The organism is Falsiroseomonas bella, assembly GCF_003173615.1.
GTDB lineage: Bacteria > Pseudomonadota > Alphaproteobacteria > Acetobacterales > Acetobacteraceae > Falsiroseomonas > Falsiroseomonas bella.
Window position 1 is genome coordinate 169,712 of the sequence record NZ_QGNA01000006.1, and the last position, 54,484, is coordinate 224,195.

The 54,484-nt window shown below is 70.0% G+C and carries 58 protein-coding genes and 1 tRNA gene (2 of these 59 cut by a window edge); 32 read left to right on the top strand and 27 right to left on the bottom strand.

Features of this window, described 5'->3' with window-relative positions; genetic code table 11:
• A protein-coding gene (gene recQ, locus DFH01_RS24155; RefSeq protein ID WP_233256272.1) for a DNA helicase RecQ crosses the window boundary here: on the top strand, window positions 1–826 show its end. Its footprint begins 1,007 nt before the window's first position; only the last 826 of its 1,833 coding nucleotides appear in the window; its start codon lies beyond the left edge, outside the window; it ends in the stop codon at window positions 824–826.
• Window positions 827–917: 91 nt separating this feature from the next.
• On the opposite strand, the gene DFH01_RS24160 is transcribed toward recQ, so the two are convergent.
• The 12 genes from DFH01_RS24160 to DFH01_RS24215 all read right to left on the bottom strand — a co-directional run bounded on the left by DFH01_RS24160 (window position 918) and on the right by DFH01_RS24215 (window position 13,246).
• Entirely contained in the window at window positions 918–1,880 is a 963-nt protein-coding gene (locus DFH01_RS24160; protein ID WP_109873080.1) for an alpha/beta fold hydrolase, read from the bottom strand.
• Complete coding sequence (locus tag DFH01_RS24165) at window positions 1,881–3,611, bottom strand: ABC transporter ATP-binding protein/permease (protein ID WP_109873081.1); 1,731 nt, start codon at window positions 3,609–3,611, stop codon at window positions 1,881–1,883.
• Between the two features lie 31 nt (window positions 3,612–3,642).
• Window positions 3,643–4,086: a DUF1499 domain-containing protein gene (locus tag DFH01_RS24170; RefSeq protein WP_109873082.1), complete on the bottom strand. Its 444-nt coding sequence runs from the start codon at window positions 4,084–4,086 to the stop codon at window positions 3,643–3,645.
• A gap of 13 nt (window positions 4,087–4,099) precedes the next feature.
• Window positions 4,100–4,381 carry a DUF3253 domain-containing protein gene (locus DFH01_RS24175; RefSeq protein ID WP_109873083.1) on the bottom strand — a complete coding sequence of 94 codons (282 nt, stop codon included), beginning with the start codon at window positions 4,379–4,381 and terminating at the stop codon, window positions 4,100–4,102.
• Window positions 4,378–4,950, bottom strand: a complete 573-nt coding sequence (locus DFH01_RS24180; protein WP_109873084.1) for a pyridoxamine 5'-phosphate oxidase family protein — start codon at window positions 4,948–4,950, stop codon at window positions 4,378–4,380. Before DFH01_RS24180 ends, DFH01_RS24175 begins: the two co-directional genes overlap by 4 nt.
• Window positions 4,947–5,939 carry an NAD(P)/FAD-dependent oxidoreductase gene (locus DFH01_RS24185; RefSeq protein WP_199231383.1) on the bottom strand — a complete coding sequence of 331 codons (993 nt, stop codon included), beginning with the start codon at window positions 5,937–5,939 and terminating at the stop codon, window positions 4,947–4,949. Before DFH01_RS24185 ends, DFH01_RS24180 begins: the two co-directional genes overlap by 4 nt.
• Before the next feature lie 114 nt (window positions 5,940–6,053).
• The gene (locus DFH01_RS24190) at window positions 6,054–6,755 is read right to left on the bottom strand and encodes an ABC transporter ATP-binding protein (RefSeq protein ID WP_233256260.1); all 702 of its coding nucleotides are present in this window, start codon (window positions 6,753–6,755) and stop codon (window positions 6,054–6,056) included.
• 4 nt (window positions 6,756–6,759) lie between these two features.
• Window positions 6,760–7,542: an ABC transporter ATP-binding protein gene (locus DFH01_RS24195; RefSeq protein ID WP_109873086.1), complete on the bottom strand. Its 783-nt coding sequence runs from the start codon at window positions 7,540–7,542 to the stop codon at window positions 6,760–6,762.
• A complete protein-coding gene (locus DFH01_RS24200) occupies window positions 7,539–9,407 on the bottom strand; it encodes an ABC transporter permease (protein WP_109873087.1) in 1,869 nt (622 codons plus the stop codon). The genes DFH01_RS24195 and DFH01_RS24200 overlap by 4 nt, the downstream gene beginning before the upstream one ends.
• A gap of 4 nt (window positions 9,408–9,411) precedes the next feature.
• Entirely contained in the window at window positions 9,412–10,644 is a 1,233-nt protein-coding gene (locus tag DFH01_RS24205) for an ABC transporter substrate-binding protein (RefSeq protein ID WP_233256261.1), read from the bottom strand.
• A 69-nt stretch (window positions 10,645–10,713) separates the two neighbouring features.
• Window positions 10,714–12,072 carry an FAD/NAD(P)-binding protein gene (locus tag DFH01_RS24210; protein ID WP_109873223.1) on the bottom strand — a complete coding sequence of 453 codons (1,359 nt, stop codon included), beginning with the start codon at window positions 12,070–12,072 and terminating at the stop codon, window positions 10,714–10,716.
• A gap of 202 nt (window positions 12,073–12,274) precedes the next feature.
• Window positions 12,275–13,246 (bottom strand): Bug family tripartite tricarboxylate transporter substrate binding protein, encoded by a 972-nt coding sequence (locus tag DFH01_RS24215; RefSeq protein WP_158287890.1) that lies wholly within the window; start codon window positions 13,244–13,246, stop codon window positions 12,275–12,277.
• A 103-nt stretch (window positions 13,247–13,349) separates the two neighbouring features.
• On the opposite strand from DFH01_RS24215, the gene DFH01_RS24220 reads away from it, so the two are divergent.
• The 5 genes from DFH01_RS24220 (at window position 13,350) to DFH01_RS24240 (ending at window position 18,035) form a co-directional block, all read left to right on the top strand.
• A complete protein-coding gene (locus DFH01_RS24220) occupies window positions 13,350–14,090 on the top strand; it encodes a hypothetical protein (RefSeq protein WP_109873089.1) in 741 nt (246 codons plus the stop codon).
• Window positions 14,091–14,093: 3 nt separating this feature from the next.
• Window positions 14,094–15,056: an aminotransferase class IV gene (locus DFH01_RS24225; protein ID WP_109873090.1), complete on the top strand. Its 963-nt coding sequence runs from the start codon at window positions 14,094–14,096 to the stop codon at window positions 15,054–15,056.
• 11 nt (window positions 15,057–15,067) lie between these two features.
• Window positions 15,068–16,093 carry an extracellular solute-binding protein gene (locus DFH01_RS24230; protein WP_109873091.1) on the top strand — a complete coding sequence of 342 codons (1,026 nt, stop codon included), beginning with the start codon at window positions 15,068–15,070 and terminating at the stop codon, window positions 16,091–16,093.
• Window positions 16,094–16,191: 98 nt separating this feature from the next.
• Entirely contained in the window at window positions 16,192–17,268 is a 1,077-nt protein-coding gene (locus tag DFH01_RS24235; RefSeq protein ID WP_109873092.1) for an ABC transporter permease, read from the top strand.
• On the top strand, window positions 17,268–18,035 hold the full coding sequence (locus DFH01_RS24240; protein ID WP_233256262.1) for an ABC transporter permease: 768 nt from the start codon (window positions 17,268–17,270) through the stop codon (window positions 18,033–18,035). Before DFH01_RS24235 ends, DFH01_RS24240 begins: the two co-directional genes overlap by 1 nt.
• A gap of 16 nt (window positions 18,036–18,051) precedes the next feature.
• Here DFH01_RS24240 and DFH01_RS24245 read toward each other — a convergent pair whose 3' ends face one another.
• The 4 genes from DFH01_RS24245 to DFH01_RS24260 form a co-directional block, all read right to left on the bottom strand.
• Complete coding sequence (locus DFH01_RS24245; RefSeq protein ID WP_109873094.1) at window positions 18,052–18,510, bottom strand: RidA family protein; 459 nt, start codon at window positions 18,508–18,510, stop codon at window positions 18,052–18,054.
• Window positions 18,511–18,563: 53 nt separating this feature from the next.
• Complete coding sequence (locus DFH01_RS24250; RefSeq protein ID WP_158287891.1) at window positions 18,564–19,955, bottom strand: ABC transporter substrate-binding protein; 1,392 nt, start codon at window positions 19,953–19,955, stop codon at window positions 18,564–18,566.
• Window positions 19,956–19,959: 4 nt separating this feature from the next.
• Window positions 19,960–20,931 carry a Bug family tripartite tricarboxylate transporter substrate binding protein gene (locus DFH01_RS24255; protein ID WP_109873096.1) on the bottom strand — a complete coding sequence of 324 codons (972 nt, stop codon included), beginning with the start codon at window positions 20,929–20,931 and terminating at the stop codon, window positions 19,960–19,962.
• A 69-nt stretch (window positions 20,932–21,000) separates the two neighbouring features.
• Entirely contained in the window at window positions 21,001–22,239 is a 1,239-nt protein-coding gene (locus tag DFH01_RS24260; protein WP_442899728.1) for a YihY/virulence factor BrkB family protein, read from the bottom strand.
• Between DFH01_RS24260 and DFH01_RS24265 the strand changes: the two genes are divergently transcribed.
• Window positions 22,196–23,077, top strand: a complete 882-nt coding sequence (locus tag DFH01_RS24265) for an NAD(P)/FAD-dependent oxidoreductase (protein ID WP_109873098.1) — start codon at window positions 22,196–22,198, stop codon at window positions 23,075–23,077. The two genes, DFH01_RS24260 and DFH01_RS24265, sit on opposite strands and share 44 nt — an antisense overlap.
• Before the next feature lie 32 nt (window positions 23,078–23,109).
• On the opposite strand, the gene DFH01_RS24270 is transcribed toward DFH01_RS24265, so the two are convergent.
• Both DFH01_RS24270 and DFH01_RS24275 read right to left on the bottom strand, forming a co-directional pair.
• The gene (locus DFH01_RS24270; RefSeq protein ID WP_109873099.1) at window positions 23,110–23,442 is read right to left on the bottom strand and encodes a hypothetical protein; all 333 of its coding nucleotides are present in this window, start codon (window positions 23,440–23,442) and stop codon (window positions 23,110–23,112) included.
• Between the two features lie 138 nt (window positions 23,443–23,580).
• Complete coding sequence (locus tag DFH01_RS24275) at window positions 23,581–24,018, bottom strand: Lrp/AsnC family transcriptional regulator (protein WP_109873100.1); 438 nt, start codon at window positions 24,016–24,018, stop codon at window positions 23,581–23,583.
• A 133-nt stretch (window positions 24,019–24,151) separates the two neighbouring features.
• On the opposite strand from DFH01_RS24275, the gene DFH01_RS24280 reads away from it, so the two are divergent.
• Window positions 24,152–25,411 carry a D-amino acid dehydrogenase gene (locus DFH01_RS24280; protein ID WP_109873101.1) on the top strand — a complete coding sequence of 420 codons (1,260 nt, stop codon included), beginning with the start codon at window positions 24,152–24,154 and terminating at the stop codon, window positions 25,409–25,411.
• A 102-nt stretch (window positions 25,412–25,513) separates the two neighbouring features.
• Window positions 25,514–27,250: a cation:proton antiporter domain-containing protein gene (locus tag DFH01_RS24285; RefSeq protein WP_109873102.1), complete on the top strand. Its 1,737-nt coding sequence runs from the start codon at window positions 25,514–25,516 to the stop codon at window positions 27,248–27,250.
• Window positions 27,251–27,295: 45 nt separating this feature from the next.
• Here the strand turns inward: DFH01_RS24285 and DFH01_RS24290 are convergent, their stop codons facing one another.
• Window positions 27,296–27,886 carry a carboxymuconolactone decarboxylase family protein gene (locus DFH01_RS24290; RefSeq protein ID WP_109873103.1) on the bottom strand — a complete coding sequence of 197 codons (591 nt, stop codon included), beginning with the start codon at window positions 27,884–27,886 and terminating at the stop codon, window positions 27,296–27,298.
• Window positions 27,887–28,005: 119 nt separating this feature from the next.
• Entirely contained in the window at window positions 28,006–28,653 is a 648-nt protein-coding gene (maiA, locus tag DFH01_RS24295; RefSeq protein ID WP_332903297.1) for a maleylacetoacetate isomerase, read from the bottom strand.
• Between the two features lie 99 nt (window positions 28,654–28,752).
• Here maiA and DFH01_RS24300 point away from each other — a divergent pair, with 99 nt between their 5' ends.
• From DFH01_RS24300 to DFH01_RS24320, 5 genes are all read left to right on the top strand, one after another.
• Window positions 28,753–29,709 (top strand): dihydrodipicolinate synthase family protein, encoded by a 957-nt coding sequence (locus DFH01_RS24300; RefSeq protein ID WP_109873104.1) that lies wholly within the window; start codon window positions 28,753–28,755, stop codon window positions 29,707–29,709.
• 460 nt (window positions 29,710–30,169) lie between these two features.
• Complete coding sequence (locus tag DFH01_RS24305; RefSeq protein WP_109873105.1) at window positions 30,170–31,042, top strand: fumarylacetoacetate hydrolase family protein; 873 nt, start codon at window positions 30,170–30,172, stop codon at window positions 31,040–31,042.
• Window positions 31,043–31,072: 30 nt separating this feature from the next.
• Window positions 31,073–32,044: a Bug family tripartite tricarboxylate transporter substrate binding protein gene (locus DFH01_RS24310; protein ID WP_109873106.1), complete on the top strand. Its 972-nt coding sequence runs from the start codon at window positions 31,073–31,075 to the stop codon at window positions 32,042–32,044.
• Between the two features lie 10 nt (window positions 32,045–32,054).
• On the top strand, window positions 32,055–32,282 hold the full coding sequence (locus tag DFH01_RS24315; RefSeq protein ID WP_199231385.1) for a hypothetical protein: 228 nt from the start codon (window positions 32,055–32,057) through the stop codon (window positions 32,280–32,282).
• A protein-coding gene (locus tag DFH01_RS24320) for an IS3 family transposase (RefSeq protein ID WP_109873108.1) occupies window positions 32,257–33,359 on the top strand; the annotation gives its coding sequence in 2 pieces (ribosomal slippage) (window positions 32,257–32,518 and window positions 32,518–33,359; 1,104 coding nt in all). The genes DFH01_RS24315 and DFH01_RS24320 overlap by 26 nt, the downstream gene beginning before the upstream one ends.
• A 160-nt stretch (window positions 33,360–33,519) precedes the next feature.
• Here DFH01_RS24320 and DFH01_RS24325 read toward each other — a convergent pair.
• Window positions 33,520–33,801: a hypothetical protein gene (locus tag DFH01_RS24325; protein WP_109873109.1), complete on the bottom strand. Its 282-nt coding sequence runs from the start codon at window positions 33,799–33,801 to the stop codon at window positions 33,520–33,522.
• A 98-nt stretch (window positions 33,802–33,899) separates the two neighbouring features.
• Between DFH01_RS24325 and DFH01_RS24330 the strand changes: the two genes are divergently transcribed.
• From DFH01_RS24330 to DFH01_RS24355, 6 genes are all read left to right on the top strand, one after another.
• The gene (locus DFH01_RS24330) at window positions 33,900–34,529 is read left to right on the top strand and encodes a glutathione S-transferase family protein (RefSeq protein WP_109873110.1); all 630 of its coding nucleotides are present in this window, start codon (window positions 33,900–33,902) and stop codon (window positions 34,527–34,529) included.
• 85 nt (window positions 34,530–34,614) lie between these two features.
• Window positions 34,615–34,708 (top strand) — tRNA-Ser (locus tag DFH01_RS24335).
• A 54-nt stretch (window positions 34,709–34,762) separates the two neighbouring features.
• Window positions 34,763–35,377 carry a DNA-3-methyladenine glycosylase I gene (locus DFH01_RS24340; RefSeq protein WP_109873111.1) on the top strand — a complete coding sequence of 205 codons (615 nt, stop codon included), beginning with the start codon at window positions 34,763–34,765 and terminating at the stop codon, window positions 35,375–35,377.
• A gap of 84 nt (window positions 35,378–35,461) precedes the next feature.
• Entirely contained in the window at window positions 35,462–37,108 is a 1,647-nt protein-coding gene (locus tag DFH01_RS24345; protein WP_109873112.1) for a GMC family oxidoreductase, read from the top strand.
• A complete protein-coding gene (locus DFH01_RS24350) occupies window positions 37,105–37,884 on the top strand; it encodes an SDR family NAD(P)-dependent oxidoreductase (protein ID WP_109873113.1) in 780 nt (259 codons plus the stop codon). Before DFH01_RS24345 ends, DFH01_RS24350 begins: the two co-directional genes overlap by 4 nt.
• A 15-nt stretch (window positions 37,885–37,899) precedes the next feature.
• Window positions 37,900–38,298, top strand: a complete 399-nt coding sequence (locus DFH01_RS24355) for a RidA family protein (protein WP_109873114.1) — start codon at window positions 37,900–37,902, stop codon at window positions 38,296–38,298.
• 6 nt (window positions 38,299–38,304) lie between these two features.
• Here the strand turns inward: DFH01_RS24355 and DFH01_RS24360 are convergent, their stop codons facing one another.
• Window positions 38,305–39,912, bottom strand: a complete 1,608-nt coding sequence (locus DFH01_RS24360) for an ABC transporter substrate-binding protein (protein WP_109873115.1) — start codon at window positions 39,910–39,912, stop codon at window positions 38,305–38,307.
• A gap of 128 nt (window positions 39,913–40,040) precedes the next feature.
• Between DFH01_RS24360 and DFH01_RS24365 the strand changes: the two genes are divergently transcribed.
• The 7 genes from DFH01_RS24365 to DFH01_RS24395 are packed head-to-tail and all read left to right on the top strand — an operon-like array spanning window position 40,041 to window position 45,611.
• The gene (locus tag DFH01_RS24365; protein ID WP_109873116.1) at window positions 40,041–41,510 is read left to right on the top strand and encodes a dihydrolipoyl dehydrogenase family protein; all 1,470 of its coding nucleotides are present in this window, start codon (window positions 40,041–40,043) and stop codon (window positions 41,508–41,510) included.
• A gap of 11 nt (window positions 41,511–41,521) precedes the next feature.
• The gene (locus DFH01_RS24370; RefSeq protein WP_109873117.1) at window positions 41,522–41,845 is read left to right on the top strand and encodes a hypothetical protein; all 324 of its coding nucleotides are present in this window, start codon (window positions 41,522–41,524) and stop codon (window positions 41,843–41,845) included.
• Window positions 41,842–42,513 (top strand): DUF547 domain-containing protein, encoded by a 672-nt coding sequence (locus DFH01_RS24375; RefSeq protein ID WP_146217139.1) that lies wholly within the window; start codon window positions 41,842–41,844, stop codon window positions 42,511–42,513. Before DFH01_RS24370 ends, DFH01_RS24375 begins: the two co-directional genes overlap by 4 nt.
• Window positions 42,510–43,379 (top strand): phosphate/phosphite/phosphonate ABC transporter substrate-binding protein, encoded by an 870-nt coding sequence (locus DFH01_RS24380; protein ID WP_109873119.1) that lies wholly within the window; start codon window positions 42,510–42,512, stop codon window positions 43,377–43,379. Before DFH01_RS24375 ends, DFH01_RS24380 begins: the two co-directional genes overlap by 4 nt.
• Entirely contained in the window at window positions 43,379–44,125 is a 747-nt protein-coding gene (gene phnE / locus DFH01_RS24385; protein ID WP_109873120.1) for a phosphonate ABC transporter, permease protein PhnE, read from the top strand. The genes DFH01_RS24380 and phnE overlap by 1 nt, the downstream gene beginning before the upstream one ends.
• Window positions 44,125–44,775: a phosphonate ABC transporter ATP-binding protein gene (locus DFH01_RS24390; RefSeq protein ID WP_109873225.1), complete on the top strand. Its 651-nt coding sequence runs from the start codon at window positions 44,125–44,127 to the stop codon at window positions 44,773–44,775. Before phnE ends, DFH01_RS24390 begins: the two co-directional genes overlap by 1 nt.
• On the top strand, window positions 44,757–45,611 hold the full coding sequence (locus tag DFH01_RS24395) for a metallophosphoesterase family protein (protein WP_109873121.1): 855 nt from the start codon (window positions 44,757–44,759) through the stop codon (window positions 45,609–45,611). Before DFH01_RS24390 ends, DFH01_RS24395 begins: the two co-directional genes overlap by 19 nt.
• Here the strand turns inward: DFH01_RS24395 and urtE are convergent.
• The 5 genes from urtE to urtA are packed head-to-tail and all read right to left on the bottom strand — an operon-like array spanning window position 45,601 to window position 50,994.
• The gene (gene urtE / locus DFH01_RS24400) at window positions 45,601–46,296 is read right to left on the bottom strand and encodes an urea ABC transporter ATP-binding subunit UrtE (protein ID WP_109873122.1); all 696 of its coding nucleotides are present in this window, start codon (window positions 46,294–46,296) and stop codon (window positions 45,601–45,603) included. The genes DFH01_RS24395 and urtE overlap by 11 nt on opposite strands.
• Before the next feature lie 3 nt (window positions 46,297–46,299).
• Window positions 46,300–47,037: an urea ABC transporter ATP-binding protein UrtD gene (urtD, locus tag DFH01_RS24405; RefSeq protein WP_109873123.1), complete on the bottom strand. Its 738-nt coding sequence runs from the start codon at window positions 47,035–47,037 to the stop codon at window positions 46,300–46,302.
• Window positions 47,034–48,140, bottom strand: coding sequence for an urea ABC transporter permease subunit UrtC (urtC, locus tag DFH01_RS24410; protein WP_109873124.1), 1,107 nt, complete (start codon window positions 48,138–48,140; stop codon window positions 47,034–47,036). Before urtC ends, urtD begins: the two co-directional genes overlap by 4 nt.
• A complete protein-coding gene (urtB, locus tag DFH01_RS24415) occupies window positions 48,137–49,708 on the bottom strand; it encodes an urea ABC transporter permease subunit UrtB (protein WP_109873125.1) in 1,572 nt (523 codons plus the stop codon). Before urtB ends, urtC begins: the two co-directional genes overlap by 4 nt.
• 41 nt (window positions 49,709–49,749) lie before the next feature.
• The gene (gene urtA, locus DFH01_RS24420) at window positions 49,750–50,994 is read right to left on the bottom strand and encodes an urea ABC transporter substrate-binding protein (protein ID WP_109873126.1); all 1,245 of its coding nucleotides are present in this window, start codon (window positions 50,992–50,994) and stop codon (window positions 49,750–49,752) included.
• Window positions 50,995–51,326: 332 nt separating this feature from the next.
• Here urtA and DFH01_RS24425 point away from each other — a divergent pair, with 332 nt between their 5' ends.
• The 5 genes in view from DFH01_RS24425 to DFH01_RS24445 are tightly spaced (at most 43 nt apart) and all read left to right on the top strand, a layout consistent with a single transcriptional unit that may run on beyond the window.
• Window positions 51,327–52,103: an urease accessory protein UreD gene (locus DFH01_RS24425; protein ID WP_109873127.1), complete on the top strand. Its 777-nt coding sequence runs from the start codon at window positions 51,327–51,329 to the stop codon at window positions 52,101–52,103.
• A 43-nt stretch (window positions 52,104–52,146) separates the two neighbouring features.
• Window positions 52,147–52,449: an urease subunit gamma gene (locus tag DFH01_RS24430; RefSeq protein ID WP_109873226.1), complete on the top strand. Its 303-nt coding sequence runs from the start codon at window positions 52,147–52,149 to the stop codon at window positions 52,447–52,449.
• An 8-nt stretch (window positions 52,450–52,457) separates the two neighbouring features.
• The gene (locus DFH01_RS24435) at window positions 52,458–52,763 is read left to right on the top strand and encodes an urease subunit beta (RefSeq protein WP_109873227.1); all 306 of its coding nucleotides are present in this window, start codon (window positions 52,458–52,460) and stop codon (window positions 52,761–52,763) included.
• Window positions 52,763–54,475, top strand: a complete 1,713-nt coding sequence (gene ureC, locus DFH01_RS24440) for an urease subunit alpha (protein WP_109873128.1) — start codon at window positions 52,763–52,765, stop codon at window positions 54,473–54,475. The genes DFH01_RS24435 and ureC overlap by 1 nt, the downstream gene beginning before the upstream one ends.
• An 8-nt stretch (window positions 54,476–54,483) precedes the next feature.
• Window position 54,484, top strand: partial view of an urease accessory protein UreE gene (locus DFH01_RS24445; protein WP_109873129.1) — a 1-nt sliver only. It continues 557 nt past the right edge of the window; just 1 of its 558 coding nucleotides falls inside the window; only part of the start codon is in view: it crosses the right edge, with 1 base visible at window position 54,484; its stop codon lies off the right edge, out of view.

Here is a 54,484-nt window from a genome sequence, read left to right on the forward strand (position 1 = left end):
CTTGCTGCTCTACGGGGCCGGCGACATCGCGTTGGCGCGTCACCGGGTGGAGGAGAGTCCGGCCGCCCCGGAGCAGAAGCGGATCGAGCGTCAGCGGCTGGAGGCGATGGTGGCCATCGCCGAGGCGGCAACCTGCCGGCGCGCCCTGCTGCTGCGCTGCTTCGGCGAGGAACCACCGTCGGACGCGAACGGCGTCGCGGTTCCATGTGGCAATTGCGACGTCTGCCTCGCTCCGCCGAGCCTTTTCGATGGAACGGTCGCCGCGCAGAAGCTGCTGTCGGCTGTGCTGCGCACCGGCCGCCGATTCGGCGTGGCGCATGTCGTGGACGTCCTGCGCGGCCGTCTGACCGAGAAGGTGGCGCAATTCGCGCATGACCGGCTGCCGACCTTCGGGGTCGGGAAAGATCTCTCCGATGCCGCCTGGCGTGGCGTCGCCCGCCAGCTCGTCGCGCACGGAGCGCTGGACGTGGCCGTGGAGAACCATGGCGAATTGGTACCGACCGAAGCGGCCCGTCCGATCCTGCGCGGGGAGCAGAAGATCATGCTGCGCGCTGAGATCGCCCGGCCGACCGGCCCGCAAAGATCCGACCGCGTGGGCGTGCCGGCGTCGGGTGACCCGCTTTTCGAGAGGCTGCGCGACTGGCGGCGCGCGGAGGCGCAGGCCCAGTCCGTGCCGGCCTATGTCATCTTCCAGGACAGGACTCTGGCCGAGATTGCGGCCGCGCGACCGCGAAGCCTCGACCAGCTCGGCGCCATTCCGGGCGTCGGGCGAACCAAGCTCGAGCGCTACGGTGCTGCCGTGCTCGGGCTGCTGACCGAGCAGTGAAATATCAACCTAAAGTAGAATATCTCGTTCAGAACAACAACCTATTTGGATCAGACCCTGGTCGCGCCCGATTTCCGAGCCAGAGCGCTCGTCAGCGTTCACCGTCAAGGAAGCTCACCAGCGCGGCCAGCGCCTCCTGCGGGCGCTCTTCCATCGGCACGTGACCGATCCCTGGGAGGACCACGGTGCGGCTGTCCGGCAAATCGCGCGCGTAGTCGGCCGCATGTGCGGCAGGCACCATGCGGTCCTGTTCCCCCCACAGCAGCAACACCGGCACGGCGATGCGGTGCAGGAAGGGCTCAGGCCGCTCCAGGATGGCTGTTCGGACGCGGTCGAGGATCGCTGTTCGGACGCCGGGCGCCAACAGCATATCGCGGTAGCGCTGCAGGACGTCCTCGCGCAGAGCCGCGGGATCGGCGTAAGCCGCCGCCAGCCCTGGCCGCAGCAGCGGCATCGGAAGCGTGTAGGGCAGGAGCCGCATGGCGAGCGGCAGTTCGGCCGCCTCGCCGTAGGGCCGGCCCTCGCTTGCGAAGCCGTCGGGCGCCATCAGGACCAGGCGGCGGACCCGTTCCGGCCTCTCCGCCGCGAAGCGCCAAGCAATGCGCCCGCCCATTGAACTCCCGATCACATCCGCCTGGGCGAGCCCGAGGCGATCCAGGAGCGCCGTGAGGATCACAACCGCACGGGCGTCGGAGTAGTCCGCACTCGGATCCGGGCCAGTGAGGCCGAAGCCGGGGAGGTCCAGCCGAACGACGCGGCGCGAGTCCTGAAGGTGGCCGGCCCAGTCCTCCCAGGTGTGCAGCGACGACCCGAAGCCGTGCAGCAACAGCACCGCGGTTCGGCTCTGGCCGCCATCCGATGGTGCATCGGCTCGCGGACCCGTGTCGCGCAGATGCAGCCGGACGCCTTCGACCTCGACGAAGCGGCTCGGCGGGGAGGCATAGCGGGATTCCAGCCCGGCGCGCGGCAGATCGGGCGTCCACGCCCAGGCGCAGACTCCAGCCGCTACGGCCAGAAGCGCGATGATGATGTAGCGGGCGACGCGACGCACCATTCAGATGGTCACCGGGCTCAGCCTGCCTTCGGCCATGTTCAGCCGACGACCATGGAACTTTGCGACGCCCGGACGATGCGCGATGGACAGGATGGCGGTACCGGGCAATCGGTCCTGGACGAGCCGGTACATCGCTTCCTCCGCAGCCGGGTCGAGGCTCGCCGTCGCCTCGTCGAGGAAGAGGAAAGCGGGCCGCACCAACAGGACGCGGGCGAAGGCCAGGCGTTGCTGCTCCCCGCCCGAAAGCCGGCGGTCCCAGGCATCCTCCTCGTCCAGGCGATCCGCCAGATGCCCGAGGCTCACCGCGGACAGGGCCTCGCGGACCGACTGCTCCGGCACCGCGGCGGCATCGAGCGGGTAGCAGACGGCGCGGCGCAGCGAACCAAGGGGCAGGTAAGGGCGCTGCGGCAGGAAAAGAGCGCGCGCGCCATCGGGCACGGCAACCTGGCCGCGTCCGAAGGGCCAGATCCCGGCGATCGCACGGAACAGGGTGGACTTGCCACTGCCGGATGCGCCGGTGACAAGCACGGCCTCCGCCCGGTCCAGGCGCAGGGTGGCGTCCTGCAGCAGTGTGCGCCCGTCGGGCAGGGTCAGCGTGACGCCCTCCACGACCACCGCGTCTTCTTCGCTGCGCCGGGTCACGACCCCCTGTTCCGCGTGGCGCGCCGCCATGATGGCACGCTGGAAGCCGGTCAGCCGATCCACCGTGGCACGCCATTCGGTGAGCCGTGCATAGTTGTCCACGAACCATGAGAGCGCCCCCTGCACCTGCCCGAAGGCGCTCGAGGTCTGGATCAGCCCGCCCAGCGGAATGCGGCCGGAAAAATAGGCCGGGGCCGCGACGATGATCGGGAAGATGCTGGCAACCTGGGTGAAGCCGGCGGTGAAGAAGGTCAGACGCTTGGTGGCCAGCATGATCGCCCACCAGTTCTCCATCAGCGCCCGGAAGCGCGTGGTGAGCCCGCGCTGCTCGTCGGCTTCCCCGCCGTAGAGGGCGACGCCCTCGACGTTGTCGCGCACGCGGACCAGCGCGTAGCGGAAATCGGCTTCGACGCGCTGCTGGAGGAAATTCAGCCGGATCAGCGGCCGGCCGATCATATGCGCGAGCCAGGTGCCGAGCAGAGAGTACAGGATCGCCACCCAGACCATGTAGCCAGGGATGGAGATGCCCAGCACCTCGAGCGGGCCGCTCAGCGACCACAGCACGAAGATGAAGGAGAACAGCGTGACCACGCTGTTCATCAGCCCGAGCCCGAGCGCGAGCGTGTCGTCCACGAAGAGTCGGATGTCGTCGGCGATGCGCTGGTCGGGATTGTCCGTCACCGGATCGGTCAGCGCGATACGGTAATAGGCGCGGTCGGCGAGCCAGTCCGCCAGGTAGCGTTCCGTCAGCCAGCGCCGCCAGCGGATCTGCAGCGCCTGCCGCAGGTACAGCTGGTAGACCGCGATCAGGATGTAGGCCGCGGCAACGACGCAGAAGCCCGGAAACCACGTGCCGTCCGCCTCGCCACCCAGCAGCAGCAACGACCAGAAGGTCGCGGCGTCCTTCTGCTCCAGCGCGTTGTAGAAGGCGCGCTGCCAGTAGGTCAGCACGACGGTCATGCCGACCAGCGACAGGTTGAGGATGACCACGGCCGCCAGGAGGGCGAGCCCGCGCCCGCGCTCGGAACTCGTCCAGTAGGGGCGGGTCAGTGCCCATGCATCAGCAAGGAAGGAACCGACGCGACGCATGGCACGGTCTCCGATTGGGGCGACGCCGCGGCTACTTCGCCGTCGCGACAGCGCGCTCGAAGGCGGCGCGCCATGCGGCCAAGCGACGCGCGTTGACGCCGAAGTCCGAATAGCCCGTCAGGCTGCGCGAGTAGAGGAACAGGCCGGTCCCGCCCGGCAGCGGGCGGACCTCGGCGTTCACCAGGTCCGGGAAGTTGGCGAGCCGACTGCGCTCGACCCACTGCGCCTGACGCCGCTCGGGCCACTCGGCCGTCAGCCAGACCCGGTCCATGCCGTCGCCCAGCCTGCGCAGCAGGGCCCACGCGGTCTCCGGGGCGAGGTTGAACACCGGAATCTCGACGTGCCGCTCGCTCGTCGTCCCGGGTGGCGCGGCAAGCGCCGCATTGGGCGACGTGGGCAGGCGGAGCGTCGCGAAATCCACCGGAGCGGCGGGCGGCAGCCCGGCGGTGCCGCGACCAAGCAGAAGCTGGAGCATCACAGATCCTTCGTCACCGCGATCGGATGCGCAGGCGGATCACGCCGCGGATCTCCTCGCCCGGGTCGACAGGTTTTCCCTTGCGCAGCACCTCGATCCGGCCCTGCCGTGCCAGCTCGACCGCAGCCAGGCGCACCTTGCCGAGCAGCGGCCGCCACGCGGATTCCTCCGGCGCCAGCGACCGCGCCACGTCGCTGGGGCAGATGGACTTCGCCGGCCCGCGCTGTTCCGTGAGCCGCAGGATCTCTGCGGCGATCTCATCCTGGCCGATCGTCGACGGTCCGGTCGGGCTCATGGCACGAGCCAGGCAGCATCCGGCGCTCCGTCCGCTGGCCAGGAGAAGCCTGCGCGGCGGTGCCCCGAGGCGGCGAGTTCCAGGAAGTCCAGCCGGTCGAACCGGATGAGGATGACGCGGAAGTGCGGCCAGCCTGCCGCCGAATCCGCCGGCGCCGGCGGTGGGGCAGGGACGGGAACCCCCGGGCCTGGCTCGACGGCGTAGCACTTCCGCGATGCCTCCCGGCTGGCGCGCCAGGCAGCCTCGGCAACCGCATCGGCATCATGGATCCGCGCAACGCCGGCCACGCGAAGCTGCAGCGCCGCACCGGCATCGTAGAAGTGCAGCGCGCAGCGCGGCTCATGCCGCAGCGACGCCACCTTGCGCGACCTTGCATCGCTGTGCAGGCGGATGGCGCGCTGCTGCGGGTCGAAACCGCGGAGCACCAGGGTTCGCACCTCGGGGCTGCCGTCGGGAGCGACGGTCGCCAGCGCCGGAGTGTGGAAGGGCGAGCGCCGGTCCGCGACGCCGCGGGCCAGCCGGCGAAACGCTTCCGCCAGGCAGTTCGCCAGCGCCTCCGGCTCCGTCATCCGCCAGCCGTTCCGGGAGCGCCGGCCAGCAGCGCGGCCATCGCTGCCCCGCTATCCACGGCGGCTTCCGCGCGGGGCGCGATGCACCAGTCGCCGGCCGCGCCGAGGGACAGCGCCGGATCCCAGAGGCATGGCGCGCCGAGCGGCGTCTCCACGAGGGCGTAGCGCCAGCGATGCGCGGCCGCGTGAACCGGCTGCGGCACGTCCCCGCCGGCCAGGGCGGCAAAGGCCTCCAGCAGCCGCGCTGCGGCTTCCGGCGCCGCCAGTTCGAGATGCGTGCGGGACCAGTCGGGACCGGCCTGCACCACCCAGCACTCATGCTCCGCATTGCGCCCTGGCTTGGAACTGTCCCGTGCCGCCCATCCGATCGGGCCGCCGGCCATGCGCATCGTGTCCGGCAGGGCCAGCCGAGAGGGGAAGGCGGCCATCAGGGTCCAGCACGGGGCCATCACGACCTGCTCCAGGACGGCGGCGAGATGCGGCGCCGGGTCCGAGAGCAGCTTGGCCGCCTGTGGCGCGGGCATCGCAAGCACGACGGCATCGAACGGGCCGTCCTCGGCCACGCTGCCGGCCGAGACGTGGCCGCGCTGCACGGCGGCGGCCGGGGCATGCCGCACGCGCCATGCGCCCGGCTCACCCAGCAACGCGACGATCTCGCGCGCCACGGTCAGATCGAGACCCTGCGCCAAAGCCCGCGGAATGGCAGACATCCGCGGCACGCCCACCCGACGCGCCTCGTCGGGCCACGGCTTCGCATGAGTGGCCTCGAGCGTCGCCCGGAACAGGCTGCCACGTGCCGTGAGGAACTGCGCCCCGTGGTCGAAATCGAAGCTTCTGCCGTCGAGCTCGACCCGCCTTGTGGCCATCCGCCCCCCGGCGGCGCGCCCCTTGTCGAGGAGGCGCGCCGAAACGCCGTGCGCGGCCAGTGTCTTGGCGCAGGCGAGGCCGGCCAGCCCGGCCCCGACGATCGCTACCGAATGGATTGGCATGGGCGAAATATGGCGCCTCGGATCGCTCGCGGGAAGCGCCTCGCGCTGTCCATCCCAGGCGCCGATGTCCTTCCGCCGGCGGCCACGGCCGCGGGCGTTCGGCGGCACCCCAGGTCATACCGTCAGCCAGGCTTCACGGACCTGCTCGTCTGCCTCCAACGCCTCCATCGCGCCCTGGTAACGAATGCTGCCACGCTCGATCACATAGGCTCGGTCGGCCACGGCCGCGGCGAAATCGAGGTTCTGCTCGGAGAGCAGCACGGCGATACCTTCCTGCTTCATGCGCAGCACGGCTTCGGCCATCTGTTCCACGATCACCGGCGCGAGCCCCTCGGATGGTTCGTCCAGAAGCACCGCCTCGGGGTTGCCCATCAGGGTGCGGGCGATGGTCAGCATCTGCTGCTCGCCGCCGGACATGGCCGCGGCCCGGCGTCCGCGCATCTCGGCCAGGTTCGGAAAGATCTCGAACAGGCGGTCCGGGGTCCAGGCGCCCTGCCCCTGACGCGCGGCGCGACGGCCGACTTCGAGGTTCTCGTAGACGGTCAGGTCGGTGAAGATGCGTCGCTCCTCCGGCACGTAGCCCAGGCCGAGCCGTGCAATGCGGAACGGCGCGAGGCCCGTCAGATCCCGGCCCGCGAAGCGCACCCGCCCGCCGCGTGGCGGAAGCAGGCCCATGATGGCCTTCAGCGTAGTGGACTTGCCGGCTCCGTTGCGCCCCATCAGCGCCGCGACCTCGCCGCGCCGCAGCGCCAGCGTCACGCCGAACAGCACTTCGGCCGGGCCGTAGCCGGCCTTCAGGTCCTCCACCTCCAGCACGGCGTCAGCCATGCGTTGCTTTCCGCGCGCGCAGCGCCGCGCGATGCCCGGTGGTGCCGAGATAGACGCGCTTCACCTGCTCGTCCGCGCGAACCTCCTCCGGCGTGCCGGCGGCGATGATCTCGCCGCGGACGAGGACCAGGATGCGGTCGGCATGGGCGAAGACCGCGTCCATGTCGTGCTCCGTGAAGAGCACGCCGATGCTCCGCTCGCGTGCGATGCTCGCGGTGAGCTGCATCAGCCCGGCGCGCTCTCGTGGCGCCATCCCGGCGGTGGGCTCGTCCATCAGCAGCAGCCGCGGCGATGCGGCGAGCGCGACAGCCAGCTCCACGCGCTTGACGTCGCCATAGGCGAGTTCGCCGATCGGGCGGTCTGCCTCGGATCGCATCCCGACGCGGTCCAGCAAGGCCAGGGCCCCGTCGCGGTAGAGCGCGTCCGCCTGGGCGAAAAGGTCGCGCGTGCGGCCTGCCCGGGCGATCAGCGCCATCTGAACATTCTGCGCCACGGACATGGACAGGAAGGTCTGCGCCACCTGGAAGGTACGACCGACGCCAAGGCGGCAGACCGCGCGCGGGGGCCGGCCCGTGATCTCCGCCCCCTCCAGAACCACCCGCCCGGAATCGGGACGCAATTGGCCGCCGACCATGTTGAAGGTGGTGGACTTGCCGGCGCCATTCGGGCCAATGATCGCGAGCATCTCGCCCGGCCCGAGATCGAACGAGACATCGCGCGCCGCGACGACGCCGCCGAACCGCTTGCTGAGGCCCTCGACGCGGAGCAGCGTCATGCGTGCTGCACCGGGCGGCTTCCGCGCAGCTTCCCGTAGGCGCCCCCGAGGCCGCGCGGGAAGATCAGGACCAGCGCGATGATCGAGGCGCCGAGGAAGAAGCGCCAGTAGTCGGTCAGCGGCATGAAGACGTCCTTGATCGAGTGGAATGCCGCTGCGCCGATGACCGGACCCATGACAGTCTGGATGCCGCCGAGAAGAATCATCGCCAGGAAGTCCACCGAGGTCGGGATGCCGAGCAGTGTGGGGTCCATGGATCCCTTGGAGAATGCATAGAGCCCGCCCGCCAGCCCCGCCGCCGCGCCCGCCAGCGTGAAGCCCAGCCAGCGATGGGTGCGCACATCCACGCCTATGGCGTCGGCCCGCACCTCGGAATCCCGCGCAGCGCGCAACGTCGCGCCGAAGGGTGCGTAGATGACGTGCCGCATCGCGGCGATGCCGGCGACCGCGCAGACCGCCACGACGTAGAAGTAGACTTGCCGCGAGGCAGCCCAGGGCGAGGGCCAGACGCCGACCACGCCATTGTCGCCGCCCGTGACCTCGACCCATTGGAAACAGACGGCGTAGGCGATCTGGGCAAAGGCGAGGGTCAGCATTGCCAGGTAGATGCCGGAGAGGCGCACCACGAAGAAGCCGAACAGCGCGGCGAAGAATGCGCCTGCAAGCGGCGCGGCGACGAGCGCCGGCTCCATCGGCACGCCGAGCCTTGTCACCAGCAGGCCTGCCGCGTAGGCGCCGAGACCGAAATAGGCGGCATGTCCGAAGCTGACGATGCCGCCATTCCCGACGAGGAAATTCAGCGAGAAGGCGGCAAGCGCCAGGACGAGCACCTCCGTCGCGACCTTCAGCGTATAGGCATCGGCGAACAAGGGCAGGACGAAGGCGGTCGCGACGGCAAGCATCGCGATCGTGCCCTCGACCACGCCGAAGCGACGCGGGTGCAGGATCCCTTCCGGGAGCGCCGCGCGGCCGGCCGCGGGCTCGGGGCGGCCGAGCAGCCCCCAGGGCTTCACCACCAGCACCGCCGCCATCAGGACGAACACCAGCACCAGTGTGATCTTGGGAAAGATCAGGACGCCGAAGGCCTGCAACTGTCCGATCAGCAGCGCAGCGAGGAACGCACCCGTGACGCTGCCCATTCCGCCGATTACCGTGACGACGAAGACCTCCGTGATGATGGAAAGATCCATCTGCGCCGAGGCCGACACACGTGGGATCTGGAGCGCGCCACCAAGGCCTGCAAGAAAGGCTCCGAGGAACAGCGTCGCCGTGAAGAGGAGCGCCTGGTTCACGCCGAGCGCGCCGACCATCTCGCGGTCGCGCGTGGCGGCACGGATCAGGATGCCGAAGCGCGTGCGGTGCATCAGCAGCCAAAGCAGCCCGAGAACCGCCGGGCCGACGAAGATGAGGAACAGCTCATAGGCAGGGAAGCGCTGGTCCAGGATCTCCACGCCGTGCCGCAGCCCCGGTGCGCGCGGCCCGGTGATGTCCACCGGCCCCCAGATCCACAGCACCGCATCCTGTACCATCAGCACCACCCCGAAGGTGGCCAGAAGCTGGAAGAGCTCCGGCACCTTGTAGATCCGGCGCAGCAGCAGCAATTCCATCGCCACGCCGAGCAGGCCGACGGCAAGCGCGCTGAGCAGGACGCCGGCGAAGAACAGCCAGGGCGAGCGGTCCAACTCCAGCAGCCATGGCACCACCGTGACGGCGATGTAGGCGCCCAGCATGTAGAAGGAGCCGTGCGCGAAGTTGACGATTCGGGTGACGCCAAAGACCAGCGTCAGCCCCGAGGCGATGACGAACAGCGAGGAGGCGCTGGCGAGACCCGACAGGGACTGGACCAGCAGGAAGCCCGGATCCACCGGGCTAGGCGTTGGGACGCGCGGCGCGGACCTCCGCCTCGGGGAACATCACCTCGGCGCCGTCCACGTAGCGCACGTTGCGCATGGCACCGGTGCGACCGCGCAGCACGGTCTCGCCGACCCAGGTTCCCATCGTTCCCTGATGGTCGAGCCCACGCATCGTCACGGGGCCGGTGACGGTGTCGCTGCGGAGATCCCTCAGCGCCTCGACAAGCGCCTCGCTGTCGAGCGAGTTGGCCTTGTTGAGGAGGTTCGCCAGCACCTCCACCGTGACATAGCCGAGCAGGCTGCCCATGCGCGGCGTTTCATTGAAGCGCGCGCGGTAGGCCTCGACATAGGCGCGGTGCGCGGGAGCGTCCACCTGCTCCCAGGGATAGCCGGTGACGATCCACCCTTCGGGACATTCGTCGCCAAGCGGGATCATGTATTCGGGCTCACCCGACAGCAGGGAGAGCACCAGGCGTCGTTCGAACAGGCCGCGCGTGTTGCCCTCGCGGACGAAGGCGGTGAGGTCGGGGCCGAAGAGGACGTTGAAGATCGCGTCCGGCCGCGCCTGGCTCAGCGCGCCGACCGTTGCGCCCGCATCCACGCGGCCGAGCGCCGGATACTGCTCCACCACGATCTGGGCGCCGGGGATGGACTGCGTGATCAGCCGCTTGAAGTTCGCCGCCGCCGACTGGCCGTATTCATAGTTCGGCGCCACGATCCCCCAGCGTCGCGCGGTCTGGCCGCGCGCGGCTTCGGTCAGCATCCGGGTCTGCATGTAGGTGTTTGGCCGCAGGCGCCAGGTGTAGCGGTTGCCCTGTGCCATGGTGATGGCGTCGGAGAGCGGCTCGGTGGCAAAGAAGAGTCGCTTGCGCTGGTTGGCGAAGTCGGCGACGGCAAGGCCCACATTCGAGAGGAAGGTGCCGGCGATGAAGGCGACGTTCTCCCGCGTCAGCAGATCCTCGGCCACGCGCACCGCATCGCCTGGCGTCGCGCCGTCGTCGCGGAAGATGAATTCCAGCGGCCGGCCGCCCATGACGCCGCCGGCCCGGTTGATCGTGTCGGCCGCCAGCTGCATCGCATTGCGGTAGGGCACGGAAAAGGCGGCCATACGGCTGTACGAGTTCAACTCGCCGATGCGCACCGGTGCCCCCTGGGCGCGGGCGGGACGCAGCCCGACCAGGGCCGCCGCCGCCACGCCGCCGCCAACCAACGCGCCGCGACGTGAAATCGCCTTCTCGCCCATCGCCATGCCTCGGATCTTGGTTCTCTCAGGGTATCCTTGCCGCCGCCGGCCCGGTGGTCCAGTGCATTGCCGGACTCACCCGGCTGCAAGACGGGTTTCTTCGATCTGGGCGATGGGATCGCGATAGGCAAGACAGTCCTGCCATAGGCGTGGGAGATCGGCCTCGAACAGTCCACGCATCACACCGCGGACCAGCCTCGGGACGGCATAGACCATCGCGTTGATCGAGGCCCCGGCCGGCCCGAAGGAGAGTGTGCTGGCGATCCCGAACAGGTGGATGTCTCGGATCCAGGGTGTCTGTCCCGGCTGCCGCTCCAGCAGCCCGTAGTCAGGTGCGAGATAGGGAAACTCGGCCAACCGCGCGTCGGCGTCCGCCGCGGCCGGCGCGTGTCGGTCGGCCCAGCGCGCGATGTTGCCCGCGAAGCCGGCCAGGGGCTCGACCGCGGCGAATTCCATCCGGATACCGGTGCCGCAGATGAGGAAATCCGCGGTGAAGGGCCCCCGCGGCGTCTCCAGCAGGACTTTCCCTTCGGCGTCGGCACGAGCCCCGGTCCACGGCCTGCCGAGATGCATGCGAAAATTGGGGAAGCGGGCGGTGCGGTCCCAGGTGTCCTGCGGAAAGGCCTCGCGCAGGCCAAGCACATGCGACATGAAGCGCCAGCGCCACTCGTCCGGCATCTCATGCAGGCATTGCAGGAAGCCCGAGAAGGTCAGCCACCGATAGGGTTGGACGAGCTGCGGTTCCGCGCGCCGGCAGAACAGGTGTACCTCGCGCGCGCCGTGTTCCAGTGCCGTTGCGGCGTTGTCGAAAGCGGAGGCTCCGGCGCCCAGCACCGCCACGACCTTGCCGCGCAGCGCGGCGAAGTCGATCTCGTCGGCGCTATGGGCGCGTCGCTCGGCCGGCAGCGCGGCGACGAAGTCGGGCATCCACCAGCGTCCGGCATCCTCCTGCCCTGTGGCGAGCACGACCTTCCGCGCAAGCATCGGTCCATCGCCCGTCGCGACACTCAGGCACGGCAGGCCGTCATCCGTCCGCGCCGGCGTGATCCGGCCTGCTTCGATCCCGTTCCGGACCGGCACGCCCGTTACCCGGCGGAACCAGAGGAGGTAGTCGTTCCAGAGTTCCCGCGGGATGAGCTTCAGCGCCTCCCAGGAGGCCACGCCGAACTGCGCCTCGTGCCACGCCTGGTAGGTTAGCGACGGCATGCCGAGGTCCGGGCCGCTCTGGTCTTTCCAGCTGCGCAGGTTCGGCATGCGGGCGTAGGTCTGCCAGGGGCCCTCGCGCCCCCGCTCGGCCCGGTCGATCACCAGGATGTTGCGGACCTTCTCCCGCAGCAGCCCGTGCGCGGCGACCACGCCGCACTGGCCGCCCCCGATGACGAGCACATCCAGCACATGCCGTCCGCCGCTCGTCTTCGGTCGCAGCCATTCCATGCGCGGGTGCGCGACCAGAGCAAGGTCGCGTGCGACATCCGCCTCCAGTTCGGCGAGGGTCCTTGGCGCCGGCAAGGGCAGGTTCTCCGTTCTTCTGGGAGAATATCTGCCTCAGGCCGGTCCGAATGGCGAGCATCACGCCGTCAGCGGAAATCCGGCAACCAGCACATCCGCGCTCCCCGTGGTGCCGGCCGAGCCCGGATCAGTTCTGCGGGATGTTCGCTTCCCGCACCACCTCGCGCCAGCGACCGAGATCGTTCGCGATCAACTGCGCCAGTTCGGCGCGGCTCGACGCGTCCACCGTGAACCCGACGCGTCCGAGCCGCTCCTGCACCTCCGGCGCACGCAGCGCAGCGACCATCACCTCGTTCAGGCGGTCCAGGACGGCGTCGGGGGTCGCTTTCGGCGCGACCACGGCTGTCCAGCTGCCGCTGACGATCTGTGGCAGGCCCTGTTCCGTCATGGTGGGCACATCGGGCAGTGTGGTCATCCTGCGCGGGCCCGCCACTGCGATGCCGCGGAGGGCGCCGGCCTGCACCTGCGGCCCGACTGTCGCGGCGTTCAGCATCGCGATCGGCGCCTGGTTCTGGATCACGGCCTGCATGGCGGCCGGCCCGCCCTGATACGGAACGGCGGTCGCCTCCGTGCCCGTGCGCAGCCGGAACAGCTCCATGCCGAGCTGCTCCGAGGACCCCACGCCGCTGGAGGCATAGTTCACGCCCCCACGCTGCGCCTTCATCCAGGCCACCACCTCCGGCACCGTGCGCGCCGGCACGGAAGGATGGACCACGATCATGTTGGGCACGCTCATCACCAGGGTGATCGGCGCGAAGTCGCGCTCCGTTTCATACCCGGCGCTGCGCATCACCACCTCGTTGATGGTGAGCGTGCCGCTGGCGGCGACGAGCAGCGTGTGGCCGTCCGGTGCGGCCTGCGCGACATAGCGCGACCCGATCGCGCCAGTGGCGCCGGGGCGATTGTCCACGACCACGGGCTGGCCGAGCGTGGACTGGATGCCACTCTGGATCAGGCGCGCCGCGAGGTCAGTCGGCCCGCCGGGCGGGAAGGGCACCACCAGCGTCACGGGTCGGCTCGGCGCCCAGGCCTGCGCCCGTGCGACGGCGGGCAGCAGCAGCGGGGCGCTCAACAGCGCAAGGGCATGGCGACGGCGCATGGCGGTCTCCCCTGTGGTTATCGTTCGGCCCATTGAAGCACATGCGTCGCCGACGGGAACCCCGCCATTGACCATGCCGCCAGGCTGCCGCCACGCTCGCGGGATGACAGCCCCCAGCGCCGAGGAGGTGCGCGCCCGCCTTGCGGCGATCCGCGACACTCGCGGTTTCGTCCTGCCGCATCACGGCCTGATGGCCGCCGCGATGCCGGAGCTGCACCGGTGCTACGAAGCGATGTACCGCGCCCTGACGCTTGATGCACGGCACCTCGCGCCATTGGCGCGCGAGTCGGTCTGGCTCGCGATCCTCGCCGCCTGTGCCGAACCGGTGGGCACGCATCACCTGGCGAAGTTCCGCGCAGCCGGCGGCACGGATGCGCAGGCGATGGCGCTGTTCCGACTCGCGGCCTGGGCCGCCGGCGCCCCGCGCTACGCGGTCCTGGACGCGACCTGGAGCCAGCACTTCCCGGCGGCGCCGATCCGTGCGGCGTACCTGTCCGGCGCGCGCGCCCTGCTGGCCGATGGTGTCGTCGCGGAACCGCTGGCCCGCATCTGTCTCGCGGCGATCCACACCGCCTGCGACCAGCGTTGGGGCCTGGAGGCAGAGATCGAAGCGGCTCTCGCCGCGGGCGCCGGCGAGGCCGAGCTCGCCGAGGCGCTCTCGCTCACCATATGGCCGCGCGGCGTGAACCCCTTCGTCCGGGCGGCGGAGACCTGGCTCGACCTCATCCGCGCAGGCCGCGTGCCGGCCTCGGAGGCGTTCAGGGCCTGGGCGGATGAGCCCGACCAGGGTGCGTTTCGCCTGGCCGTCGCAGCTGACCGCGCTGATCGGCGGAATGGCGGCTGACACATGGCTGAGCCCCTGAACGTCCCGACCCATCTCACGCCGGAGAATGCGGATTTCTCGAAGGCGCTGGCCTTCCTGGACGGGGCCTTGGTGCCGCTGCATGAGGCGCGGGTGCCCGTACGCGATCTCGGCCTGATGTATGCCGACATGACCTACGACGTCGTCCACACCTGGCGGGGCGGCTTCTTCCGCCTCGAGGATCACCTCGACCGATTCCTTTCCTCCTGCGCCGGGCTTCGTCTGGACCCGGGCCTGACACGCGACGGTCTGCGCCGCGTGCTGGCGGAGCTGGTACGCCGCAGCGGCCTGGCGGACACGCTGGTGTATTTCGCCTGCACCCGCGGCACGGCCGTGCCGGGCACGCGCGATCCGGCGAGGCATGTCGCGCACCGCTTCTTCGCCACCGTCACGCCGCTGATCCTGCGCGGCCAGCCGGCGGAAATGAACCGCGGCCTGCATGCGATGATCGCGCGCGGCATCCCGCGAATCGCGGCGGCATCCGTGAACCCGGCCTGGAAGAACACGCATTGGGGCGATTTCCAGCGCGCGACCTTCCTCGCCAAGGATGCGGGCGCGGACATTCCCCTGCTGCTCGCGCCGGACGGGGCGCTGGCCGAGGCTCCGGGGTTCAATCTCGTGGCGCTGGTGGATGGCGGGCTCGTCGCGCCGGACGCCAATGTCCTGCCGGGCATCTCCTGCAGGACCATGTTCGAGATCGCTGCGGATCTCGGGATCCCCGCGCGTTACGGCAGGCTGGCGCCGGAGGACCTTGGGCGGGCGAGCGAGGCGTTCCTGACCGCCACCTCCTGCGGCCTGTTTCCGCTGACCCGGCTGGATGGCGCCCCGATCGGGGCCGGCGTGACGGGGCCGGTCACGACACGCTTGCTCAACACCTACTACGACAGGAAGAATGCCGGTTGGCACATCACCGAGGTGGCGAGCATCCCGCCGCCCGAGATGGCCTGAGGGGGCACCCGATGAAGCGTTTTCTCGTGCTGCTGGCCGTGCTGGCGCTGAGTGCCGCGCCCGCGATGGCGCAGCGGGAACTGACGATCGTCGCCGGCGGCGGGCGGCTGCAGGAGCATATGCGCAGCACGCTGTTCCAGGGTTTCACGCGACAGACCGGCATCCCCCTGCGTGATGCGTCCTACGACTACAATGTCGGTCCGATCCGGGCGATGGTGCAGGCCAACAACGTCACCTGGGACGTGGTGATGGTGGAGGCGCCGGACCTGATCCGCGGCTGCGAGGACGGCATTTTCGAACGGATCGACTGGTCCGTGGTGAACCGCCAGAAATTCCTGCCCGGCGGCACGACCACCTGCGGCGCGGGAGCCATAGGCTGGGGCGTCGCCGTGTTCCGCGACACCAATCGCAACCCGAACGGCCCCGCCACCTGGCAGGAGTTCTGGGACGTGCAGCGCTTTCCTGGGCGCCGCGCGCTGCGCCGCGGCGCCCGCATGACGCTCGAGATGGCGCTGATGGGCGACGGCGTGCCGGCGGCGGAGGTCTATCGCGTGCTCGGCACGTCGGAGGGCCAGCGGCGCGCCTTTGCCGCGCTCGACCGGATCCGGCCCAGCCTGCAATTCTGGACCGGCGGCCAGCAGCCGCTTGAGCTGGTCAACGCCGGCGAGGTCGCCTACGCGGCCGGATACACGGGCCGTGTCGCGACGGCGATCGGCAACGGCGCGAAGCTCGACCTGAACTGGGACACGCTGCTCTTCGCCTATGACTACTGGGCGGTGGTGCGCGGCACGCAGCACCGCGCCGCGGCGATGCGCCTGGTGGACTTCATCACCGATCCCGAGCCGCTGCGCGCCCTGGCGCAACTCTGGCCGATCAATCCGGTCACGGCTGCGGTGGCCAATGATGCCGCGATCCGCGAGCGCTATCCGCTCATGCTGAGCCGCCACCAGGATCGCGGATTGCAGATCGACACCGAGTTCTGGCTGGACCAGGGCCCGGATCTCGAGCAGCGCTTCGCCGCCTGGCTCAACCGCTGAGCCGCCAGAAGCTCCTCGCGGCGGCGCTTCTGGCGCCGCTGCTGCTGCTGCTGGGCTTTGCCTTCTTCCTGCCGGTCGGCAACACGCTGCTGACCGCGGTGACGGATCGCGAACTGTCGGAGACCCTGCCCCGCACGCGGGCCGCGCTTGCTGCCTGGGACGGGCAGGGCCTTCCGCCTGAAACAGCCTTTGCGGCCCTGGCGCAGGAGGCAGCGTCCGCGCTGGAGGAACGGCGCATCGGCGCGCTTGCGCAGCGCCTGAACTTCGAACGCAGCGGTCTCCGCGCCCTGCTGCTGCGAACCGCCCGCGCCCATGACCGCCTGACTGCCCCATACTCCGAGAGCCTGCCGGCACTCGATGCACGCTGGTCGGACCCGGAGATCTGGCGGCTGCTGCAGCGTGCCGCCGGCCCCACGACCTCGCTCTACCTGCTGCGCGCGCTCGACCTCACCCGCACGGCCGAAGGGGAGTTCCGGCGCGTCGATCCTGAACAGGCCGTCTTCGTCACGCTGTTCCTGCGGACGCTGTGGGTCAGCGTGGTGGTCACCGGGGCCTGCCTGCTGCTCGGCTGGCCGGTGGCGGCCTGCATCGCCGCGTTACGCCCGCCTTGGTCATCGGTGGCGCTGCTGCTGGTGCTGATGCCATTCTGGTCGTCGGTCCTGGTCCGCAGCACCGCATGGTTCGCGCTGCTGCAGCGGGAAGGGCCGGTCAACGACCTGCTCATCCTGCTCGGCATCGTCGATGCCCCGCTGCAACTGGTCGGCACGCGGGTCGCGGTGCTGCTCTCCACCATCCACATCCTGCTGCCCGTCGCCATCTTGCCGATGGTCGGCGTCATGACGCGCCTGGACCGGCGGCATCTGCTGGCCGCGGCTTCGCTCGGAGCCGGCCCGTGGCTGCGCTTCCGTCGCGTCTGGCTGCCGCTGTCTTTGCCTGGAATCCTGGCCGGCGGGGCGATGACCTTTCTGCTCGCAGTCGGCTTCTACATCACGCCGGCCCTGCTGGGTGGGGAGAAGGACCAGCTCGTCGCCTGGTTCATCGCGCAATTCCTGAACCGGGACGTGAACTGGGGCATGGCGGCGGCGCTGTCCGCCTATCTGCTGGCGATGGCGGGCGCAGTGGTGGCGCTGCTGCGCGTTCTCACCGGCGGGACCCCGACCGGGGCGCGGATATGATGTCCCCATCCCGGCTGCTGCTCGGTGTCTCGGCGGGCGTCCTGCTGTTCCTTTCGCTGCCCATGATCGCGGTGATCTGGCTTTCCTTCTCGCCGACCGAACTGCTCAGCTTCCCGCCGAGCGGACTGTCGCTGCGATGGTATGCGGATTTCTTCGTCAGCGACCGCTGGGTCATGGCGACGCGCAACAGCCTGCTGGTGGGGGGCGCCACCATGGCCGTCGCCACGCTTCTCGGCACCGCGGCGGCGCTCGGGCTTCATCTTGGCCAGTTCCGCGGCCGCGCCTTGCTGCTCGCGCTGCTGACGCTGCCCATGGTGACGCCGTTCATCGTCACCGCGGCGTCGATGTTCTTCGCCTTCTCACTGGTTGGCCTCGCCGGCACGCTGCCGGGGCTCGTGCTTGGCCACACGGTCGTCGCCGTGCCCTTCGTTCTGGTCTCCGTCCTAGCCAGCTTGGCGACCTTCGACGCGACGCTGCTCCGGGCCGCTTCTTCGCTCGGCGCCACGCCATGGATGGCGTTCCGTCGCGTGCTGCTGCCGCGCATCTGGCCGGGTGTGGCGGCAGGTGCGGTCTTCGCCTTCGCGACCTCGCTCGACGAATTCGTCATCACGCTGTTCCTGGCCGGGCCAGGTCAGTTCACGCTGCCGCGCCAGATGTACGCAAATGTGCGCGAATACATGACGCCGACGATCCTGGCGGCGGCCAGCCTGCTCTTCGCCGTCTCCGTGCTGCTGCTGCTACTGACCGAGGCGTTGCGCCGGCGGTGAGGCCGGCGCGCGGGGTTCAGCGGATCAGCACTACCGCCTCGATCTCGACGGCGATGCCGCGCGGCAGGCTGCCCATGCCGACGGCCGAGCGAGCAGGGCGCCCCGCATCGCCGAACACCTCAACGAACAGGTCGGTGCAGCCATTGATCACCTCCGGCTGTTCGCCGAATTCCGGCGTTCCGCGCACCATCCCCAGCACCTTCAGTATGGTGTCCACGCGGTCCAGGGAGCCGAGCGCGGCGCGCATGTTCGCGAGAAGGTTCAGGCCGCAGAGTCGCGCGCCCTCGTACCCCGCCTTCACGTCAAGGTCGGCGCCGAGGACGCCGATGATGTTGCTGCCATCCGCCCGTCGCGGTCCGACGCCGGAGAGGAACAGCAGCCCGCCGCCGATGCGCCAGGGCACGTAGTTGGCAAGCGGCGCCGGTGCGCTTGGTAGCGAGATCCCAAGCTCGGCAAGGCGCTTCTCGGCGGACATGGCGGGGCTCCCTTCCTGCGGAGCACCGAGTGTGCCGGGACAGGCGCCGCGCGTCAGCCCTCCACGCGCAGGATGCCGCTGCCCTCCAGCACAAAGCGCCCCGCGCCCGGCCGTGCGGCGAAGACTTCGATGGGGTGGAACAGATAGAGCCAAGGCGGGTTCGCGTGCAGCCGGCGCAGCACGGCGCCATAGGCTGCCTCACGCGCATCGTCCTCGACCGCATGGTTCGCGGCGGCGATCAGGCGCTGTACCTCGTCGTCGTGATAGCCCTGCCACCACACGGCGCGGTTCGCGGAGGAGATCTTGTCGTCCAGGACGCGGAAGGTGGAATGCGGCGAGCTGTCGAAGATCGCCACGTCGCCGATCCGCTTGCGCCCCACCTCGCGCGCATATTCCGGCCGGTCGGGCTGCTCCTCGATGCGCGTGGGGAGGCCGACGCGGCCGAGCGCGTCGGCGACGGCCTGTGTGATCTCGCGTGCCTTCTCCGGCATCTCGAGCGGCGTGCGCAGATGGATCGGCTCGCTCGTGCCGGCTTCCTCGAACAGCCGCTTCGCGCGGTCCGGGTTGTAGGGGATGGGTGTGAGCGCCGCCGCCTTCGCGCCGAGATGGAGCGGGCTGACCACGGTCGCGGAGAGGGCGCCGAGGCCGTGGAACAGCCCGTCCAGGATGGACTGTCGATCCACCGCGTGGTTGATCGCGCGCCGCGCCGCCGGATGCGCGAAGGCGCCCTCGGCGCAGTTGAGGTAGTGCATGACCGAGAGCGTGTTCAGCGCGCGCCCCCACTCCAGGCCGGCCTCGAAGCGCGGCCCATCTGCCAGTCTCTCCAGTTGCATCGCCGCGTCGGCCACGCCCGCCTGCAGCGCGGCGAGTCGCGCCGCGGGATCCGGCATCGCGTGGAAGGTGATGCGCTCGGGACCCGCGCTGCCGGCCACGCGCTCCAGGATGGCCGAGGCGTCCTGCTCGAAGTCGGCCACGCGATAGGGCCCGGTGCCGAGCACCGGCGCACCCCGCGCATCCTCGCGGCAGACGAAGAACTCGGAGAAGATGTCGAGGATGTCCGCGAAGGGGTCGGGGTTCTCCACCAGCAGCGTGGTCCGTGTCGGGGCGGATAGCGTGGCGCGCGACAGGTAGCGGCTGTAGCTCCACTTCATCCCGAACATGTCCACCGAGCCCAGGATGCCCTGGATCATGGCGAGGATGTCCTCGGCTTCGCAGGCCTTGCCGTCGTGGAAGCGCGCGCCCTCGCGGATATGGAACAGCCAGCGTCGCCCGCCTTCCGCCACCTCCCAACGTGCGAGCAGGGCAGGGGCCACGCGCCCCCCTTCGCACCACCTCACCAGGGGTTCGAACACCAGCGTCTTCAGGGTGAGGACGCTGGTGTCGTCAGTCACGCGCGTCGCGGGCAGGAAGCGGCACTTCTCCGCCGCGATGGTCAGGTGGCGCACGGCGTCAGGCAGGTTCGAAGCGGCTCAGGATCGGCGCCCACTTCCTTTCTTCCGCCTGCATGAAGGCGAGGTGCTGCGCCGGGCTGGAAGGGATCGTGTCCACGCTGAACTTCTGCTCGAACTCTGCGCGGTTGGTCGGGTTGGCGAAGACCTTGTCGAAGCCCTCGCGGATCTTCGCCACCGCCTCTGCCGGGATGCCCTTTGGCGCGAAGAGGCCCATCCAGGAGATCACGCTGAAGCCCGGCACGCCGGCCTCGGCCACGGTGGGCAGCTCCGGCAGCGAGCTCGAGCGCTGATCGCCCGTCACAGCCAGGCCGCGCCACTGGCCGGCGCGGATCGGCTGCACGGATGTGACCAGGGTGTTGAACATCACCTGCACGTTCCCGTTGGTGAGGTCCGTCCGTGCCAGTGCGTCGCCGCGGTAGGGCACGTGGGTCATCTGCGTACCTGTCATGCTCATGAACAGCTCGCCCGAGAGATGGATCGAGCCGCCGGCACCAGCCGAGGCGAAGTTCAGCTTTCCCGGGTTGGCCTTCAGATGCGCGATGAATTCCGGCACGGTGCTTGCCGGGACCGAGGGATGCACGACCAATACGTTGGGCGAGGCGAACATCAGCCCCAGCGTGTCGAAGTCGCGTTCCCAGCGGAACGGCGTGTCCTTGATCAGGTAGCGCGTGTTGATGATGTTCGGGCCGGTGGCGAGCAGCGTGTAGCCATCCGCCGGACTGCGCGCCGCGGCTTCCACGCCGATGTTGCCGCCGGCGCCCGCGCGGTTGTCCACGATGACGCGCTGCGGCATCTCGCGCGCAAGCGCGTCGGCGAAGGCGCGCGCCTGGTTGTCCGTGCCGCCGCCCGGGGGGAAGGGCACGATGATGCGGATCGGCTTGTCCGGGAAGCTGCCCTGCGCCAGCGCGGGCAGGGCGAGCAGCGAGGCGGTGCCGGCCAGCAGGCCGCGGCGGGTGGTGGACGGTGCCATTCGGATCTCTCCCAGCTTGCGCGCGCCAGTGTTCCGCAGGGCGAGGCCGGGTGCAACCGAAGCGTTCGCTCAGCCCGACGCGACGCGGTCCGCCATCTCCGCGCCGCGGGCTCCAAGCGGACGCGGAGGCCCGGTCGTCGTATCGCGGGCCGTCTGGTGCTCCATCTCGGCGTTCAGCTCGCCGCCGAACAACACCACCATCGCGGAGATCCAGATCCAGGTCATGAAGCCGATGACCGCGCCGAGCGATCCGTATGTCTCGTTGTAGCTGCCGAAATTGGCCACGTACCAGGAGAAGGCGATGGAAACGAGCAGCCACAGAACGGCGGCCACGCCGCTGCCCCAGCTCACCCACTGCCAGCGCGGCGTCTCGCGACTGGGCCCGAACCGGTAGAGGATGGCGAGCAGCAGCGCCACCGCCACCGCAAGGAGCGGCCAGCGTCCGATGCGCAGGATCCATTCCGCCGTGCCACCGAGGCCGACGAAGGTCAGGACAGCGGGCAGCACCAGCACCGCAGCCATCGCCAGGATCGCGAAGAGCAAGGCGCCGAGTGTCAGGGCGAGGGTGACGGCTGTGCGCGTCAAGAAGCCACGCTTCTCCTCCTCCTCGTAGACGACGTTCAGCGAGTCGACGACCGCCTTCGTCGCCGCGTTCGCGCTCCACAGCGAGATCAGCAGGCCGGCGGCGACACCGAAGCCGAGGGTGCCCTGCGGCTGGCTCGTCACGCGGTTCACCTGCTCCTGGATGATCTGCATGCCGCCACCCGGTACGACGCCCGCCAAGGCGTCGATGTGCTGCGCGACCGTCTCGGGGTCCGCGACGAGGCCGTAGAGAGAGACGAGGGCGGCGATGGCGGGGAACAGGGCCAGCAGCGTGTAGAAGGTGATGCCCGCGGCTTCCGTCATAAGCCGGTCATTGCCGGCCTCCCTGACGGTGCGCTTGAGGATCGCCCACCACCCGCGGCTCGGAATATCCTGTGGTGCCGCGGCATCGCGACCCGACCCGGCATCCCCGCCGGCGCGCTGCATGCGTCGGTTGCGCCGGTTCGCGACAGCCGGCACCCCCGCCGCAGCCGGCTGACGCTCGCCTCCGGCGACCAGCCAACCGACGAAGGCGCCGGCAAGGATCGCCCAGGGTGTGGAAGGGCGTGGAGTGCGAGGCATGCTGGATCTCCCGCGCTGCGTGCTTCGCCGGGCGCAACGCGGCGGAAGGGGAATGGTGCCGTGCGATGCAGCCCCCGGGGCTCGCGGGCGTTGCAGGGGCATGGACCTCGACGCCCTGGTGATCGGCGGTGGCCCCGCGGGCATGACCGCGGCGCTCTACCTGGCGCGCTTCCGCCGGCGTGTCGCGCTGGCCGATGGCGGAGCGGCGCGTGCCGGCTCGATACCGGCCAGCCATAACATCCCCTTCTTTGCCGAGGGAATCGGCGGGGCGGCGATCCTTGCGCTGCAGCGCGCCCATCTGGACCGCTACGCCGTGCCGTGGCTTGCCTCGCGCATCGACCATCTTGAGCGTCGCGACGGTGGTTTCGTCGCCGAACGCCGGGGGGCAGATCCGATCCATGCGCGGCATGTGCTGCTGGCGACGGGGGCCGAGGATATCGAGCCCGCACTGCCCGGGCTGCCCGACGCCGTGCGTGGCGGCCTGGTGCGCTACTGCCCGATCTGCGACGGCTTCGAAAGTCGCGACCGCCGCATCGCGGTGATCGGCGCGCGCGGCGCCGATGAGGCAATCTTCATCGCCCGCAGCTACTCCGCCGATGTCACGCTGCTGACCCTCGGCGAAGGCGGGATGATGGACCCGCATACCCTGGAACGCCTTGGCAGCCACGGCGTGCGCATCGAGGAGCAGCCTGTCGCGGGCCTCGACATCGCCGATGGTCGGATCCGAGCCCTGCGTTTCGGCGCGCAGGAACTGCGCTTCGACGTCCTCTACTCAGCGCTCGGCCTGAACTACCGCACGGAGTTGGCGCTTGCACTGGGCGCAGAAACCGATGCGAAGGGCGCGCTGGTGGTGGACGACGGAATGATGACCTCCGTGCCCGGCCTCTACGCTGCCGGCGATGTGGTGTCCGGCCTCGATCAGATCGTCGTCGGCATGGGCCATGCCGCCATCGCGGCGACGCGCATCCACAACGCCTGTTGATCGCGAAGAGGCGGCAAGCGCTGCGCGGGGGCTCAGCTTGTGGGCGGACCGCAACGCCTCCAGGTTCTTTCGATGGAGCCGGCCGAGGCTTCGGCCAGCATCAGGTTGTCGCCGCGCAGCTGCAGCCGGACCTCACCGCCCCCGCCGGGCTCGCCGGCCGGAGCGGCATAGCTGAAGCCGTGCCGCGTGTAGTCGCCGTTCACCTGCGCCCCACCCGGCGAAACCAGGCTCGGCCCCCGGATCGTCATGCGCAGGCCGCTCTCCGTACACCAGTCACCGTCGATCGCATCAGCGCTGGCATGGCCTGCGGCGACCAGCAGCGCGCCCCCGCACAGAAGGGCGGAAAGGCTGCGGGCGATGTGCATGGACGGGGCTCCGGTCTCACAGAGGCAGGCTAGGTCACGGGGCGGTGCCGCGCATCGGAACTTTCGTTCATGCGCCAGCCATCATCACGCGGCCGGACCTGTGCCCGAGGGCGACCTGCAGGGAGGCGAGGCGGCTGCTCAGCCGCGGATCACCGTGCGGATGGCGAAGCTGGACTGGATGCGCGCCACGCCGGGCATGCGCGACAGGGCCTCCTTGTGAAGCCGCTCGTAGTCGGCGGCGTCGCGCACCTCCACCCGCAGCAGGTAGTCGGACATGCCCGTCATCAGGTGGCAGGCCCGCACCTCGGGGCATTTGCGGACGGCGTCCTCGAACCGGCGCAGGTGGTCGTCCGTCTGCCGTTCCAGCGTGATCTGGACGATGACGGTCACGGCATCGCGGGTGGGAGGCTCTTCGACCAGGACGGTGTAGCCGCGGATCGTGCCGTTGCGCTCCAGCAGCCGCAGGCGACGCAGACAGGCGGATGGGGACAGCCCGACGGCTGACGCCAGCGCCGCATTGGGCATTCTCCCGTCGCGCCGCAACTCGCGAATGATAGCCCGGTCGATGTCGTCCATGCGGTGGATCCTGCGAAATGGTAAAACTTTATGCTGTATTGCGCCCCATGGCACCATTCCGTGCGTCGGATATGCCGGAAATTCGCCGATCTTCCTACTATTCTCCGAGCATTCCTTGCTTGGGAGACTTGCGATGCGGGTGCTGGTGCTCGGTTCCGGCGTGGTCGGCGTGGCAAGCGCTTGGTATCTCGCGCGCGCCGGCCACGAGGTAACCGTCCTCGACCGCCAGCCGGCGCCGGGGATGGAGACCAGCTTCGCCAACGCCGGCCAGGTCTCTCCCGGCTACTCCGCGCCCTGGGCCGGCCCCGGCATCCCGGTGAAGGCCCTGAAGTGGCTGATGATGCGCCACCGGCCGCTCGTGCTGTGGCCGCGCCTGGATGGCGGGCTTTATCGCTGGCTCGGCCAGATGCTGGCGAACTGCACCGAGGCCGCCTACGGCGTGAACAAGTCCCGCATGGTGCGGCTGGCCGAGTATTCGCGGGACTGCCTGAAGGAACTGCGTGCCGAAACAGGCATCGCCTATGACCAGCGCACCAAGGGCACGCTGCAGCTGTTCCGCACCCAGAAGCAGCTCGATTCGGTCGGTGCCGACATGCAGGTGCTGAAGGCCTTTGGCGTGCGTCACGCGCTGCTCGATCCGGCGGGCTGTGTCGCCGCCGAGCCGGCGCTCGCCCAGGTCGGGGGCAAGTTCGTGGGCGGGTTGCAACTGCCGGGCGACGAGACCGGGGACGCCTTCCTCTTCACTCAGCGCCTCGCCGCCCTCGCCGAGGCTGCCGGCGTCCGGTTCCGTCACGGCGTCACCGTCAGGGGGCTGTCGAGCGATGCGGGCGCGATCGTGGCGGTGGAGACCGACCAGGGCCGCTTCACCGCGGACAGCTACGTCGTTGCGATGGGCAGCTACACGCCGGCGCTGCTGCGGCCGCTCAACGTCCATGTCCCGGTCTACCCGGTGAAGGGCTACTCGCTGACGCTGCCGGTGACCGAGGAAGCCTCGGCGCCGGTCTCCACGGTGATGGACGAGACCTACAAGGTCGCGATCACGCGGCTCGGCGACCGCATCCGCGTCGGCGGCACGGCGGAGCTTGCGGGCTTCTCGCTGCGCCTCCGGCGGCCGCGGCGCGAGACGCTCGAGCATTCCGTCGCGGATCTCTTTCCGCGGGGCGGCGACCTCGGGCGCGCGAGCTTCTGGACCGGGCTGCGGCCGATGACGCCGGACGGCACGCCGGTGATCGGGGCGACGCGTTACACCAATCTCTTCCTCAACACCGGCCATGGCACGCTGGGTTGGACCATGGCCTGCGGGTCCGGCCGCCTGCTCGCTGACCTCGTCACCGGGCGCAAGCCGGACATCGCCCATGATGATCTCGGCCTGGCACGCTACGCACCGGTCTAGGAAGACGGGGGTCGCGCCTGGCCTTGGCATTTTTCCGGAAAGATTCCGGTTGAAACGCCCTGTGTGCGCAATACCTAAGGTTCTGCACGCAGGGAGCCGAGCATGCCTGGACATGAAACCCCGCTGATCGCCACCATCGCCGCGGGATTCATGCTGGCCTTCCTGCTGGGCATGGTGGCGCATCGGCTGCGCCTGTCCCCGCTGGTCGGCTACCTCGCGGCCGGCATCGCCGTCGGGCCCTTCACGCCGGGCTTCGTCGCGGATGCGCAGCTTGCGCAGGAACTCGCCGAGATGGGGGTGATTCTCCTGATGTTCGGCGTGGGCCTGCATTTCTCGCCGCAGGAACTGATGGCCGTGCGCCGCATCGCCGTGCCCGGTGCCGTTGCGCAGATCGCCGTCGCGACGTTGCTGGGCATGGCGCTCGCCTGGGGCCTGGGGTGGGGGATCGGGGCCGGTCTCGTCTTCGGCCTGGCGCTGTCCGTCGCCTCGACCGTCGTGCTGGTCCGCGCGCTGCAGGAAAGGAAGATCCTGGATTCGGAGCGCGGCCGGATCGCCGTCGGCTGGCTGATCGTGGAGGACCTGGTGATGGTCCTCGCGCTCGTGCTCCTGCCGGCGCTGGCGCCGGCACTCGCCGCCGACACGCTGCTGCCCGCCGGCGAAATCGCCATGACAGTCGGGATCACGCTGCTGAAGGTCGCCGCCTTCGTCGCGGTGATGCTGATCGCCGGGCGGCGGATCATCCCCTGGATCATGCACCACGCCGCGCATACCGGCTCGCGCGAGCTGTTCCGGCTGGCGGTCTATGCGGTCGCGCTCGGGGTCGCCTTCGGTGCGGCAAAGATGTTCGAGGTGAGCTTTGCCCTCGGCGCCTTCTTCGCCGGCATGATGATGGGCGAAAGCCGCCTCAGCCAGCGCGCGGCGGACGAGGCGCTGCCGTTGCGCGACGCCTTCGCCGTGCTGTTCTTCGTCTCGGTGGGGATGCTGTTCAACCCGGCAGTGCTGGTCGAGGATCCGCTGGCCGTGCTGGCCACCGTGGCGATCATCGTCCTCGGCAAGTCGATCGCCGCCTTCCTCATCGTGCGCGCCTTCGGGCATCCGACGACCACCGCGCTGACCGTCTCCGCGGCGCTGGCGCAGATCGGCGAGTTCTCCTTCATCCTGGTCGGCCTCGGCCTCGCCTTGAATCTGCTGCCGGCGGAGGGAAGGGATCTGGTGCTGGCCGGCGCCATCCTCTCCATCATGCTGAACCCCTTCCTGTTCGTGGCCGTCGAGCGCGGACGGACGAAACTGCTGACGCGCATCCGTTTCACGACCGACGCAGCGCCTGTCGCGCCGGCGCCCGCGCCGCAGCCGGAGCCGGCCCTTGCTCCGCCCGCGCCCGCGCCAGAGCCCGAGCCGGAGCCCCCGGCGGTGACCACGCTCACAGACCACGACGTGGTCGTCGGCTATGGTCGCGTCGGTTCGATCATCGGTCCCGCGCTGGTGCAGGCCGGCCGGCCGGTGCTCGTCATCACGGATGACGAGGCGTCGGCGGAAGCGGCCCGGATCGCCGGGGCGGAGGTGCTGGTGGGCAACGCCGCCGATCCCGAGGTGATCGCCGCAGCGAATCTCGCGGCCGCGCACCGCCTCTTCTGCACTGTTCCCGAGGCCTTCGAGGCGGGCCAGGTGGTTCACCAGGCGCGCGCGCTGAATCCGCGGCTGTTCATCCTGGCGCGGGCGCATTCCGATGCAGCGGTCGCGCACCTTGCTGGATTGGGGGCGGACACGACCGTGCTCGGCGAGCGCGAGATCGCCCTGCGCATGCTGGACAGTGCGCCGGTCCACCCGGCCGCGCCGTAGGGTGCGGGGCGCCCTGGTCGGACTTGGCCGCCCGCGACAGGGCGCTCACCGATGCTTGCCGACAGTCCACCCCTCCCGGACGAGATGCTTCTCGCCGGCGGCGATGCCGATGGGCTCCAGTGCGGTCCCCATCGAATCGTTCCAGCGATTCAGGAAGCCGAACAGCGCAACGACGCCCAGGATCTCGACGATCTCGTCCTCGCTCCAGTGGCTGCGCAGCGCCGCCCCGATGTCCGGCGTCACGGCGTTCGGCACGGAAGCGGCGGCGATCGCGAAGTCGAAGGCGGCGCGCTCGGCCTCGGTGAAGTGGGGGCTCGTGCGATAGGACCAGATGTCGGCCAGCCGCTCCGGCGTGGCGCCGAAGCGCTCGGCTGCAAGGATCGTGTGCGCCTCGCAATAGTGGCAGCCGGCCGTGTGCGAGGCGAGGTAACCGATCAGGCGCTTCTGTTCGGCTGTCACCCCCGCGTGGTTCGCCATCACGGCCTTGTTGAGTTCGGTGAAGGCCCGCGCGATCGCGGGACGGCGCTGCATGGTCAGCACCGAGTTTGGCACCGTGCCGAGGGGGCCTCGGAAGAATTGGATCAGGTCCACGAGGTCCGGGTTGTGGTCCTCCGGCAGCGGGTCCACGAGCGGCATGCTTCCTCCTTGCGTGTTGAGGCGTGCCGGGCAGACCTCCCGGGCTGACAGCCTCCGGTCATCGGGCTCCGCGCTGCCGCGAGTGTCCCGGCTCCGTCAGCGTCGGGCAAGCGGAGCCTTCATTCCGCGTCGGGCTGGGCCTCCGGCGCCGCGGCCATGAAGGCCGGCAGCGCGCGGCAGGCTGCCTCGACGGCGAGGATCCTCGGATAGGGTGACAGGTCGCATCCGAAGCGCCGCGCATTGCCGAGTTGCGGCACCAGGCAGAGATCCGCCATGCCCGGCACGTCGCCATGGCAGAAGCGCCCGGCGGCAGGCTCCGCGAGACGCGCCTCGAAGGCGGCGAGGCCGGTCGCGATCCAGTGCCTCGCCCAGGCATCGATCGCCGGCTGCTCCTGCCCCATCTCTCGCTTCAGATACTGCAGGACGCGCAGGTTCTGGATCGGGTGGATGTCGCAGGCGATGATCTGGGCCAGTGCGCGCACCCGCGCCCGGCCCCAGGCATCCGCGGGCAGCAGCCTCGGGCCGGGCTGCGTCTCGTCCAGCCACTCGAGGACCGCGAGCGACTGCGTCAGGGCGCCCTGGCCAGCTACCTCCAGCGTCGGAACCAGCCCCTGCGGATTCAGCGCCAGATGATCGGGGGCCGCCTGCTCTCCCTTGCGCAGATGGCGGGAGACCTGTCGGGCGGTCAGGCCCTTCAGCCCCAGCGCGATCCGCACCCGCCAGGCCGCCGAGGACCGGAAATAGCCGTGCAGGATCATCTCGGTCATGCGTCGGGCCCTCCCGCCGCCATCACGGGATTGCCCGATCCGCCTGTCAACATGGGCAGGGCGCTGATATCGTCGGCCATCGCCCAGAGGATCACCGGCATGGCCAAGATGCGGATCGAGGGTTCCTTCGTTGCCCTCATCACCCCGTTCAACGCCGATGGAAGCGTGGATTTCGGCGGCTTCCGCACGCTGCTCGACTGGCACGCGGCCAACGGCACATCGGCGGTGCTCATCATGGGCTCGACCGGCGAGGTCTCGATGCTGGCCCCGGAAGAGCGCCGCGAGATCGTGGAGCGTACGGCCGCCATGAAGGCCAGTGGGGCGGCAAATCGCATGAAGTTCTTCTATGGCTGCACCGGGCCGAGCACGGCGGCCACCATCAAGTATCTCCAGCACGCGAAGGCGGCCGGCGCCGACGGCGCCATCCTGGCCGCTCCCGCCTATATCTGCGCGCCCGAGGACGACATCGAGGCCTATTTCGCCGAATGCGCCGATGCGGTGGACCTGCCCATCGGCATCTACAACAACCCGCCGCGCGTGAAGTCCGACCTCCACTGGGATCATCTGCTGCGTCTGATGAAGCACCCGAACATCGTGGTGCTGAAGGAGAGCACCACGCGCGTCGGCCAGGTCGCGCAGGTCTGCGCCGCGCAGCCGGATGCGACCATCATGTGCTGCGACAGCCCCAATCTCGGGCTGGTGGTGCCGACCATGTCGCTCGGCGGGCATGGGACCGCGAACATGACGGGCAACCTCGACCCGGCCGGCATGGCAGCCTTGTCGACACCCTGGCGCAGGCCGGAGCAGTCCGTGGTGTTCCGCGAAACCTACCTGCGCCTGCTGCCGCTGCTGCACTTCACCTACAGCGCGATCAACCCGGTGGCCGTGAAGTCGCTGATGAAGGCCGTCGGCTTGCCGGCCGGCGACCTGCGGCGGCCGTTGTCGGGCCTGAAGCCCGATCATCTCGCAAAAGGCGTCGAAATCGTGCGCCGGCTTGGTCTCGATGCGCGCTATGGCTGGCGCCTGCCCGGCGCGCTGCCTCTCGCGGCGGAATAGCCGGCGCTAGCGCGGCAGCCCGGGCGTGCCCTGAGCCGGCACGCCAGTGCTGCGCTGCGTCTGTCCCTCGATGAGCGGGCTGCCCTGCGGCGCGACCAGCAGGTCGTGTGGAGCGGTGCGCATGACGGGTGGCGCGGGCGCGCCGGGCGGGCCTTCCAGGATGACGCCCCCGCCCCGATGCGCCGCGTTCGCGTCGGGCGTCCTCGGGCCTAAGTCGATAGGCGGTCCCGGCGAACGGGAGGGGGCAGGTGTGGTCTGGGCGAATACGGGTGCGGCGAGCGACATCAGTGTCGCTGCGAGGATGGCCGGACGCATCGGGCTGGGTCCCTCCGGTTGCGTGCGGCCAACGCGCGGCACGACGGGACGTTCAACGCGCCCTGGGACGCCGTCATCATTCGGATTGGACGGTCGCGATGCGCCCGATATGGTCGTGCCCGTTCGGTGAGGGAGGGGTCCCGGAATGCGTCTCCTGCGGTTCGAAGATGGCGGTCGCGCCACTCTCGGGGTTCGCCTGGGCAGCGAGGTGGTGCCGGTTTCCTCCCTCGCCGGCTTCCCGAGCGATCCGGTCGCCATTCTCACCGGGGGGCCTGCGATGCGCTCGAAGCTCGTCGCCGCGGCGGACGCCTGTCCTGTCCGGCGTCCGCTCGACGGGCTCAAGCTGCTCATGCCCATCGGGAATCCCGGGAAGGTAATCTGCATCGGGCTGAACTACGCGCTTCACGCGAAGGAGGGGAACAATCCCATCCCGGATTACCCGGCCGTCTTCCTGCGCGTGCAGACCTCGCTGATCGGTCCGGACGCCCCCATGCTGCGCCCGGGCTGTTCGACGAAGCTGGATTACGAAGCGGAACTCGCGGTCGTCATCGGCGCGCGGGCGCGTTGCCTGAAGGAAGCCGACGCGCTTGCCCATGTCGGCGCCTACAGCCTGTTCAACGACGGCTCCGTGCGCGACTACCAGCGGAAGTCCACGCAATGGACCATGGGCAAGAACTTCGATGCGACAGGCGCCTTCGGCCCGGAACTGGTCACGCCGGACGAGTTGCCGCCCGGCGCCGCGCCGCTGCGCATCACCGCCCGCGTTGACGGCCGCACGGTGCAGGACAGCACGACCGGCGACATGATCTTTCCGGTGGCGCGCTGCATCGCGATCCTCTCGGAAGTGATGACGCTGGAGCCGGGCGACGTCATCGCCACCGGCACGCCGTCGGGCGTCGGCTATGCGCGCAAGCCCGATCCGCTGTTCCTCGCACCGGGGATGACGGTGGAGGTGGAGGTCGAGGGCATTGGCGTGCTGCGCAACGGCGTCGCTGACGATCCCGCCTTCGCGACGTGACCTGAAGCAGAACGCGGGGAGGAAACGACAATGAACATCGCCACCACACGGCGTGCTGCGCTGCTTGGCGCCGGCGCATTTCTCGCGGCGCCGCGCCTCGCGCATGCGCAGGCCTGGCCGGACAAGCCGGTGCGCATCGTTGTCGCCTTCCCGCCTGGTTCCTCGACGGATGTGCTGGCGCGCGCGCTCGGCAACGCGCTGCAGCCGGTGCTCGGGCAGCCTGTGGTGGTGGAGAACCGGCCGGGTGCCGGCGGCAACATCGCGACGGTCGCGGTCAAGCGCGGCCCGGCCGATGGCAGCGTCTTCCTCGCCCACTCGGTGGCCTTCTCCGTCAACCCGAGCCTGTTCGGCAATGCCGGCTACGAGGCGACCGAGTTCGAGCCGGTCGCCATGCTGGCCAGCACGCCGAACATCATCACGGTGAACCCGGAGAAGCTTCAGGTCGGCAACCTACAGGACCTGATTGCGGCCGCGAAGTCACGCCCGCTGGACTATGGCTCCTCCGGCATCGGGACCACGACGCATCTCGGGATGGAGCTGCTTTTCCGCCGCCTCGCAGGCGTCGAAATCCAGCACGTGCCCTTTGGCCCCGCGCAGGCCGTCACGGCCGTGGTCGGCGGCCAGGTGCCGGTGGGCAGCACGAGCCTGCCGCCCGCGCTGCCGATGGTGCGCGACGGCAGGCTGCGCGGCATCGCGGTGACCAGCCTGCGACGCGACCCATCGCTGCCCGAGGTGCCGACCGTGGCCGAGCAGGGCTTCACCGGCTTCGAGGCGCTGACTTGGTTCGGCATGTTCGCCCCGCCCGGCACCCCGGCCGCCATCTGCGACCGGATGAATGCCGAGGTGAACCGCGCCCTCAACTCCGCCGAGCTGGCGCAGCGCCTGAACGCCGCCGGCTTCGCCCCCGACCCCCGCCCGCGCGACGACTTCGCGGCCTATCTACGCGACGAGGTGACCAAATGGGCCGATGTCGTGCGCGCCTCCGGCGCCACGGCGAACTAGGACCGGCCGGATGCGCGACGCCTGGTGGCCGGCGCATCTGCACGCGATCTCGGAGGCCGCTGCTCAGCGGCCGCTCGTGACCGAACTCTTCCTGGAAGACGATCCCTATCTGGACCGCGATGCGGTGTTCGGTGTCAGTGGTCCTGAACCCGGAATCTGGTCCATCGGGAGGGCAACTTTTTCGGGCACTCTGATCCCTGGAGGAGGGTGCCATGAAGCGGAAGCGTTACGCGGATGAGCAGATCGCCTTTGCGCTGAGGCAGGCGGAGAGCGGCACGTCGGTGGAGGAGATCTGCCGCAAGCTGGGCGTCTCCGAGCCGACGTTCTACCGGTGGAAGAAGCAGTTCGCTGGGATGGGCGTGGCGGAAATCCGGCGGCTGAAGCAGCTTGAGGAGGAGAACGCGAAGCTCAAGCGGCTTGTCGCCGACCTGACGCTCGACAAGACGATGTTGCAGGACGTCCTGCGCCGAAAGTGGTGAAGCCCACCGTTCGCCGTGAGGTGGTGCGCCATCTGCAGGGCGCCTACGGCGTGGGCGAGCGGCGGGCATGCTCGGCGACAGGCTTCCGTCGATCGTCGCAACGGTATCGGCCACGGCGTGATCCGCAGGTCGAACTGCGGATGCGGCTGCGTGATCTGGCCGCGAGCCGTGTCCGATATGGCTACCGGCGGCTGCATGTTCTGCTCAGGCGAGAGGGTTGGCCCGTGAACGCGAAACGCGTCTACCGCCTCTATGCTGAGGAAGGGCTCACGATCCGCAGCAAGGTGCCGCGGCGCAAGCGGGCCTGGCGCTACCGGGTCGGCCGGCCGAGGGCGGTCGCACCGAACGAGGTCTGGAGCATGGACTTCGTCTCGGATGCGCTGTTCGACGGCCGGCCGATCCGAATTCTCGCGGTGATCGACGCCCATACGCGAGAGGCGCTCTCGATAGCACCGAGAGCCAATTTCCGGGCGTTTGACGTGGTCGCCGAGCTCGACGGGCTGGCGCGGCGGCGGGGGCGGCCGAAGGCGCTGAAGGTAGACAACGGCCCGGAGTTCGCGGGCCGGATGCTGGACCAGTGGGCGCACCTGAACGGGGTGGAGATCGACTTCTCCCGCCCGGGAAAGCCCACCGACAACGCCCACATCGAGGCGTTCAACAGCCGGCTGCGGGCGGAGTGCCTCAACGCGTCCTGGTTCCTGTCGCTGGCCGATGCGAGGGACCGGCTCGAGGCGTGGAGGACGGAGTACAACGAGGAACGGCCGCACGGGTCATTGGGAAACTTGACCCCGCGGGCGTTCGCCGAGCAGGCTCAACAAGCCCGACGAGTTGCCTAGCCGCCGGACCAGCGTTGGGGTCAGGACCATCAGGCCGGACCTTGTCGTGCCGCTCGGCACCATGCGACGGGAGCAGACGCCGGCGCATCTGGTCGCGCGCGACAGGCTGCCGGAGACCGTTCTGCAAGCATCGCTGCTGATCCGCATCGCACGCGCCTGATCATATGAACTGCCCGCGCAGGAAGCCCAGGGCGGGCAGCGGGCTCCACTTCTTCGGCAGATCGGCCCGACGGATCGGCGCAACGCTGTAGTGTGGCACCGGCTGGCGCGATCGGCGTAGCCAGTCCTCATAGGCGCTGACCTGTTGGGCACGCCAGGCACTGTCCTGGAGCGCATCGGCGCGTGAGCGGTAGACATTCGCCACCCTGCTCTTCCGGCCGGCAGTCGCGATGACGGCCCAGAGCGTATCGTCTTCGCCACGCAGGCTGACGAGGCTTGTCACCCCCAATGGATCGCAAACCCGGCCGGGGCCGGTCAAGCTTGGCGTCGCTGTCGAGCCATGGGATCAACCCGCCCTGGCCTGGAACGGAACATACCGGAATGATCGAGCTCTACGCCTGGAACACGCCGAACGGCCGCAAGATCAGCGTCGCGCTGGAGGAGATGGGCCTCGCCTACCGGGTCATCCCGGTGGACATTTCGAAGGGACAGCAATTCGAGCCGGCCTTCCTGAAGATCTCGCCGAACAACCGCATCCCGGCGATCCTGGATCCAGAGGGCCCCGACGGACAGCCGATCAGCGTCTTCGAATCCGGCGCGATCCTGCTCTATCTGGCCGAGAAGACCGGCCGCTTCCTGCCCGCGGCGCCTCGGGCGCGGGTTGAGGTCTGGGAGTGGCTGATGTGGCAGATGGGCGGCTTTGGCCCGATGCCCGGCCAAGTCCACCATTTTCTGATGCAGCCCGAGGGGCCGGCCCGCGACTACGGATTCAACCGCTATCATTCGGAGACCAAGCGCCTCTACGGCGTGCTCGACCGGCGGTTGGCCGGGCGCGACTTCGTCGCCACCGAGGGCGAGCCGAGCATCGCCGACTTCGCCATTCTGGGCTGGGCCTGGCGGCATGAGCGCCACCAGGTCTCCTTCGAGGAGTTCCCCGCGGCCGGCGCGTGGTATGCCCGCATGATGGCTCGCCCGGCTGTCCAGCGCGGCTTCGAGGTTGCGCTCTCCTGACACGGGTTGCCGGGGTGGGTCGGTCCGGCTAGAAGCGGCCGGGCATACGTCGTGCAACTTTGGCATGCGTGACGCTGACCCGTGCGGAGGGGTGGCCGAGCGGCTGAAGGCGACGGTTTGCTAAACCGTTATAGGGGCTTAAACCTCTATCGTGGGTTCGAATCCCATCCCCTCCGCCACCTCTCCCCCGATCCCCCCGACCTCGTCATGATATCCCCGATTTCGGGGGACCCATGAGCAGCACGATCCTGGGGCCGGATGGCAGGGCACGATGCCATTGGTGCGGCGCGACGCCTGACTACCTAGCCTATCACGACACGGAATGGGGCTTCCCGGTCGGCGAGGATCGCCGCCTCTTCGAGAAGCTGTGCCTGGAAGGCTTCCAGTCTGGGCTGAGTTGGCGGACCATCCTGGCGAAGCGCGAGAATTTCCGCGCCGCCTTCCACAACTTCGAGATCGACCGCGTCGCCCGGTTCACCGAGCGCGACGTCGCGCGGCTGCTGGGCGATGCCGGCATCGTCCGCCACCGCGGCAAGATCGAGGCCGCCATCAACAACGCGAAGCGCGCGCAGGAGCTGGTCCGGCAGGAAGGCTCGCTGGCCGCCTATGTCTGGCGCTTCGAGGACGCGGCCGATGAGCCGCCAAGCCTTCGCGCCACCTCGCCGGCCTCGGTCGCGATGTCGAAGGACCTGAAGAAACGCGGCTGGGCCTTTGTCGGCCCGACGACCGTCTATGCCTTCATGCAGGCCATGGGCCTGGTGAACGACCACGCGCCGGATTGCGCCATCCGCGCCGAGGCGGCCCGCGCCCGCGCGGCCTTTCGTCGCCCCGGCGCCCCTGGTGCATGAGGCGCCGCCCTGGCCTAGAAATTCTCCTCAAGCCCGGCCGGCTGTCCCGCCCGGGCCGCACCGGAACGCAGGACATCGCTTGCCATGGCTGACGCAGCGCCCGACGCCGACAGCTTCGACTATGTCATCGTGGGCTCCGGCGCCGCGGGATCCGTGCTGGCGAACCGGCTCTCCGCCGATCCCGGCGTGACCGTCTGCATGCTCGAGGCCGGGCCGCCCGACCGCAACCCGTGGATCCATGTCCCGGCCGGCTTCGTGAAGACGCTGAAGGACCCCTCCGTCACCTGGCAGTTCCGCACCGAGCCGACGGCGAACACCGGCGGCCGCCGCATCCCGACCATCCAGGGCCGCACGCTCGGCGGCGGCTCCTCGGTGAACGGCATGATCTACAATCGCGGCCAGCCGGCCGATCTCGACAGCTGGGCGCAGCGCGGCAACCGCGGCTGGGGCTATGCCGACTGCCTCCCCTACTACCGCCGCAGCGAGAACCGCATCGGCCTCTGCGACGAGACGCGCGGGCAGAACGAGGGCGCGATCCCGGTCACCGACATGGACTGGATCCACCCGATCTCCGAGGCCTTCATCGCGGGCTGCGTCGGCCTCGGCATCCCGCGCGCGCGCGACTACAATTGCGGCGACCAGGCGGGGGTGGGGTATTACCAGCGCACCATCCGCAACGGGCGGCGCATCTCCGCGGCGGTCGCGTTCCTCAAGCCTGCGATGACGCGGAAGAACCTCGAGGTGCGCACCAATGCGCGCGCCAGCCGCATCCTTTTCGAGGGCAAGCGCGCGGTCGGCATCCGCTACCTCGGCGCGCGTGACGCGGCGCCGAGGGAGGTGCGGGCGCGGCGCGAGGTGATCCTCTCGGCCGGCACGGTGAACACCGCGCGGCTGATGCAGGTCTCGGGCGTCGGGCCGGCAGATCTGCTGGCCCGGCTCGGCGTCGAGGTGGTGCACGAGCTGCCTGTGGGCCTCAACTTCCGCGACCACTACGCCTCGCGCTTCGTGATGCGGGCGAAGCCCGGCGTCGACACGCTGAACGAGCTCTCACGCGGGCTGAAGCTCGGCGCGCAGATCGCGCGCTGGGCGACCGGGCGGCCGAACATCCTCGCCACCACGCCGTCCCATGTGCATGTCTTCTGGAAGAGCTTCGAGGGGCTGGACCAGCCCGACCTGCAATGCGTCTTCACGCCCGGCTCCTACGCCGAAGGCAAGGTCTACATCCTCGACGACTATCCCGGCGTCACCTGCGGCGCCTGGCAGCACCGGCCGGAAAGCACGGGCTGGGTGAGGGCGCGCAGCACGGACGTGTTCGAGGACCCGGAGATCAACCCGAACTACCTCTCGGATCCGATGGATGTGCGCGTGCACCTGGCGGGCATGCGCCTGGTGCGGCGGATGCTGAACACGCCGGAACTCGGCCGCTACCTGGAGCGCGAGACGCTGCCCGGCCCGCAGGTGCAGAGCGACGACGAACTGCTCGACTTCGCGAAGCGCAATGCAAGCACGACATACCACCTGATCGGCACCTGCCGCATGGGCCCGGCGACCGACCCGAGCACGGTGGTGAACGACCGGCTGCTGGTGCATGGGATGGAGGGGCTGCGCATCGTGGACGCCTCGATCATGCCGAGCATGCCCTCCGCCAACACCTATGCCACGACGCTGATGATCGCCGAGAAGGCCGCCGACTTCATCCGCGGCCGCGAGATCGCCGAGCACGCCGCATGAGCGGCAAGGTCGCACTCGTCACCGGTTCCGGCCGCGGCATCGGGCTGGCCACGACGCGGCGCTTCCTCGCGGAAGGCTGGCGCGTCGCGCTGCTCGATATCGACGGCGAGCTGCTCGGCCATGCGATGGCGGAACTCGCGCGGCCCGCCGACACGCTGGCGCTGCATTGCGACGTGGCCGACGCCACGGCCGTCGGGGCGGCCGTGCGCCGCGCGCATGCGCATTTCGGGCGCCTCGACGCGCTGGTGAACAATGCCGGCACGGCGGTGTTCAAGCCGATCCTCGAGACGACGCCCGAGGAATGGAACCGCGTGCTCGCCGTGAACCTCACCGGCCCCTTCCTCGCCACCCAGGCCGCGGCGCCGCTCATGGCGGAGGGCGGCGGCGGGGCGGTGGTGAACATCACCTCCATCTCCGGCCTGCGCGCCTCCACGCTGCGTGTCGCCTACGGCACCAGCAAGGCCGGTCTCGCGCATCTGACGAAGCAGCAGGCGGTGGAGCTCGGTGCGCTTGGCATCCGCGTGAATGCTGTCGCGCCCGGTCCGGTGGACACCGCCATGGCCAAGGCGGTGCACACGCCCGAGATCCGCAAGGACTATCACGACACCATCCCGCTGAATCGCTACGGGCTGGAGGAGGAGTTGGCCGAGGCGATCTTCTTCCTGTGCAGCGACCGCGCAAGCTACCTGACCGGCCAGGTGATCGCGGTGGATGGCGGCTTCGACGCCACCGGCATCGGCCTGCCGACCCTGCGCGCCGCGCGACGCAACCTCTGAGAAGGACGGCCGGCCATGGACACGCCGATCTTCATGCTCATGGCCGACGGGCCCGACCGCGTCGCGCCTTTCAGCCACGCCGTCCGCTGCGGGCCCTGGTTGCTGGTGACCGGCCAGATGCCGACCGATCCCGCCGACAGCCACCTTCCGCTCCCCGACGGCGTCGAGGCGCAGACGCGGCAGGTGATGCGCAACCTGGAACGCGTGCTGCAGGGCGCCGGCTATGCGCTATCGGACGTTGTGCAGGCCCGGGTCTACCTCACGCAGTTCGAGCGCGACTACGAGGCGATGAACCGCACCTACGCGTCCTTGTTCCCGCCAGATCGCCTGCCCGCCCGCACCTGCATCGGCGTCACGGGCCTGGCGCGCGGAGCGCTGGTGGAGATCGACCTCGTCGCCTGGAAGCCAAGCTGACCGGTTTCAGCGCGCCGCCTTCTGGATGTTCCAGGCGATGATGATCCCCGGCATGGAGAGCACGCCCGAAAGCCGCGGCGTATGCGCTGCCGGCAGGTACCACTGCCCATACGGCACGTAGGGCACAAGGCGATACGCGCTGGTCTGCAGCTCGTCCAGGATGCGACGGCGCTCCTCCGCTGTCGCGGCATAGGGGAAGGCGTCGATCAGCGCCTGGTGCGCCGCGTCGCAGGGCCAGCCGGGCCAGGCGCGCTCGCAGCTGGCCTGCATCGGGACATTGCCGACCGGGTCGCTGGCGCCGAGGCCGTTCCAGAAGGTCAGGCCGATATGCCAGCCGCCCTCGCTCGGCGGGCGACGATTGGCGCGGCGCCCGGCCATGGAGGCGAAGTCCATCGCCTGCACATCGGTGCGGAAACCCACGCGCTGCATCTGCTGCGCCAGCACCAGTGTCGCGGCATGCACGAAGGGATTGTCGGTCGGGTCCATGATGACGATCGGCGATCCGTCATAGCCGCTCTCGCGCAGCAGCTGCCGCGCACGCTCCTGCGCCGCCGGCGAGCCGAGGCCCTGCGGCACGCCGGCATTCGTCTCCTGCGGCGAACCGCAGACGAAGAAGGCGTGGCAGACCTGGTACAGTGCCGGGTCCGGGAACATCGCCTGCAGGATCTCTTCCTGGTTCACCAGCAGCATCAGCGCCTGCCGCGCGCGGGGATCGTTGAAGGGCGGGTGGATGTGGTTCATGCGGATCATGCCGGGCGCACCCAGCGTGTTGATCCGCACCAGCCGCATCCCGCGCCGCTGCAGCATCGGCAGGAAGTCCACGCCCGGGCTCTCCACGAAGTCGAGCTCGCCCTGGATCAGCGCCAGCACGGCCGTCTGGGCATTGGCGATGTTGAGCCACTCCACGCGGTCCACATGCGCGACCTTGCCGCCCGCCGTGCCGGAAGCCGGCTCGCTGCGCGGCACGTAGTTCGGGTTCCGGCGATACACCACGCGGCTGCCCGGCACCCATTCCGAGCGCTCGAAGATGAAGGGGCCGCTGCCGATCGTCTCGGTGATGGCGGTGAAGGGATCCGTCGCGGCGATGCGCGCCGGCATGATCGCCGGCATGTTGCCCGCCGGCTTGGAGAGGGCATCCAGCATCAGCGCGTAGGGGCGCCGCAGCGTCCAGACCACCGTCTTGCCATCCGGCTCGGCCGCCAGGCTCGCCGTAATCGCCATGATCTGCCGCCCATGCGGATCGCGCGCGCCCCAACGGCGCAGCGAGGCCACCACATCCGCTGCCGTCACCGGCGCGCCGTCGTGGAACGCCAGGCCGTCGCGCAGCGTGAAGCGCCAGGTTAGCGCATCGGCCGAGACACTGTGCGTGGCGACCATCTGCGGCTGCGGCCGCTGCTCGGCATCGCGGCCGAAGAGCTGATCGTAGATCATGTGGGCATGGCTCTGCACCACGCCCGCGGTCGTGTTGATCGGATCGAGCGTCTGCAGGTCGGCGTTCGGCACCATGCGCAGCACGCGGTCGGGCGAGGTGGTCTGCGCCGTCGCAGCGCCGCCGAGCGATGCCAAGCCGAGCGCGAGGCCGAGCCCGAGGGCCCGCAGCTTCCGAAACGTCATCCGTGTTTCTCCCGATCGGCCGAACCAGGCCGGCCGGAATTATGTAACGATCGTTCCAGATCGTCGCAAGCGTAACCTGCCCGCCACCCCCGGCGAAGCGGCGTGTGAAGACCGAGGGGAATGCGACCATGGCCGAGGCGAACGCCGGTTTCCCGACTGACGCGAAACGCCCGCTGTTGCGCGAGGGCGTGCTGCATGCCGATCTCTGCGTGATCGGCGCCGGGTCCGGTGGCCTGTCGGTCGCCGCCGGGGCCGTGCAGATGGGCGCCTCCGTCGTGCTGATCGAGAAGCACCGGATGGGGGGCGACTGCCTCAACACCGGCTGCGTGCCCTCCAAGGCGCTGCTCGCCGCGGCCCATGCGGCGCAGGTGGTGCGCAGCAGCGGCCGCTTCGGCGTCAACGGACACGAGCCGGCGGTGGAATTCGCAAAGGTGCACGCGCATGTGCACGGCGTCATCGCCGCGATCGCCCCGCATGACTCGGTCGAGCGCTTCGAGGGCCTCGGCGTCACGGTCATCCGCGCCGCCGCCCGCTTCACCGGCCCCCAGGAGGTCGAGGCCGGTGACCAGCGCATTCGGGCCCGCCGCTTCATCGTCGCCACCGGCTCCTCCGCCGCCGTGCCGCCGGTGCCGGGGCTTGCCGAGACGCCTTACCTCACCAATGAATCCGTCTTCGACCTCACCGACCGGCCCGATCACCTGCTGGTGCTCGGCGGCGGCCCGATCGGCATCGAGATGGCGCAGGCCTTCCGGCGCCTCGGCGCGCAGGTGACGGTGCTGGAACGTGCCGGCATCCTGCCGAAGGACGAGCCCGAGGCGGTCGCGATCCTCCGCACCGTGCTGCGGCGCGAGGGCATCGTGCTGCATGAGGGCGCGCAGATCGCCGCGGTCCGGCGCGCCGCGAACGGCGTCGAGGTCGAGCTCGGCGACGGCACCCGCATCGCCGGCTCGCATCTGCTGGTGGCCGCCGGGCGGCGGCCCAATCTGCAGGGGCTCGGGCTTGAGCAGGCGGGGATCGCGACGACGCCGCGCGGCATCACCGTGGATGCCGGGCTGCGCACGACGAACCGGCGCGTCTTCGCCATCGGCGATGTCGCCGGCGGGCCGCAATTCACCCACATCGCCGGCTACCACGCCGGCATCGTGATCCGGAACGCGCTGTTCGGCCTGCCCGCGAAGGTGGACTACGCGGCGCTGCCTTGGGTGACCTATGCCGATCCCGAGTTGGCCCATGTCGGGCTGACGGAAGCCGAGGCGCGCACTGCAGGGCACCCCGTGACCATCCTCGGCCAGGACCTTGCGGGCAACGACCGCGCCCAGGCGGAGGCCGCGACGGAGGGGCTCATCAAGGTCGTGCTCGGCAAAGGCGGGCGCATCCTGGGCGCCACCATCGTCGCGCCGCGTGCTGGCGAGATGATCGGCCTCTGGGGGCTCGCGATCCAGAAGCGGCTGAAGATCGGCGCCATCGCCTGCTCGCTCGCGCCCTATCCGACCATGTCCGAGATCTCGAAGCGCGCCGCCGGCGGCTTCTACACGCCCACCCTGTTCGGTTCGCGCACGCGCCGGCTTGTCGGGCTGATTCAGCGCTTCCTGCCGTGAGGACCCTGCCGATGAACTTCCGCAAGCTGCTGGCGGATCGCCGGCTCTGGATCGCCGCCGGAGCGGTCGCGTTTCTGCTGGTCGCGCGCGCCAGCGGCCTCGGCGAGGTCCTTTCGCTCGATACGCTCGCTCGTAACCGGGAGGCGCTGTCGGACTTCGTCGCGGCGCATTTCGCACTCGCCGCGCTGGCCTATGTCGGCATCTATGCCGCGGCGGTCGCCTTCTCCTTCCCCGGGGCGCTGTTCCTGACGCTCCGCGGCACGCCGCCGCCGATCCCGATGCGGCGCTGGATGCGCTGCTTGGCCGCTACGTGCGCGATCATGCCGATGGCGTGACGCGCCTGCGCTATGCCGCCTGGAAGGCCAGCGGGCCCGACCTCGCGGTGCTGGATGGCTGGATCGCGCAGGCGGCCGCGCGCACGCCATCGGCGATGCCGCGCGCCGTAGCCTTCGCGCACTGGGCCAACCTCTACAACGCGCTGACCCTGAAGGTGGTGCTGCAGCGCTATCCGGTGCGCTCGATCCGCGACATCCGATCGACCGGCGTCGGGCTCGACCCGCGCCAGTTCATCGGGCCCTGGCGCACGCGCCTGGTCACGGTCGAGGGACGCCCGCTCTCGCTCGACGACATCGAGCACGAGATCATGCGCCCGACCTTCCGCGATCCGCGCGTCCACTACGCGGTGAACTGCGCATCCATCGGCTGCCCGAACCTGTGGCCGCGCGCCTGGCGCGCCGCGACGCTGGAGCGCGAGCTGGATGCCGCCGCCGCCGCCTTCGTGAACCATCCGCGCGGCGCGACCGTACTGGCCGATGGCAGGCTGCGCGTCTCCTCCCTCTATGCCTGGTTCCGCGAGGATTTCGGCGGCAGCGATGCGGGCGTCGTCACGCATCTGCGCCGCCACGCCACGGCTGCGCTCGCCGCCCGCCTTGCTGCCGGGACACCAGCGATCGCCGAGAACGCCTATGACTGGGCGCTGAACGACGGATCCACCGCCGCATGAGGACCCTGATGAATCGCCGCTCCATCCTCCATGTCGCGCTCGCCGTGCCGTTGCTGGCGCGCCCGGCGCTGGCCCAGGGCGCCCCGATCCGCTTCGCGGTCGGGCCCTTCCAGCCGACCGCGGGCGACACCCGCCGCGCCTTCGCGCCCTTCTTCGCCCACCTTGCCCAGGCGGTCGGGCGGCCGCATGAGCTGGCCGTCACCACCGACTGGGCCGGCATCGCCGTCGCGCTCGGCAGCGGCCAGGCGGATTGCGCCTGGATGGGCCCCTGGGGCTATGTGCTGGCCAAGGCGCGCGCGGGGGCGGAGGCGACGGCGACCGTGCTCTACCAGGGCCGCCCGACCTACCATGCCATCATCCTCGCGCGCCCCGAGCTGACTATCGCCCGCTTCCCGCAAGATGCGCGGGGCATGAGCATCTCCTTCGCCGATGCCGGCTCGACCAGCGGCTGGCTGATCCCACATCACTGGTTCATGACGCAGGGCATCGATCCGCGCAGCTCCTTCCGCTATCGCGACGGCGCCAGCCATGCGGCCAACGTCATCTCCGTCGCGTCCGGGCAGGTGGACCTCGCCACGGACTTCGACCGCAACCTTGCTGCCATGATCGCCGCGGGCCGCGTGCGGGAGGACCAGGTGAAGGTCGTCTGGCGCAGCGCCCCCTTGCCGAACGACGCGCTGGCCGCCCGGCGCGAGCTCGACCCCGGGCTGAAGGCCGCGCTGTCCCAGGCGGCGCTGGCCATTCATGCGGCGACGGCGGCGCAGGTGATGCCGCCCAACTACACCGGCTGGGTCGCCGCGACGGCCGAGACCTACGCGCCGATTGAGGCCGCCGGCCGCGCGCTCGGGCGGCTTTCGCAGAGCTGATGCGCCGCGCCGCCTGGATCGCCTGTTTCGTTGCGGTGCAGGCGGCCTGCATCTGGGTTGTGCAGCCCGACCTCGCGCGGCTCTGGGCCGGGCTGCCACGCCTCGCCGGTTGGATCGCCGGCGGATTTCCGCTGGATTTCTCCGGCTTCGGGGACATCGCGCAGCGCGCGGCGGAGACGGTGGCGCTGGCGACGCTCGGGACCACCGTCGCCGCCTTCCTGGCGTTGCCGCTTGCGCTGCTCGCCGCGCGCCCGTCCTGCCCCTGGATGCCGCTCTATCATCCGGTGCGCACGCTTCTGGATGCGCTGCGCGGCGTGGACGGCTTCGTCTTCGCGCTGATCTTCGTCGCCGCCGTCGGCCTCGGCCCCTTCGCCGGGATGCTCGGCGTGGCGCTGCACTCCGCGGGCAGTCTCGGCAAGCTCTGGTCCGAAGCCTGGGAGGCCGCGGACCCCGCGCCGATGGAGGCCGCGCGCAGCGCAGGCGCGGGCCGCGCCCAGGCCGCCTCAGTCGTACTGCTCCCGGAGACGCTGCCGCAGACCGCCTCCGCCACGCTCTATGTCTGGGAGTTCAACATCCGCGCCTCCACCGTGCTCGGCCTGGTCGGCGCCGGCGGCATCGGGCAGGAGCTGAAGAACGCCGTGGACCTGCTCGACTTCAACCGCGTGCTCGCGATCCTGGCCGTGATCGTGGCGTTGACGCTTGCCGCGGACCGCATCTCCGCGGCGCTGCGCCGGCGGCTGCTGTGATGCTGCAGGCGCGACCGGGCCTGGTGGTGCGCGGCCTCGACGTGACGCTGGGTGGACGGCCGGTGCTGCGCGGCGTCTCGCTGGATGTCGCGCCGGGCGAGGTGGTCGCGCTCGCCGGCCTCTCCGGCTCGGGCAAGACCACGCTCCTGCGCGCCATCGCCGGGCTGCTGCCGGCGGAAAGGGGCGACGTGATCGCCACCGCCCGGCCGGCGCTGGTGTTCCAGCAGCACGCGCTGGCCAGCCGGCTCACCGCCCGCGACAACGTGCTGGTCGGCGCGCTCGGCCGCATCGGCTTCTGGCGCGCCGCCTTGCGCCTCTGGCCGCGCGCCGAGGTCGCGGCGGCGGAAGCCTGCCTGGAGCAGGTCGGGCTTGTCGGCCTGGGCGGCCGGCGCGGGGATCGGCTGTCCGGTGGTCAGCGCCAGCGGGTGGCGATCGCGCGCGCACTGCTGCAGCGTTCCGCCGTGCTGTTGGCCGACGAGCCGGTGGCGAGCCTTGACCCGGAGACGGCCGAGGGCGTGCTGGCGCTGTTGCGCGACCTGGCACGGCGCGAGCGCCTGGTGGTGCTCGTCTCGCTGCACCAGCCGGATCTGGCCGCCCGCTTCGCCGACCGCCTGCTGCGTCTGGAGGATGGATGCCTGAGAACCGCGTGACGCGCATCGCGCTGGACGCCCCGCTGCTGGTCTTCGGCGGTCCCTATTCGAACCTGCAGGCGACAGAGGCGCTGCTGGCCGAGGCGGCGCGGCGCGGCATCGCGCCCGCCCGCATGCTCTGCACCGGCGACGTCGTCGCCTATGGCGCCGATGCGGCCGCCTGCTGCGACCTGGTGATGCGCAGCGGAATTGCCGTGCTGGCCGGCAATTGCGAGGAGAACCTGGCGTCCGGCGAGTCGGATTGCGGTTGCGGCTTCGAGGAAGGCACGCAATGCGACCTGCTCTCACGCGCCTGGTATGCCCATGCGGCGCGGCAGGTTACGCCGGCGCATCGTGCCTGGATGGCCGGCCTGCCGCGCCGCATCCTGCTCGACCTGCCGGATGGCAGGCGCCTTGCGGTGCTGCATGGCGGCGCCGCCGACATCAGCCGCTTCCTCTTCGCTTCCACGCCCGATGCCGTGCTGGAGGATGAGATGGCCGCCACCGGCTGCGCGGGCGTGATCGCCGGCCATTGCGGCATTCCCTTCGCGCGGCGCGTGGGGGAGGGGGTCTGGATCAATGCCGGCGCGATCGGCATGCCGGCCGATGACGGCACGCCGCGCGTCTGGTTCGCCCTGCTGACGCCGACGCCGGCGGGCCTGCGCGTCGAGATCCTGCCGCTCGACTACGACCACACCTCCGCCGCCGCAGCGATGCGCGCGGCGCGGCTGCCGGAAGGCTATGCGGCGGCGCTCGGCAGCGGCATCTGGCCCTCCTGCGACGTGCTGCCACCGGCAGAGCGCGCGAGGCGCGGCTACCCGTTGGCACCCGTCGCGCTCGACTGGCCTACACCGTGAGAAGCCGTCGCACCGCCGGCTCGTCCAGTTCCGCGGTCGCGCCGGCCATCGCCACCTCGCCCCGGACCATCACCACAATGCGGTCGGCAAGTTCGCGCGCGAAGTCGTAGTACTGCTCGACCAGCACCACCGCCATGCCGCGGTCGCGTGCCAGGTGGCGGATCACCCGCGCGATGTCCTTGATGACCGAGGGCTGGATGCCCTCGGTCGGCTCGTCGAGGATCAGCAGCCGCGGCCGGGCGCAGAGCGCGCGCCCGATGGCAAGCTGCTGCTGCTGCCCGCCCGAGAGATCGCCGCCACGCCGGCGCAGGAACTGTCGCAGGATGGGGAAGAGGTCGAAGATCTCGCCCGGCACGCTCTTCTGGCCGCGCGGCGCCGCGGCCAGCGCGGTCTCCAGGTTCTCCTGCACGGTCAGGAAGGGAAAGATCTCGCGCCCCTGCGGGACGTAGCCGATGCCGGCCCGCGCGCGCTCGGACGGCGCGAGCTGCGTGATGTCGTGGCCCTCCCAGGTGATCGTGCCGGATCTCACACTCTCCAGCCCGATGATCGCGCGCAGCAGCGAGGACTTACCGACCCCGTTGCGCCCCAGCACCGCCGTGACCTGCCCGGGCTCCGCCGCCATCGAGACACCGCGCAGGCAGCGGCTGGCGCCATAGAACAGGTCAATGTCGGAGACGTTCAGCACGGCCTAGCGCCCCAGATAGACTTCGATCACGCGCTCATCCTTCTGCACGTGGTCGATCGAGCCCTCGGAGAGCAGGCTGCCTTCGGCGAGCACGGTCACGCGGCAGTTCAGCGCACGCACGAAGTCCAGGTCGTGCTCCACCACCACCACGCTGCGCCGGCCGGCGATACCCGCCAGAAGCCGCGCAGTGTGCTCCGTCTCGGCATCCGTCATGCCGGCGACCGGCTCGTCCACCAGCAACAGGTCCGGGTCCTGCATCAGCAGCATCCCGATCTCAAGCCATTGCCGCTGCCCGTGGGAGAGGATCGCCGCCGGGTCCTGCGCGCGTTCCTCGAGCCCGATCTCCCGCAGCGTCGCCCCGATGCGCGACTTCGCCTCGCCGGTCAGCGCCCACCGAAGGCAGGGTAGCGGCCCGCGCGGCGCCTTCAGGGCGAGTTCCAGGTTCTCGAACACCGTCAGCGCATCGAAAACAGTCGGCTTCTGGAACTTGCGGCCGATGCCGAGATTGGCGATCGCCGCCTCGTCCAACCGCGTGAGGTCGGCATCACCGAAGCTGACCACGCCTTCCGTCGGGCGCGTCTTGCCGGTGATCACGTCCATCATCGTGGTCTTGCCTGCGCCGTTTGGCCCGATGACGGCGCGCAACTCCCCCGGCTCGACGATCAGCGCCAGATTGTTCAGCGCCCGGAAGCCGTCGAAGACGACCGAGACGCCATCGAGGTAGAGGCGCCGTCCCTTCACTTCGGCCCCCCTTGGCCGCGCCCCTGTACCAGCCCGATCAGCCCGCGTGGCAGGAGCAGCGTGACCAGCACGAAGAGCCCGCCGAGCACGAACAGCCAGAGATCGGGCGCCGTGCTGGTCAGCCAGGTCTTCAGGCCGTTCACGCTGAAGGCGCCGAGCACAGCGCCCACCAGCGTGCCGCGCCCGCCCACCGCCACCCAGACCACCGCCTCGATCGAGTTGCCCGGGCTGAACTCGGAGGGGTTGATGATGCCGACCTGTGGCACGTAGAGCGCGCCGGCCAGGCCCGCCATCATTGCCGAAAGGACGAAGGCGAAGAGCTTGTGCCGCGTCACGCCATAGCCGAGGAAGCGCACGCGGCTCTCGGCGTCGCGGATCGCGGTCAGCACCCGGCCGTATTTCGTGCCGGTGATCCAGCGGCAGAGCAGGTAGCAGCCGACCAGCGCCACAAGAGAGGCGTAGAACAGCGCGGCGCGCGCCGCAGTGGTAGACAGCGGCATGCCCAGCAACTCCTTGAAGTCGGTGAAGCCGTTGTTGCCGCCGAAGCCCATGTCGTTGCGGAAGAAGGCGAGCATCAGCGCGTAGGTCATCGCCTGCGTGATGATGGAGAGATAGACGCCGGTGATGCGGCTGCGGAAGCACAGCCAGCCCAGCACGAAGGCCACCAGCCCAGGCACCAGCAGCACCATCAGCATCGCGAAGGCGAAGCTGTCGAAGCCGAGCCAGTACCAGGGCAACTCCTGGTAGCCGAGGAACACCATGAAGTCCGGCAGCACCGGATGCCCATAGACGCCGCGCGGCCCGATCAGCCGCATCAGATGCATCCCCATCGCATAGCCGCCGAGCGCGAAGAAGGCGCCATGGCCGAGCGAGAGGATGCCCGCATAGCCCCAGGCGAGATCGAGCGAGAGGGCGAGGATCGCGTAGCAGATCCACTTGCCCGTCACGGAAACCAGGAAGTCCGAGACATGCAGCGCATGATCCTGCGGCAGCTGGTTCAGCACCGGCATTGCGGCAAGGACCAGCACCGCGCCGATGAGCACGGCGCGAAGTCCGATCCGCAGGCCGGAGGCGCGTGCGCCGGGAAGGGCGGTGACGCTCATGCCTCCGCCGCCCGTCCCTTCTGCGGGAACAGGCCGCGCGGCCGGCGCTGGATGAAGATCATCACGGCGACCAGCACGAAGACCTTGGCCAGCACCGCGCCGGCCCAGGGCTCCAGAACCTTGTTGATGATGCCGAGGCTGAACGCGCCGATGAGCGTGCCCGCCAGGCTGCCGACCCCGCCGAACACCACGACGAGAAAGCTGTCGATGATGTAGCCGGTGCCGAGATTGGGCGAGACGTTGTCGATCTGGCTCAGCGCCACGCCCGCGATGCCGGCGATGCCTGACCCGAAGGCGAATGTCAGCGCATCCACCCGTCCGGTGCGGATGCCCATGGAGGAGGCGATGGCGCGCCGCTGCGTCACGGCCCGCATCTCCAGCCCGAAGCGCGTGAAGCGGATCGCGGCCACCACCAGCGCCAGCACGACCAGGCTGAAGGCGAGGATCCAGAGGCGGTTCTGCGTCACGGCGATGTCGCCCGGCAGCATCAGCGTGCCCTGCATCCAGGCCGGGCTGATCACCTCGCGGTTCTGCGCGCCGAAGGTCAGGCGCACCGCCTGCTGGATCATCATGCCGACGCCGAAGGTCAGCAGCAGCGTCTCCAGCGGACGGCCGTAGAGATGGCGGATCAGGCCGCGTTCCATCGCCGCGCCGATCAGCGCGGTGACGAGGAAGGCCGCGGGCACGGCGAGCGGCAGCGACCAGGGCGCGAGCCAGGGAATGTCGCGCGTGAGGTCCTGCACCACCACGGTGGTGTAGGCGCCAAGCATGACGAACTCGCCATGCGCCATGTTGATCACGCCCATGACGCCGAAGGTCACGGCAAGGCCAAGCGCGGCCAAGAGCAGCACCGAGCCGAGCGAGAGCCCCTGAAACAGGGTCTCCGCCGCCTGGCGCAGTTGCAGGCGGCGATCGATCGCCGCCACCGCCGCCTCGATCTCCGGCAGCAGCGCGGCATTGGCGGCGCGGGCTTCAAGCAGCACCGCACGCGCCTCGGGCGAGGCGGAGGCGCCGAGTGCCGCGATGCCGGCGCGCTTCGCCTCCAGATCCTCGGACGCGAGGCGGGAGGCGCCGAGGGCGAGTTCCAGCCTCTCCCGGATGCGCGGCACCGCCTCGCGCGTGAGCGCCGCTTCCAGCAGCGGCAGATTCTCCGCGCTTCGCATGCGGAACACGCCCTCCGCCGCGGCAAGCCGCTCGGCGGGATCAGGCGAGACGATCTGCAGACGCCCGAGCGCGCCGCGCAAGGCGACGCGCACGCGATTGTTGATGTTGATGCGCGCGGGCTCCGCCTCGGGCCGTGGCACCGCCGCGCCGGTCGCGGCGTCGAGCAGCTGGTCGCCCTCGCGGATCAGCAGCCCGCCATCGGCACCGCGCAGCAGCCGCCCGTCGGCAAGCGCCCGCAGGACGGGCAGTGCGCGCGGGTCGCCCAGCGCGCCCAGACGCTCCACAGCCGTTGCCTGCGCGCCGAAGCCGCCGCCGAGACCCGGCAGGGCCTCGATCATCGCATCCTGCGCACGCGCCGGCAGCGCCAGCGCGAGCAGCAGAAGAAGAAGGAGAATTCGCTTCATGCGCCGGATGGCGGGCGGGGCAGGGGCCCCGCCCGCACCGCTCAGCCGCGGCGGCGGTTGGCGTTCTCGGGGATGAACTGCGACCAGTTCTCGGCCGGCACCGCGTTCGGCGTCTTCCAGACGATGTTGAACTGGCCGTCCGCCTGGATCTCGCCGATCATCACCGGCTTCGACAGGTGGTGGTTCGGCAGCATCTCCTCGGTGTAGCCGGCGGGCGCCGCGAACTTCTGGCCGATGACGGCCGGGCGCACCGCGTCCACCGCCGTCGTGCGGGCCTGTGTGACGGCCTGCGCCCACATGTTGAAGCCGGTGTAGGTGGCCTCCATCGGGTCGTTCGTCACGCGGCGTGGGTTCTTGATGTAGGCGCGCCAGAGGTTGAGGAACTCGGTGTTCGCCGGCGACTGCACCGACATGAAGTAGTTCCACGCCGCCAGGTGACCGACCAGCGGTCGCGTGTCGATGCCGGCCAGTTCCTCCTCGCCCACGCTGAAGGCGACGCAGGGAATGTCCTCGGCCTTGATGCCCTGGTTGCCGAGCTCGCGATAGAACGGGACGTTGGCGTCGCCGTTGATGGTGGAGACGATCGCGGTCTTCTTGCCCTCGGATGCGAAGCGCTTCACGCGGGCGACGATGCCCTGCCAGTCGCTGTGCCCGAAGGGGGTATATTCCTCCATGATGTCGGCATTGCCGATGCCCTTGGAGTTCAGGAAGCCGCGCAGGATGCGGTTGGTGGTGCGCGGATAGACATAGTCGGTCCCGAGCAGAGCGATGCGTTTCGCGCCGCCGCCGTCATCGGACATCAGGTATTCCACCGCCGGGATCGCCTGCTGGTTCGGCGCGGCGCCGGTGTAGAAGATGTTCTTGCTCTCCTCCTCGCCCTCGTACTGGACGGGGTAGAAGAGCATGCCGTTCAGCTCCTCGAAGACCGGCAGGACGGACTTCCGCGAGACCGAGGTCCAGCAGCCAAAGGTGACGTCCACGCGGTGCACCTGCAGCAACTCGCGCGCCTTCTCGGCAAACAGCGGCCAGTTGGAAGCCGGGTCCACCACCACCGCTTCCAGGCGCCGGCCCAGCAGGCCGCCCTTGCTGTTCTGGTGCTCCACCATCATCAGCACGGTGTCGCGCAGCGCTGTCTCGGAGATCGCCATCGTGCCCGACAGCGAATGCAGCACGCCGACTTTGATCGGTGCAGCCTGCGCCATGGATGGCTTGATTCCTGGCGCAGCCAGGGCGCCGGCGAAGCCGGCAAGAGCCGCGCGGCGCGTCAGCGTGAAGGATCGGGTCATCCGAATCGTGCCTCCTCTCGGGCATGGCCTGGCCGCGGCGTCTCGTAGGGCGCCCGCACCCGCCAAAAGGCTGTGCAGCGAATTGCGTGCCAGATGGGATGGCCCGCTTCAGGCCCCGTTTTCGCTCATCCGCGCAGGTTATGCCTGCGTAACGGGCGCTGGTTGCCTGCGTGGCCGCGCTCCCTGCCGCATTCCCGTGCACATGGTCGGCTCGTCATCTTCGCGGCCCTGATGCTGCGCGGTTCTCAGCCGGCGCGCATCGTGCAAGGCTTCCGCCGATGCCGCGCGACGTTCCGTCCCCGCCAGCCCATCAGCGCGCCCATGGCCGCGCCATGCTGCATGTGGCGGCCACATCCGGCGGCACGCGCATCGCCGATCTCTTCCAGGCGGCGCCGCTGCGCTGGCTGTTCCCGGATGTGGAGGCCGACGAGCCGAAGCCCGGCGCGCTGGTGAACGTCGCCGGCGGCCTGGCGGGCGGCGACAGCCTCGAGATCGCGCTGCACGTGGAAGCCGGGGCCGCCTTCACGGCCACCACGCCGGCCGCGGAGAAGCTGTATCGCAGCCTCGGCCCGTCCACCGTCATCCGCACGCAGGTGCAGGTCGCCGCCGGCGCGACCTGCGAATGGTTGCCGCAGGAGACGATCTTGTTCGACCAGGCGCGCCTCGATCGCCGGCTGACGCTGGATCTGGAGGCGGAATCCCGTCTGCTTGCCGCGGAACTGCTGGTGCTCGGCCGCGCCGCGCATGGCGAGCAGGTCTCGGGCGGGTCGGTGCTGGATGCCTGGCGCGTGCGGCGCGGCGGGCGCCTGATCTGGGCCGATGCGCTGCGCCTCGCCGATCCGTTCCGCGACGCGGCGGACCGCTTCGCGCTTGCCGGCGCGAATGCCGCGGCGACGCTGCTGCTGGCGGCGCCCGATGCCGCCGCGCATCGCGAGCTTGCGCGCGACTGCGCGGACGGCGCCGCAAGCCTCGTCGCGCCCGGCCTGCTGGTCGCACGCTGGCTCGGCGAGGCGGGGGCGGTGCGCAACGCGCTCGGCGCCGCGATCTGCCGCCTGCGCACCGCCGCTCTCGGTCACCCGCCGAGGCTGCCGAGGCTCTGGCGCACATGAGGCCTCCTGCGCCATGCTGGCGCGGAACGATCGAGGGCACGCGATGAACCTGACCCCGCGGGAGAAGGACAAGCTCCTGGTCGCGATGGCCGCGATGGTCGCGCGCCGCCGCCTGGAACGCGGCGTGAAGCTGAATCACCCGGAAGCCGTGGCGCTGATCACCGACTTCGTGGTGGAAGGCGCGCGCGACGGGCGCAGCGTCGCAGAGCTGATGCGGGAGGGTGCGAAGGTGATCACCCGCGCGCAGGTGATGGAGGGCGTGGCCGAGATGATCCACGAGATCCAGGTGGAAGCCACCTTCCCGGACGGCACGAAGCTCGTCACGGTCCACGAGCCGATCCGATGAGCGCGCCGATGATCCCGGGCGAGCTGTTCCCCGCCGACGGCGAGATCGAGCTGAATGCCGGGCGGCCCGTGACGGAGCTAGAGGTCGCCAACACCGGCGACCGCCCGGTGCAGGTCGGCAGCCATTACCACTTCGCCGAGACGAACCCGGCGCTGGCCTTCGATCGTGCGGTGGCGCGCGGCCAGCGCCTCGACATCGCGGCCGGCACGGCGGTGCGTTTCGAGCCGGGGCAGACGCGCACCGTGCGCCTCGTGCCCTTCGCCGGCGCGCGCATCGTGCACGGCTTCCGCGGCGAGACGGAAGGGAAGGTCTGATGCCCGCCCGCATTTCCCGCCGCGCCTATGCCGGCATGTATGGCCCTACCACCGGCGACCGCCTGCGCCTGGCCGACACCGACCTGATCATCGAAGTGGAGCGCGACCTCACCACCTATGGCGAGGAGGTGAAGTTCGGCGGCGGCAAGGTGATCCGCGACGGCATGGGCCAGTCGCAGGTCACGCGCGCCGCCGGCGCCATGGACACGGTGATCACCAATGCGCTGATCGTGGACCACACCGGCATCTACAAGGCCGATGTCGGGCTGAAGGACGGCCGCATCGCCGCCATCGGGAAGGCCGGCAATCCTGACACGCAGCCGGGCGTGACGATCGTCATCGGCCCGGGCACCGAGATCATCGCGGGCGAGGGCCGCATCCTGACGGCGGGCGGCATCGACCCGCATATCCATTTCATCTGCCCGCAGCAGATCGAGGACGCTCTGGCGTCGGGCATCACCACGATGTTCGGCGGCGGCACCGGCCCCGCGCATGGCACGCTCGCCACCACCTGCACGCCGGGCCCCTGGCACATCGCGCGCATGCTGCAGGCCGCGGAAGCCTTCCCGATGAACCTCGGCTTCCTCGGCAAGGGCAATGCGGCGCTACCGGATGCGCTGGAAGAACAGATCCGCGGCGGCGCCTGCGGCCTGAAGCTGCACGAGGACTGGGGCACCACGCCGAAGGCGATCGACACCTGCCTCGACGTCGCGGACCGCTTCGACATCCAGGTGGCGATCCACACGGACACGCTGAACGAGAGCGGCTTCGTGGACAGCACCATCGCGGCGGTCGGCGGGCGCACCATCCAGGCCTTCCACACGGAAGGCGCTGGCGGCGGCCATGCGCCGGACATCCTGCGCGTGGTTGGCGAGCCGAATTTCCTTCCGTCATCCACCAATCCGACGATGCCCTACACCGTGAACACGGTGGACGAGCATCTCGACATGCTGATGGTGTGCCATCACCTCGACCCGCGCATCCCGGAGGACATTGCCTTCGCCGAAAGCCGCATCCGCAAGGAGACCATCGCGGCGGAGGACATCCTGCACGACATCGGCGCGATCAGCATGATGTCCTCCGACAGCCAGGCGATGGGCCGCGTCGGCGAGGTGATCACCCGCACCTGGCAGACCGCGCACAAGATGAAGGTGCAGCGCGGGCGCCTGCCGGAGGAGACGGGCGAGAACGACAATCTCCGCGTGCGGCGCTACATCGCGAAATACACCATCAACCCCGCGCTGGCGCAGGGCATCGCGCTGCATGTCGGCAGCGTGGAGATCGGCAAGCTGGCCGACCTGGTGTTGTGGTCGCCCGCCTTCTTCGGCGCCAAGCCGGACTACGTGATCAAGTGCGGCACCATCGCCATGGTCCCGATGGGCGATCCCAACGCCTCCATTCCCACCCCGCAGCCGGTGCATTATCGCCCGATGTTCGGTGCTTTCGGCCGCGCCGGCCTGCTGAGCTCGGTCACCTTCGTCAGCCAGGCCGCGCATGAGGCCGGCATTGCGCAGGACCTCGGCCTGACGCGGCCCTTGCTGCCGGTCGGCGGCACGCGCGGCGGGCTGGGCAAGAAGGACATGGTCCTGAACAGCGCACTGCCGAAGATCGAGGTGGACCCGGAGACCTATGAGGTGCGCGCGGACGGCCAGTTGCTCGTCTGCGAGCCCGCCAAGGTGCTGCCGCTGGCGCAGCGCTACTTCCTGTTCTGAGGAGCACGA

Coding starts and splice junctions, on each gene's coding strand:
- DFH01_RS24160 (WP_109873080.1), bottom strand. CDS start 1,880: ATGGTGCGTCGCGTCGCCCGCTACATCATCATCGCGCTTCTGGCCGTA.
- DFH01_RS24165 (WP_109873081.1), bottom strand. CDS start 3,611: ATGCGTCGCGTCGGTTCCTTCCTTGCTGATGCATGGGCACTGACCCGC.
- DFH01_RS24170 (WP_109873082.1), bottom strand. CDS start 4,086: ATGCTCCAGCTTCTGCTTGGTCGCGGCACCGCCGGGCTGCCGCCCGCC.
- DFH01_RS24175 (WP_109873083.1), bottom strand. CDS start 4,381: ATGAGCCCGACCGGACCGTCGACGATCGGCCAGGATGAGATCGCCGCA.
- DFH01_RS24180 (WP_109873084.1), bottom strand. CDS start 4,950: ATGACGGAGCCGGAGGCGCTGGCGAACTGCCTGGCGGAAGCGTTTCGC.
- DFH01_RS24185 (WP_199231383.1), bottom strand. CDS start 5,939: ATGCCAATCCATTCGGTAGCGATCGTCGGGGCCGGGCTGGCCGGCCTC.
- DFH01_RS24195 (WP_109873086.1), bottom strand. CDS start 7,542: ATGACGCTGCTCCGCGTCGAGGGCCTCAGCAAGCGGTTCGGCGGCGTC.
- DFH01_RS24205 (WP_233256261.1), bottom strand. CDS start 10,644: ATGGCGATGGGCGAGAAGGCGATTTCACGTCGCGGCGCGTTGGTTGGC.
- DFH01_RS24210 (WP_109873223.1), bottom strand. CDS start 12,072: ATGGAATGGCTGCGACCGAAGACGAGCGGCGGACGGCATGTGCTGGAT.
- DFH01_RS24215 (WP_158287890.1), bottom strand. CDS start 13,246: ATGCGCCGTCGCCATGCCCTTGCGCTGTTGAGCGCCCCGCTGCTGCTG.
- DFH01_RS24220 (WP_109873089.1), top strand. CDS start 13,350: ATGACAGCCCCCAGCGCCGAGGAGGTGCGCGCCCGCCTTGCGGCGATC.
- DFH01_RS24225 (WP_109873090.1), top strand. CDS start 14,094: ATGGCTGAGCCCCTGAACGTCCCGACCCATCTCACGCCGGAGAATGCG.
- DFH01_RS24230 (WP_109873091.1), top strand. CDS start 15,068: ATGAAGCGTTTTCTCGTGCTGCTGGCCGTGCTGGCGCTGAGTGCCGCG.
- DFH01_RS24240 (WP_233256262.1), top strand. CDS start 17,268: ATGTCCCCATCCCGGCTGCTGCTCGGTGTCTCGGCGGGCGTCCTGCTG.
- DFH01_RS24245 (WP_109873094.1), bottom strand. CDS start 18,510: ATGTCCGCCGAGAAGCGCCTTGCCGAGCTTGGGATCTCGCTACCAAGC.
- DFH01_RS24255 (WP_109873096.1), bottom strand. CDS start 20,931: ATGGCACCGTCCACCACCCGCCGCGGCCTGCTGGCCGGCACCGCCTCG.
- DFH01_RS24265 (WP_109873098.1), top strand. CDS start 22,196: ATGGACCTCGACGCCCTGGTGATCGGCGGTGGCCCCGCGGGCATGACC.
- DFH01_RS24260 (WP_442899728.1), bottom strand. CDS start 22,239: ATGCCCGCGGGGCCACCGCCGATCACCAGGGCGTCGAGGTCCATGCCC.
- DFH01_RS24270 (WP_109873099.1), bottom strand. CDS start 23,442: ATGCACATCGCCCGCAGCCTTTCCGCCCTTCTGTGCGGGGGCGCGCTG.
- DFH01_RS24275 (WP_109873100.1), bottom strand. CDS start 24,018: ATGGACGACATCGACCGGGCTATCATTCGCGAGTTGCGGCGCGACGGG.
- DFH01_RS24280 (WP_109873101.1), top strand. CDS start 24,152: ATGCGGGTGCTGGTGCTCGGTTCCGGCGTGGTCGGCGTGGCAAGCGCT.
- DFH01_RS24285 (WP_109873102.1), top strand. CDS start 25,514: ATGCCTGGACATGAAACCCCGCTGATCGCCACCATCGCCGCGGGATTC.
- DFH01_RS24290 (WP_109873103.1), bottom strand. CDS start 27,886: ATGCCGCTCGTGGACCCGCTGCCGGAGGACCACAACCCGGACCTCGTG.
- maiA (WP_332903297.1), bottom strand. CDS start 28,653: ATGACCGAGATGATCCTGCACGGCTATTTCCGGTCCTCGGCGGCCTGG.
- DFH01_RS24300 (WP_109873104.1), top strand. CDS start 28,753: ATGGCCAAGATGCGGATCGAGGGTTCCTTCGTTGCCCTCATCACCCCG.
- DFH01_RS24305 (WP_109873105.1), top strand. CDS start 30,170: ATGCGTCTCCTGCGGTTCGAAGATGGCGGTCGCGCCACTCTCGGGGTT.
- DFH01_RS24310 (WP_109873106.1), top strand. CDS start 31,073: ATGAACATCGCCACCACACGGCGTGCTGCGCTGCTTGGCGCCGGCGCA.
- DFH01_RS24315 (WP_199231385.1), top strand. CDS start 32,055: ATGCGCGACGCCTGGTGGCCGGCGCATCTGCACGCGATCTCGGAGGCC.
- DFH01_RS24330 (WP_109873110.1), top strand. CDS start 33,900: ATGATCGAGCTCTACGCCTGGAACACGCCGAACGGCCGCAAGATCAGC.
- DFH01_RS24340 (WP_109873111.1), top strand. CDS start 34,763: ATGAGCAGCACGATCCTGGGGCCGGATGGCAGGGCACGATGCCATTGG.
- DFH01_RS24345 (WP_109873112.1), top strand. CDS start 35,462: ATGGCTGACGCAGCGCCCGACGCCGACAGCTTCGACTATGTCATCGTG.
- DFH01_RS24350 (WP_109873113.1), top strand. CDS start 37,105: ATGAGCGGCAAGGTCGCACTCGTCACCGGTTCCGGCCGCGGCATCGGG.
- DFH01_RS24355 (WP_109873114.1), top strand. CDS start 37,900: ATGGACACGCCGATCTTCATGCTCATGGCCGACGGGCCCGACCGCGTC.
- DFH01_RS24360 (WP_109873115.1), bottom strand. CDS start 39,912: ATGACGTTTCGGAAGCTGCGGGCCCTCGGGCTCGGCCTCGCGCTCGGC.
- DFH01_RS24365 (WP_109873116.1), top strand. CDS start 40,041: ATGGCCGAGGCGAACGCCGGTTTCCCGACTGACGCGAAACGCCCGCTG.
- DFH01_RS24370 (WP_109873117.1), top strand. CDS start 41,522: ATGAACTTCCGCAAGCTGCTGGCGGATCGCCGGCTCTGGATCGCCGCC.
- DFH01_RS24380 (WP_109873119.1), top strand. CDS start 42,510: ATGAGGACCCTGATGAATCGCCGCTCCATCCTCCATGTCGCGCTCGCC.
- phnE (WP_109873120.1), top strand. CDS start 43,379: ATGCGCCGCGCCGCCTGGATCGCCTGTTTCGTTGCGGTGCAGGCGGCC.
- DFH01_RS24390 (WP_109873225.1), top strand. CDS start 44,125: ATGCTGCAGGCGCGACCGGGCCTGGTGGTGCGCGGCCTCGACGTGACG.
- DFH01_RS24395 (WP_109873121.1), top strand. CDS start 44,757: ATGCCTGAGAACCGCGTGACGCGCATCGCGCTGGACGCCCCGCTGCTG.
- urtC (WP_109873124.1), bottom strand. CDS start 48,140: ATGAGCGTCACCGCCCTTCCCGGCGCACGCGCCTCCGGCCTGCGGATC.
- urtB (WP_109873125.1), bottom strand. CDS start 49,708: ATGAAGCGAATTCTCCTTCTTCTTCTGCTGCTCGCGCTGGCGCTGCCG.
- urtA (WP_109873126.1), bottom strand. CDS start 50,994: ATGACCCGATCCTTCACGCTGACGCGCCGCGCGGCTCTTGCCGGCTTC.
- DFH01_RS24425 (WP_109873127.1), top strand. CDS start 51,327: ATGCTGCATGTGGCGGCCACATCCGGCGGCACGCGCATCGCCGATCTC.
- DFH01_RS24430 (WP_109873226.1), top strand. CDS start 52,147: ATGAACCTGACCCCGCGGGAGAAGGACAAGCTCCTGGTCGCGATGGCC.
- DFH01_RS24435 (WP_109873227.1), top strand. CDS start 52,458: ATGATCCCGGGCGAGCTGTTCCCCGCCGACGGCGAGATCGAGCTGAAT.
- ureC (WP_109873128.1), top strand. CDS start 52,763: ATGCCCGCCCGCATTTCCCGCCGCGCCTATGCCGGCATGTATGGCCCT.